The 56,849-nt window shown below is 72.4% G+C and carries 49 protein-coding genes and 1 pseudogene (2 of these 50 only partly in view); 22 read left to right on the top strand and 28 right to left on the bottom strand.

Annotated elements, in window-relative coordinates; all coding sequences use genetic code 11:
- A protein-coding gene (locus QFZ75_RS35560; RefSeq protein ID WP_307543543.1) for an MMPL family transporter crosses the window boundary here: on the bottom strand, window positions 1-1,369 show its 5' portion. It extends 830 nt beyond the left edge of the window; 1,369 of the gene's 2,199 nt are visible here — the first part of the coding sequence; it begins with the start codon at window positions 1,367-1,369; its stop codon lies beyond the left edge, outside the window.
- Window positions 1,370-1,480: 111 nt separating this feature from the next.
- Between QFZ75_RS35560 and QFZ75_RS35555 the strand changes: the two genes are divergently transcribed.
- Window positions 1,481-2,059 carry a TetR/AcrR family transcriptional regulator gene (locus QFZ75_RS35555; RefSeq protein WP_307543542.1) on the top strand — a complete coding sequence of 193 codons (579 nt, stop codon included), beginning with the start codon at window positions 1,481-1,483 and terminating at the stop codon, window positions 2,057-2,059.
- Window positions 2,060-2,080: 21 nt separating this feature from the next.
- On the opposite strand, the gene QFZ75_RS35550 is transcribed toward QFZ75_RS35555, so the two are convergent.
- On the bottom strand, window positions 2,081-2,986 hold the full coding sequence (locus QFZ75_RS35550; RefSeq protein ID WP_307543541.1) for an MEDS domain-containing protein: 906 nt from the start codon (window positions 2,984-2,986) through the stop codon (window positions 2,081-2,083).
- Window positions 2,987-3,158: 172 nt separating this feature from the next.
- On the opposite strand from QFZ75_RS35550, the gene QFZ75_RS35545 reads away from it, so the two are divergent.
- Window positions 3,159-5,231: an AAA family ATPase gene (locus tag QFZ75_RS35545; RefSeq protein ID WP_307543540.1), complete on the top strand. Its 2,073-nt coding sequence runs from the start codon at window positions 3,159-3,161 to the stop codon at window positions 5,229-5,231.
- Between the two features lie 143 nt (window positions 5,232-5,374).
- Here the strand turns inward: QFZ75_RS35545 and QFZ75_RS35540 are convergent, their stop codons facing one another.
- The 7 genes from QFZ75_RS35540 to QFZ75_RS35510 form a co-directional block, all read right to left on the bottom strand.
- Window positions 5,375-6,460 (bottom strand): magnesium and cobalt transport protein CorA, encoded by a 1,086-nt coding sequence (locus QFZ75_RS35540; RefSeq protein ID WP_307545018.1) that lies wholly within the window; start codon window positions 6,458-6,460, stop codon window positions 5,375-5,377.
- A gap of 64 nt (window positions 6,461-6,524) precedes the next feature.
- Window positions 6,525-7,154 (bottom strand): potassium-transporting ATPase subunit C, encoded by a 630-nt coding sequence (locus QFZ75_RS35535; protein WP_307545016.1) that lies wholly within the window; start codon window positions 7,152-7,154, stop codon window positions 6,525-6,527.
- A 25-nt stretch (window positions 7,155-7,179) separates the two neighbouring features.
- On the bottom strand, window positions 7,180-9,312 hold the full coding sequence (gene kdpB, locus QFZ75_RS35530) for a potassium-transporting ATPase subunit KdpB (RefSeq protein ID WP_307543539.1): 2,133 nt from the start codon (window positions 9,310-9,312) through the stop codon (window positions 7,180-7,182).
- A 44-nt stretch (window positions 9,313-9,356) separates the two neighbouring features.
- Window positions 9,357-11,021: a potassium-transporting ATPase subunit KdpA gene (gene kdpA / locus QFZ75_RS35525; RefSeq protein ID WP_307543538.1), complete on the bottom strand. Its 1,665-nt coding sequence runs from the start codon at window positions 11,019-11,021 to the stop codon at window positions 9,357-9,359.
- 8 nt (window positions 11,022-11,029) lie between these two features.
- A complete protein-coding gene (kdpF, locus tag QFZ75_RS35520) occupies window positions 11,030-11,128 on the bottom strand; it encodes a K(+)-transporting ATPase subunit F (RefSeq protein ID WP_307543537.1) in 99 nt (32 codons plus the stop codon).
- On the bottom strand, window positions 11,125-11,259 hold the full coding sequence (locus QFZ75_RS35515) for a hypothetical protein (protein WP_307543536.1): 135 nt from the start codon (window positions 11,257-11,259) through the stop codon (window positions 11,125-11,127). The genes kdpF and QFZ75_RS35515 overlap by 4 nt, the downstream gene beginning before the upstream one ends.
- A gap of 179 nt (window positions 11,260-11,438) precedes the next feature.
- Window positions 11,439-12,182: a class I SAM-dependent methyltransferase gene (locus QFZ75_RS35510; RefSeq protein ID WP_307543535.1), complete on the bottom strand. Its 744-nt coding sequence runs from the start codon at window positions 12,180-12,182 to the stop codon at window positions 11,439-11,441.
- Window positions 12,183-12,364: 182 nt separating this feature from the next.
- Between QFZ75_RS35510 and QFZ75_RS35505 the strand changes: the two genes are divergently transcribed.
- On the top strand, window positions 12,365-13,948 hold the full coding sequence (locus QFZ75_RS35505; RefSeq protein WP_307543534.1) for an alpha-amylase family glycosyl hydrolase: 1,584 nt from the start codon (window positions 12,365-12,367) through the stop codon (window positions 13,946-13,948).
- Window positions 13,949-13,959: 11 nt separating this feature from the next.
- Here QFZ75_RS35505 and QFZ75_RS35500 read toward each other — a convergent pair whose 3' ends face one another.
- Both QFZ75_RS35500 and QFZ75_RS35495 read right to left on the bottom strand, forming a co-directional pair.
- Window positions 13,960-15,261 (bottom strand): cytochrome P450, encoded by a 1,302-nt coding sequence (locus QFZ75_RS35500; protein ID WP_307543533.1) that lies wholly within the window; start codon window positions 15,259-15,261, stop codon window positions 13,960-13,962.
- A gap of 39 nt (window positions 15,262-15,300) precedes the next feature.
- Window positions 15,301-16,488 (bottom strand): flavin-dependent monooxygenase, encoded by a 1,188-nt coding sequence (locus QFZ75_RS35495; RefSeq protein ID WP_307543532.1) that lies wholly within the window; start codon window positions 16,486-16,488, stop codon window positions 15,301-15,303.
- Window positions 16,489-16,691: 203 nt separating this feature from the next.
- On the opposite strand from QFZ75_RS35495, the gene rho reads away from it, so the two are divergent.
- Window positions 16,692-18,002, top strand: a complete 1,311-nt coding sequence (rho, locus tag QFZ75_RS35490) for a transcription termination factor Rho (RefSeq protein WP_373465991.1) — start codon at window positions 16,692-16,694, stop codon at window positions 18,000-18,002.
- Window positions 18,003-18,117: 115 nt separating this feature from the next.
- Window positions 18,118-19,407, top strand: coding sequence for a D-alanyl-D-alanine carboxypeptidase family protein (locus QFZ75_RS35485; RefSeq protein ID WP_307543530.1), 1,290 nt, complete (start codon window positions 18,118-18,120; stop codon window positions 19,405-19,407).
- A gap of 45 nt (window positions 19,408-19,452) precedes the next feature.
- On the opposite strand, the gene QFZ75_RS35480 is transcribed toward QFZ75_RS35485, so the two are convergent.
- The 7 genes from QFZ75_RS35480 to QFZ75_RS35450 all read right to left on the bottom strand — a co-directional run bounded on the left by QFZ75_RS35480 (window position 19,453) and on the right by QFZ75_RS35450 (window position 25,372).
- Window positions 19,453-20,385 carry a glutaminase gene (locus QFZ75_RS35480; RefSeq protein WP_307545014.1) on the bottom strand — a complete coding sequence of 311 codons (933 nt, stop codon included), beginning with the start codon at window positions 20,383-20,385 and terminating at the stop codon, window positions 19,453-19,455.
- A gap of 266 nt (window positions 20,386-20,651) precedes the next feature.
- Window positions 20,652-21,680, bottom strand: a complete 1,029-nt coding sequence (locus QFZ75_RS35475) for an asparaginase (protein ID WP_307543529.1) — start codon at window positions 21,678-21,680, stop codon at window positions 20,652-20,654.
- Complete coding sequence (locus tag QFZ75_RS35470; protein WP_307543528.1) at window positions 21,677-23,137, bottom strand: amino acid permease; 1,461 nt, start codon at window positions 23,135-23,137, stop codon at window positions 21,677-21,679. The genes QFZ75_RS35475 and QFZ75_RS35470 overlap by 4 nt, the downstream gene beginning before the upstream one ends.
- Complete coding sequence (locus tag QFZ75_RS35465) at window positions 23,134-23,832, bottom strand: FadR/GntR family transcriptional regulator (protein ID WP_307545013.1); 699 nt, start codon at window positions 23,830-23,832, stop codon at window positions 23,134-23,136. Before QFZ75_RS35465 ends, QFZ75_RS35470 begins: the two co-directional genes overlap by 4 nt.
- A 208-nt stretch (window positions 23,833-24,040) precedes the next feature.
- On the bottom strand, window positions 24,041-24,415 hold the full coding sequence (gene crcB / locus QFZ75_RS35460) for a fluoride efflux transporter CrcB (protein WP_307543527.1): 375 nt from the start codon (window positions 24,413-24,415) through the stop codon (window positions 24,041-24,043).
- Window positions 24,412-24,921, bottom strand: coding sequence for a fluoride efflux transporter CrcB (gene crcB / locus QFZ75_RS35455; protein WP_307543526.1), 510 nt, complete (start codon window positions 24,919-24,921; stop codon window positions 24,412-24,414). The genes crcB (QFZ75_RS35460) and crcB (QFZ75_RS35455) overlap by 4 nt, the downstream gene beginning before the upstream one ends.
- A 52-nt stretch (window positions 24,922-24,973) precedes the next feature.
- Complete coding sequence (locus QFZ75_RS35450; protein ID WP_307543525.1) at window positions 24,974-25,372, bottom strand: nuclear transport factor 2 family protein; 399 nt, start codon at window positions 25,370-25,372, stop codon at window positions 24,974-24,976.
- Window positions 25,373-25,564: 192 nt separating this feature from the next.
- On the opposite strand from QFZ75_RS35450, the gene QFZ75_RS35445 reads away from it, so the two are divergent.
- Window positions 25,565-27,079: an AMP-binding protein gene (locus QFZ75_RS35445; protein ID WP_307543524.1), complete on the top strand. Its 1,515-nt coding sequence runs from the start codon at window positions 25,565-25,567 to the stop codon at window positions 27,077-27,079.
- A 68-nt stretch (window positions 27,080-27,147) separates the two neighbouring features.
- On the opposite strand, the pseudogene QFZ75_RS35440 reads toward QFZ75_RS35445, so the two are convergent.
- Together QFZ75_RS35440 and QFZ75_RS35435 are read right to left on the bottom strand one after the other, a co-directional pair.
- Window positions 27,148-28,717, bottom strand: a pseudogene (locus QFZ75_RS35440) (arabinogalactan endo-beta-1,4-galactanase).
- 242 nt (window positions 28,718-28,959) lie between these two features.
- Window positions 28,960-30,981, bottom strand: coding sequence for a beta-galactosidase (locus QFZ75_RS35435; RefSeq protein WP_307543523.1), 2,022 nt, complete (start codon window positions 30,979-30,981; stop codon window positions 28,960-28,962).
- Window positions 30,982-31,166: 185 nt separating this feature from the next.
- Here QFZ75_RS35435 and QFZ75_RS35430 point away from each other — a divergent pair, with 185 nt between their 5' ends.
- Genes QFZ75_RS35430 through QFZ75_RS35415 form a run of 4 tightly spaced genes read left to right on the top strand, consistent with a single transcriptional unit; the run spans window position 31,167 to window position 35,339 of the window.
- Complete coding sequence (locus QFZ75_RS35430; RefSeq protein ID WP_307543522.1) at window positions 31,167-32,489, top strand: ABC transporter substrate-binding protein; 1,323 nt, start codon at window positions 31,167-31,169, stop codon at window positions 32,487-32,489.
- The gene (locus QFZ75_RS35425) at window positions 32,486-33,409 is read left to right on the top strand and encodes a carbohydrate ABC transporter permease (protein WP_307543521.1); all 924 of its coding nucleotides are present in this window, start codon (window positions 32,486-32,488) and stop codon (window positions 33,407-33,409) included. Before QFZ75_RS35430 ends, QFZ75_RS35425 begins: the two co-directional genes overlap by 4 nt.
- Window positions 33,406-34,311 (top strand): carbohydrate ABC transporter permease, encoded by a 906-nt coding sequence (locus tag QFZ75_RS35420; protein WP_307543520.1) that lies wholly within the window; start codon window positions 33,406-33,408, stop codon window positions 34,309-34,311. The genes QFZ75_RS35425 and QFZ75_RS35420 overlap by 4 nt, the downstream gene beginning before the upstream one ends.
- Window positions 34,308-35,339 carry a LacI family DNA-binding transcriptional regulator gene (locus tag QFZ75_RS35415; protein ID WP_307543519.1) on the top strand — a complete coding sequence of 344 codons (1,032 nt, stop codon included), beginning with the start codon at window positions 34,308-34,310 and terminating at the stop codon, window positions 35,337-35,339. Before QFZ75_RS35420 ends, QFZ75_RS35415 begins: the two co-directional genes overlap by 4 nt.
- Here QFZ75_RS35415 and QFZ75_RS35410 read toward each other — a convergent pair.
- The gene (locus tag QFZ75_RS35410; RefSeq protein ID WP_307543518.1) at window positions 35,320-35,745 is read right to left on the bottom strand and encodes an SseB family protein; all 426 of its coding nucleotides are present in this window, start codon (window positions 35,743-35,745) and stop codon (window positions 35,320-35,322) included. The two genes, QFZ75_RS35415 and QFZ75_RS35410, sit on opposite strands and share 20 nt — an antisense overlap.
- 368 nt (window positions 35,746-36,113) lie before the next feature.
- Here QFZ75_RS35410 and QFZ75_RS35405 point away from each other — a divergent pair, with 368 nt between their 5' ends.
- The 4 genes from QFZ75_RS35405 (at window position 36,114) to QFZ75_RS35390 (ending at window position 38,818) form a co-directional block, all read left to right on the top strand.
- Entirely contained in the window at window positions 36,114-36,698 is a 585-nt protein-coding gene (locus QFZ75_RS35405) for a TMEM165/GDT1 family protein (protein ID WP_307543517.1), read from the top strand.
- A 150-nt stretch (window positions 36,699-36,848) separates the two neighbouring features.
- A complete protein-coding gene (locus QFZ75_RS35400; protein ID WP_307543516.1) occupies window positions 36,849-37,199 on the top strand; it encodes a VOC family protein in 351 nt (116 codons plus the stop codon).
- Window positions 37,200-37,297: 98 nt separating this feature from the next.
- The gene (locus tag QFZ75_RS35395; protein ID WP_307543515.1) at window positions 37,298-37,741 is read left to right on the top strand and encodes a MarR family winged helix-turn-helix transcriptional regulator; all 444 of its coding nucleotides are present in this window, start codon (window positions 37,298-37,300) and stop codon (window positions 37,739-37,741) included.
- A gap of 90 nt (window positions 37,742-37,831) precedes the next feature.
- On the top strand, window positions 37,832-38,818 hold the full coding sequence (locus tag QFZ75_RS35390) for an AraC family transcriptional regulator (protein ID WP_307543514.1): 987 nt from the start codon (window positions 37,832-37,834) through the stop codon (window positions 38,816-38,818).
- A gap of 270 nt (window positions 38,819-39,088) precedes the next feature.
- Here QFZ75_RS35390 and QFZ75_RS35385 read toward each other — a convergent pair whose 3' ends face one another.
- On the bottom strand, window positions 39,089-39,496 hold the full coding sequence (locus QFZ75_RS35385; RefSeq protein WP_307543513.1) for an SseB family protein: 408 nt from the start codon (window positions 39,494-39,496) through the stop codon (window positions 39,089-39,091).
- 354 nt (window positions 39,497-39,850) lie between these two features.
- On the opposite strand from QFZ75_RS35385, the gene QFZ75_RS35380 reads away from it, so the two are divergent.
- Together QFZ75_RS35380 and QFZ75_RS35375 are read left to right on the top strand one after the other, a co-directional pair.
- A complete protein-coding gene (locus tag QFZ75_RS35380) occupies window positions 39,851-41,665 on the top strand; it encodes a subtype B tannase (protein WP_307543512.1) in 1,815 nt (604 codons plus the stop codon).
- A gap of 9 nt (window positions 41,666-41,674) precedes the next feature.
- On the top strand, window positions 41,675-42,940 hold the full coding sequence (locus QFZ75_RS35375; protein WP_307543511.1) for an alpha-L-fucosidase: 1,266 nt from the start codon (window positions 41,675-41,677) through the stop codon (window positions 42,938-42,940).
- Between the two features lie 108 nt (window positions 42,941-43,048).
- Here QFZ75_RS35375 and QFZ75_RS35370 read toward each other — a convergent pair whose 3' ends face one another.
- Window positions 43,049-45,268: an NADP-dependent isocitrate dehydrogenase gene (locus QFZ75_RS35370; protein ID WP_307543510.1), complete on the bottom strand. Its 2,220-nt coding sequence runs from the start codon at window positions 45,266-45,268 to the stop codon at window positions 43,049-43,051.
- A gap of 163 nt (window positions 45,269-45,431) precedes the next feature.
- Here QFZ75_RS35370 and QFZ75_RS35365 point away from each other — a divergent pair, with 163 nt between their 5' ends.
- The 4 genes from QFZ75_RS35365 to QFZ75_RS35350 all read left to right on the top strand — a co-directional run bounded on the left by QFZ75_RS35365 (window position 45,432) and on the right by QFZ75_RS35350 (window position 49,484).
- Window positions 45,432-46,187 (top strand): response regulator transcription factor, encoded by a 756-nt coding sequence (locus QFZ75_RS35365; RefSeq protein ID WP_307545011.1) that lies wholly within the window; start codon window positions 45,432-45,434, stop codon window positions 46,185-46,187.
- Complete coding sequence (locus QFZ75_RS35360) at window positions 46,174-48,240, top strand: cell wall metabolism sensor histidine kinase WalK (protein WP_307543509.1); 2,067 nt, start codon at window positions 46,174-46,176, stop codon at window positions 48,238-48,240. The genes QFZ75_RS35365 and QFZ75_RS35360 overlap by 14 nt, the downstream gene beginning before the upstream one ends.
- Window positions 48,241-48,362: 122 nt before the next feature.
- Window positions 48,363-48,722 carry a hypothetical protein gene (locus tag QFZ75_RS35355; protein WP_307543507.1) on the top strand — a complete coding sequence of 120 codons (360 nt, stop codon included), beginning with the start codon at window positions 48,363-48,365 and terminating at the stop codon, window positions 48,720-48,722.
- Between the two features lie 120 nt (window positions 48,723-48,842).
- Window positions 48,843-49,484 (top strand): class F sortase, encoded by a 642-nt coding sequence (locus QFZ75_RS35350; protein WP_307543506.1) that lies wholly within the window; start codon window positions 48,843-48,845, stop codon window positions 49,482-49,484.
- Window positions 49,485-49,628: 144 nt separating this feature from the next.
- Here the strand turns inward: QFZ75_RS35350 and QFZ75_RS35345 are convergent, their stop codons facing one another.
- Entirely contained in the window at window positions 49,629-50,102 is a 474-nt protein-coding gene (locus QFZ75_RS35345) for an NUDIX domain-containing protein (protein ID WP_307543505.1), read from the bottom strand.
- 32 nt (window positions 50,103-50,134) lie between these two features.
- The gene (gene lnt, locus QFZ75_RS35340) at window positions 50,135-51,736 is read right to left on the bottom strand and encodes an apolipoprotein N-acyltransferase (protein ID WP_307543503.1); all 1,602 of its coding nucleotides are present in this window, start codon (window positions 51,734-51,736) and stop codon (window positions 50,135-50,137) included.
- A 274-nt stretch (window positions 51,737-52,010) separates the two neighbouring features.
- Between lnt and QFZ75_RS35335 the strand changes: the two genes are divergently transcribed.
- The gene (locus QFZ75_RS35335; RefSeq protein ID WP_307543501.1) at window positions 52,011-53,051 is read left to right on the top strand and encodes an O-antigen ligase; all 1,041 of its coding nucleotides are present in this window, start codon (window positions 52,011-52,013) and stop codon (window positions 53,049-53,051) included.
- A gap of 282 nt (window positions 53,052-53,333) precedes the next feature.
- Here the strand turns inward: QFZ75_RS35335 and QFZ75_RS35330 are convergent, their stop codons facing one another.
- Window positions 53,334-53,891, bottom strand: coding sequence for a hypothetical protein (locus tag QFZ75_RS35330; protein WP_307543499.1), 558 nt, complete (start codon window positions 53,889-53,891; stop codon window positions 53,334-53,336).
- Between the two features lie 117 nt (window positions 53,892-54,008).
- Window positions 54,009-54,803, bottom strand: coding sequence for a glutamate racemase (locus QFZ75_RS35325; RefSeq protein WP_307543497.1), 795 nt, complete (start codon window positions 54,801-54,803; stop codon window positions 54,009-54,011).
- Between the two features lie 58 nt (window positions 54,804-54,861).
- On the opposite strand from QFZ75_RS35325, the gene QFZ75_RS35320 reads away from it, so the two are divergent.
- On the top strand, window positions 54,862-56,037 hold the full coding sequence (locus QFZ75_RS35320; RefSeq protein WP_307543495.1) for a glycosyltransferase: 1,176 nt from the start codon (window positions 54,862-54,864) through the stop codon (window positions 56,035-56,037).
- Between the two features lie 28 nt (window positions 56,038-56,065).
- Here the strand turns inward: QFZ75_RS35320 and QFZ75_RS35315 are convergent, their stop codons facing one another.
- On the bottom strand, window positions 56,066-56,849 hold the 3' portion of the coding sequence (locus QFZ75_RS35315; RefSeq protein ID WP_307543493.1) for a TerD family protein. It continues 512 nt past the right edge of the window; 784 of the gene's 1,296 nt are visible here — the last part of the coding sequence; the start codon falls outside the window, past its right edge; it ends in the stop codon at window positions 56,066-56,068.

Genomic DNA, 56,849 nt, shown 5'->3' with positions numbered 1-56,849 from the left:
CCGGGTTGGGCACGGGCCGGGCGGCGGCCGCCACGCCCCGGTCGCGGGACAGGTCCGTACGCAACCGGGTCAGCGTGTCGGTCCGGTCCGCGGCCGGGATCCCGCTGGTGTCGACGACGGCGGTGACGGTCGCGTTGAAGCCGGGGCCGAAGCCCTCGCTGAGCAGGTCGTAGCTCTTGTGCTGGGTGCTGTCGGCGGGCTGGGACGCGTAGCCGGGCAGTCCGAGGCGCAGGTCGCGGGCGGGCAGGGCGAGCGCGAGCAGGCCGACGACGCCCACCAGGAGGACGATCAGGGGCTTGCCGGTGACGATGCGGGCCCAGCCGAGCGCCCAGGAGCCGGCGGCGCGTTCCGAGCCGCGGGGGCGCGGGCGCAGCCGCTCGCCGAGCATCCCGAGCACGGCGGGCACCAGGTTGACGGCGATGAGGACGGCGAGCAGGACGGTCGCGGCGGCGGCCAGCCCCATGACGGTGAGGAACGGGATGCCGGTGACCGCCAGGGCCGACAGCGCGATGATCACGGTGGCGCCGGCGAAGACGACGGCGCCGCCCGCGGTGGCGACGGCCCGCGCGATGGAGTCCTCGACGTCCGTGTCCGGATCGGCGAGCTGTTCGCGGTGGCGGGAGAGGATGAACAGGGCGTAGTCGATGCCCACCGCCAGGCCGATCATGAGGGCGAGGACGGTGGCGGTGCTGGTCATCTCGATGAAGCGGGAGACGAACTGGACGCCCAGCACCCCGATCGCCACGCCGACGACGGCGGTGAGCAGCGGGAGTCCGGCCGCGATCAGGGAGCCCAGGGCGAAGGCCAGGACGGCGAAGGCGATCACGACGCCCACGATCTCGGCCGGACCGCCGACCTCGGTCTTCGGCTGCATCGCCGAGCCGCCGAACTCGACCTCGAGACCGGCGTCCCGGGCCCGCTCCATCGCTTGCGTCAGGGCGTCCTTGGACGTCTCGGGCACGTTGTCGGCGGACTGGCGGAACAGGACGTCCGCGTAGCCTATGCGGCCCGATTCCGCGACGGTCCCCGCTTCGGCCGGGTCGGAGACGTTTACGACGCCGGGCACCCCGGCCGCCTTCCTCAGGCTGGCGGTGAGGGCCGCTTCGGCGCCGGGCTCGCCGAGCCCGCCGTCCTCGGGGGCGGCGAACACGACCCGGGCGACTCCGCCGGCGGCGGTCGGGAACTTCTCCTCCAGCAGGTCCTGGGCCTTCTGGGACTCGATCCCCGGCACCGAGAACTCCGTGCTCACCTTGCCGTGCAGGGTGACGCCGAGTCCCCCGACCACGGCGAGCAGCAGGAGCCATACGGCCAGGACCCTGCCGCGGCGGCGCACCGCCCATTGTCCCCAGGTGTACAGGCGTGACGCCATGCCCGACTTCCTCCCTCTCCCCGCGGGTCCTCGGCCGGACCGCGACATCTCTACACCCTAGGGCATTTTTACAGTCGAGTGTAAATTAGCCATGGATGGTAAAGTGCGCTCATGACGAGTGAGGGCCTTCGGGAACGCAGCAAGGCGCGGCGCCGGGAAGCGATCCTCCGGGCGGCCTACGAGCTCTTCGCGGACCACGGGTTCGAGGCGACGACCATCGCCGACATCGCCACGGCGGCGGAGGTCTCGCCGCGTACGGTTACCCTGTATTTCCCGTCCAAACTGGAGCTGGCGCTGGCGGAGTTCGACTCCTTCACCGTCCGGCTGGACACCGCGCTGCGCGAGCGGGGACCGGACGTCACGATCCTGGACGCGACGGAGCGCTGGCTGCGCCAGGAGATCGCCCACCGCAGCGACCTGGACGATCTGGCCGACCGCATGCTCGATCTCAATCCGCAGCTGCGCGCCGTCGCCGGGGCGCGGATGGCGGAGATCATCCAGGACGGCGCGCGGATCCTCGCCGAGGAGCAGGGCAGCGCCCCGGACGACTTCGGGCCCCGGATGGCGGCGGCCGCCGCGGCCGCGGTGATCAGCGAGGTGTGCCACCGGTCCGGCGACGCCGACATCGACACCGCGATGGCCTTCCTGCGCGCCGGACTCGCCACCCTGCCGACCGGTCCGGCCGCCTGAGCCGGCCGCGTCGGGGACGGCTCATCGCACCGCCCCCTCCCGCACACCCCCCTCGTCGATCCGCAGGCCCGGGATGCGGTCCCAGCCGGTGACGCGCATGAGCCGCCGGATGTGGGGCGAGACGCCCTGCAGGACGAGCGCGCCGCCGGAGCCGTGCAGCGAGAGGGCGATGAACACCAGCAGGCGCATCGCGCCCACGTCGATGAACGCCAGGTCCCGCAGATCGAGCCGGGTGCACGGGCCGGCGGCCGAACGGGCCCGGACGCGGGCCGTCTCGGCCTGCAGGGCGCGGGCCAGGGCGGTGACGTTCGTGTCGTCGACCTCGCCCGCGAGCGCCAGGCCGGGCGGGGCGAACATGCGGGTGACCGAGAGGAGTTCGTCGCGCCACACGAGGTCGGCGGTGACCCGTCCGCGGTGCAGCCTGTCCAGCGGGGCCAGTTCGAGGTCGTCGAAGACACGGCGGTCGTACTGGCAGATGCCGAGGACCGGCAGGGACGCGAAGACGGGTTCCAGGAGAAGTTCGCTGTCGTGCAGCATCTTGAGCCCCTTGCCCGCCCCCTCGCGCCTGACCTCCATGCTGACGCGCAGGCCCAGGTAACCGTCACCGACCGCGCGGCGCGCCTCACGGCGGATCACCTCGTCGAGGTCCCACAGTCCCTCGGCCGTCGCGAGGTGCGGGTCCACCGCCAGGCGCCCGGCCGACAGTTCGTCGTCGACGGCGCAGCCGCGGGCCTCGAGGAAGGTGAGCGCGAGTCCGGCGGGCAGGTCGGCCGGGCCCAGCACCAGAGCGCGGTGCCCACTGGCCAGCCCGTCGAGAAGGAACGCGGCCATCACGGCCTCGCGCTCCTCGTCCGCGTCGTAGCCGAGGAGCAGATGGTCCCCGGAGCGCATCTCACCGACCGTTTTGAGCGCGGGCACCGTTCCCATACCCCGCACCTCCCAAGGTCGCCGCTCGGCGTGCTGGGACCCCGTCAACGCTACACCTGACCGGGTTTTCGCGGGTCGGCCGGAATTCGGACACCGGCCCCGCGGCCGGTATCCGGACATGGGCCTCCCCGGGCGTTAGGGTGGCCGCCACCGGCCGGGTGAGGGGGAGCGAATGGGCGCCTCGGTACGCAACAGCGGCAACGGCAATCTTCCCGCCGAGTCCAACACGTTCGTCGGCCGCGAGCCCGAACTCGCCCGTATCTCGGCCCTGTTGAGCTCCTCACGGCTCCTGACCCTCACCGGCCCCGGAGGAGTCGGCAAGTCCCGGCTCGCCCTGCGGGCCGCCCACGCCGCACAGTCGGACTTCCCCGGCGGGGTGTGGCTGGTGGAACTCTCCGACCTGCAGAACCCGGACCTCCTGACGAACGCCGTCGCCGAGGCGACCCGGCTGACCGAGCAGACGCTGCGCCCCCTGCTGACGGCGGTCTGCGAGCACCTCGACAACGGACCGGTGCTGCTCGTGCTGGACACCTGTGAGCACGTACTGGACGAGTGCGCCCGGGTCGTCCACGAACTCCTCGCACGGGTGCCGCGGTTGTGCGTGCTGACCACGAGCCGGCAGTCGCTGGGCGTGCTGGGTGAGCACCTCCTGCCGGTGACACCGCTGCCGGTCGGCGAAGACTCGGACGCGGTGGCGCTCTTCACGGCCCGCGCCGCGGCCGCCGTACCGTCGTTCGCGCTGACGGACGCCACCCGGGCCGACGTCACGGCGATCTGCACGCGGCTCGACGGGATCCCGCTCGCCCTGGAACTGGCGGCCGTGCGCCTGCGCGGCTTCCCCCTCGACCGCCTCCTGCAGGGCCTCGACTCCCGTTTCGACCTGCTCGTCTCACCCGCCCGGCCACGGCTGGCCCGCCACCAGACGCTGCGTACGGCGATCGGATGGAGCCACGAGCTGTGCACCCCGCTGGAGCGGCTGCTGTGGGCCCGCCTGTCCGTGTTCGCGGGCGGCTGGGACGTGGAGGCGGCCGAATTCGTGTGCCACGGCGGCCCGTTGGCCCCCGAGGAGATACTCGCGCTGCTCGCGTCACTCACCGAGAAGTCGATCGTGACCCGCGAGAGCAACGGCGCGGCCGGGCGCTACCGCATGCTCGACACGATCCGCACCTTCGGCGCCGACTGGCTGGAGGGCCTGGGCGAACAGGACGCCGTACGCGTCCGGCACCTCGACTACTTCCGGTGGATCGCCCGCCAGGGGGAGGCCGAGTGGCTGGGACCCGGCCAGCGGATGTGGGCGGAGCGGCTGAGTGTGGAACACGCCAATCTGCGGGTCGCCCTGGAGGAGTCCCTGGCGGCGCCGGACCCCGGGACCGCACTCGAACTCACCGGCACCCTCTGGTACTTCTGGTTCGCGTGCGGCTTCGCCGACGAGGGGCGGGGCTATCTGGAGCAGGCCCTGCGCCAGGTGCCCGACGACGCCTCCGGGCGCACCCTGGCGACCTGGGCGCACCGTCTGGTCACGGTCGTGCCGGAGGACATGGAGGCCGCCGAGTCCGTGAGCGCGGCCTACGTGTGGCTGGCGCAGGAGCGCCGGCTTCCCGTGCCCGCGCTGCCGTTGACGGGGGCGAGCCTCGCGGTGCGCGGCGAGTCGGCGCGGTCCGCGCTGCTGTACGGCAGCAGCGCGCAGGCACCCGGGGTCGGCGGCGGGGCGGAGTTCTTCCAGCTGCTGACGCTGGCCGTGCAGGCGTACCTCCTGGCCGGGCAGGGCGCGTTCGAGCGGTGCGCGGTGGTCGCGGAGCGGCTGCGCGTCGACTGCGCGACCCGCGGTGAGCTGTGGATGCGGGCCTGGGGCGACTTCTTCCTCGGCCTCGCCGGGATCGGGCTCGGGCGGCACCAGGACGCGCTGCGTTCCGCGCGCCGGGCGCTGGCCGCCAAGTGGCGCGTCCACGACCGTTTCGGGGCGGCGGCCGTCGCGGACCTCCTGATCGCCGTCGAGGCCGTCGGCGGCGAGCCCGAGCGTGCCGCCCGGCTGCTCGGCGTGGGCACCCGCCTGTGGCACTCCGCCGGCCTCCCCCAGCTGGGTGACACCGAGACGGCCGTCTTCCGCCAGGAGTACGCACGCCGTCTGCGGGCGGACCTCGGGGACAGCGCGTTCACCGAAGCGGTCCGCGAGGGCCGCGGGCTCGGCCCGGAGGCGGCGATACGGCTCGCGCTGGACGGTCCGCCCGACGAGGCGGACCCCTGACGGCCGTTCGGACCGGTGAGCGCCCTGCGGCGACGGAGTACGGGAACACCGCACGGGCCTGGCAGGGACCGGTACGACGGGCAGCCGGCCGGGCGACCACACGGACCGGGTCACGGCCGTCGCGGCAGGCGTCGAGGGGTTCCTCAGAGCCAGCCGTTGCGGCGGAAGCCGCGGTGGATGACGAGGCAGAGGGTGGCGATGACGCTCAGGACCACCGGGTAGCCGTACGTCCAGTGCAGTTCCGGCATGTGGTCGAAGTTCATGCCGTAGAGGCCGCAGAACATGGTGGGGACGGCCACGACGGCGGCCCAGGCCGTGATCTTGCGCATGTCCTCGTTCTGGGCGACCGTCACCTGGGCCACGTGCGCCTGCAGGATCGAGTCGAGCAGTCCGTCGAAGGCGTTGATCTGCTCGGTGGCACGGGCCAGGTGGTCGGCCACGTCGCGGAAGTACGGCTGGATCTGGGGCGAGACGGCGGCCGGCGGCTCCTCGACGAGGATCCGCAGGGGCCGGTGCAGGGGGATCACGGCCCGCTTCAGTTCGAGCAGCTCGCGCTTGAGCTGGTAGATCTGGCCGGCGTCGCCACGGGCGGTCCGCTCCGCGAAGACCGCCGTCTCGACGGCCTCTATGTCGCTCTGCACGGCGTCCGTGACCTCGACGTAGTCGTCGACCACCTGGTCGGCGATGGCGTGCAGGACCGCCGACGGCCCCTTTCGGAGCTGCTCGGGCAGCTTCTCCAGGGCCTCGCGGAGCGGGCCGAGGGACCCGTGGCGGCCGTGCCGGACGGTGATCACGAAGTCGGGGCCGACGAAGACCATCACCTCGCCGGTGTCCACGACCTCGCTGGTCGCGGTGAGCTGCTCGTGCTCGACGTACCGGACGGTCTTGAAGACGGCGAACAGCGTGTCGCCGTACCGCTCCACCTTCGGCCGCTGGTGCGCGTGGATCGCGTCCTCGACGGCCAGCGGATGCAGTCCGAACAGCTCGGCCAGGTCCGCGAACTCGTCCTCGGTGGGCTCGTGCAGGCCGATCCACACGAAGCCGTCCCGGCCGGCTCCGCGGGTGCGCCGGATCGCCTCCTGCGGCGCCCAGTCGCCGGGCTGCCGCCCGCCCCGGTGGTAGACCACGCAGTTCTCCACCGCGCTGCCGAGCGGAGAACGGGCGGGATGGCTGAGGTCCACCGTGTGGCGGCGGGTACGGCGGACCACTCGGCCGAGACTGCGGATCATGGACACGTGCCGGGACTCCTTCGGTGACCGGATCAGTGTGCCACCGGTCCCCCGCCGGCCGGCATCAGCCCCTGGTCAGCTGCCTGAGCGCCGTGTTGAGTTCGAGGACGTTCACCCGGGGCTCCCCCATGAAGCCGAGGGTACGGCCCTCGGTGTGCTCGGCCACGAGCCTGCGGACCCGTGCCACCGGCAGACCGTTGCGCTCGGCGACCCGGTGGACCTGGAGGGCGGCGTACGCCGGGGAGATGTCCGGGTCCAGGCCGGACCCGGAGGACGTCACCGCGTCGGCGGGGACCTGCGACGGGCGGACCGTGCGGTCGGCCGTCGAGTTGTCCCTGGCCACCTCGGCCTTCGCCTCCCGCACCCACGTGATCAGCTCGGCGTTGTCGCCGGAGCGGTTGGTGGCGCCCGAGAGGATCAGCTCGTACCGGGTGTTCACGGAGTTCTCGCCGAGGCCGTTGGCGGGCCGGGGCTGGAAGTAGTCGAGTCCGTAGCCCTGCTGGCCGATGAGGGACGAGCCGACGACCGCGCCGTCCGAGCTGATCTCGGATCCGTCGGCCTTGCCGGGGAAGAGGGCCTGGGCGACGCCCGTCACGGCGAGGGGGTAGAGCACCCCGCAGACGGCGGTGAGGACGAGCAGGGCCCGCAGACCCGCGCCCAGCAGCCGGGCGGTGTTCGTGACCGGGTTGTTCATGACGATCAGCACGCTTTCAGGGGGGTTACAGGCCGGGGAGGAGGGAGACGAGCAGGTCGATGACCTTGATGCCGACGAAGGGCGCGACCAGTCCGCCCAGGCCGTAGACGGCGAGGTTGCGCCGCAGCAGCCGGTCCGCGCTCAGCGGCCGGTACCGCACCCCCCGCAGGGCGAGCGGCACCAGCGCGACGATGACCAGCGCGTTGAAGACCACCGCGGAGAGGATCGCCGAGTCGGGCGAGGACAGCCGCATGACGTTGAGCCTGTCCAGGCCCGGGTAGACCGCCGCGAACAGCGCCGGGATGATCGCGAAGTACTTGGCGACGTCGTTGGCGACGGAGAACGTCGTCAGCGCGCCCCGGGTGATCAGGAGCTGCTTGCCGATCCCGACGATCTCGATGAGCTTGGTCGGGTCGGAGTCGAGGTCGACCATGTTCCCGGCCTCCTTGGCGGCGGAGGTGCCCGTGTTCATGGCCACTCCCACGTCGGCCTGGGCCAGCGCCGGGGCGTCGTTCGTGCCGTCGCCCGTCATCGCGACGAGCTTGCCGTCCGCCTGCTCCCGCTTGATGAGCGCCATCTTGTCCTCGGGGGTGGCCTCCGCGAGGAAGTCGTCGACGCCGGCCTCCGCCGCGATGGCCGCGGCCGTCAGCGGGTTGTCGCCGGTGATCATGACGGTCCTGATGCCCATGCGCCGCAGTTCGTCGAACCGCTCGCGCATACCGTCCTTGACGACGTCCTTGAGGTGGACGACGCCCAGCACCCGGGCGCCCCGGGTGTCCTCGACCGCCACGAGCAGCGGGGTGCCGCCCGCCGCGGAGATCCGGTCGGCGAGCGCGGTGGCGTCGGCGGCGACCGTGCCGCCGCGCTCGCGGACCCAGGCGACGACCGAACCGGCCGCTCCCTTGCGGATGCTGCGTCCCCCGACGTCCACTCCCGACATCCGGGTCCGGGCGGTGAAGGTGATCCACTCGGCGTGCGCGAGCTCGCCCCGGTGCCGTTCGCGCAGTCCGTACCGCTCCTCGGCCAGGACGACGACGGAACGGCCCTCGGGCGTCTCGTCGGCCAGTGAGGAGAGCTGGGCCGCGTCGGCCAGCTCGCCCTCGTCGATGCCGGCGACCGGCACGAACTCGGCCGCCCGGCGGTTGCCGAGCGTGATGGTGCCGGTCTTGTCGAGCAGCAGGGTGGAGACGTCACCGGCCGCCTCGACCGCCCGGCCGGACAGGGCGAGGACGTTGCGCTGCACCAGCCGGTCCATGCCCGCGATGCCGATCGCGGAGAGCAGCGCGCCGATCGTGGTCGGTATCAGGCAGACGAGCAGCGCCACCAGCACGATCATGGTGAGGTGCGTGCCGGCGTAGTCCGCGAACGCGGGCAGCGTGGCCACCGCGAGGAGGAAGACGACCGTCAGCGAGGCCAGCAGGATGTTCAGCGCGATCTCGTTGGGCGTCTTCTGCCGGGCGGCCCCCTCGACCAGGCCGATCATCCGGTCGACGAAGGTCTCGCCGGGTTTCGTGGTGATCTTGACGACGACACGGTCGGACAGCACCTTCGTGCCGCCCGTGACGCCCGAGCGGTCGCCGCCGGACTCCCGGATGACCGGGGCCGACTCACCCGTGATCGCCGACTCGTCCACGGACGCCACGCCCTCGACGACGTCACCGTCGCCGGGGATGGTGTCACCGGCCTCGCAGACGACCAGGTCGCCGACGCGCAGCTCGGTGCCGCGGACCGCCTCCTCCCCCGAGTCCGGGCCGGAACCGGAGCCGGAGCCGGAGCCGGGCCGGACGACGCGCCGGGCCACGGTGTCCGTCCTGGCCCTGCGCAGGGTGTCCGCCTGTGCCTTGCCGCGGCCCTCCGCCACCGCCTCCGCGAGGTTGGCGAAGACGACCGTCAGCCAGAGCCAGGCACTGATCGCCCAGCCGAACGGGTCGCCCGGGTCCTTGGCGGCGAAGGCCGTCGTCAGCACCGAGCCGACCAGCACCACGAACATCACGGGCGATTTGACCATCACTCGCGGGTCGAGCTTGCGCAAGGCGTCCGGCAGCGACCTGAGCAGCTGCCCCGGGTCGAAGAGACCCGCGCCGACGCGGTTCTCGTCGGCCTTCTTCCCGGCCGGTGCGCGGCCGTGCGGCGCCCGGGCCGGAGTGATCGTGGACATGGAGCCCTCTTCTGCCTTGTCTCGGAGCGGATCCGTACGGGTCGTCATGACGCCAGCCCCTCGGCCAGCGGGCCCAGCGCGAGCGCCGGAAAGTAGGTCAGGCCGGTGATGATGAGGATCACGCCCACCAGCAGCCCGCTGAACAGCGGTTTCTCCGTCCGCAGGGTGCCCGCGGTCGCCGGCACGGGCCGCTGCCCGGCGAGCGAGCCGGCCAGCGCGAGGACGAACACCATGGGCAGGAACCGGCCCAGCAGCATGGCCAGTCCGAGGGTGGTGTTGAACCACTGGGTGTCCGCGTTCAGACCGGCGAAGGCCGAGCCGTTGTTGTTGGCCGCGGACGTGTAGGCGTACAGGATCTCGGAGAAGCCGTGCGCCCCGCTGTTGGTCATCGAGTCGCCCGGCGTCGGCAGTGCCAGGGCCGCGGCGGTCAGGACGAGGACCAGCGCCGGCGTGACGAGGATGTAGAGGGCCGCGAACTTGATCTCGCGGGTGCCGATCTTCTTGCCCAGGTACTCGGGTGTGCGGCCGACCATCAGTCCCGCGAGGAACACCGCGACGACCGCCATGATCAGCATGCCGTAGAGGCCGGATCCGGTGCCGCCGGGCGCGATCTCCCCGAGCTGCATGCCGAGCAGGGTGATGCCGCCGCCGAGTCCGGTGAACGAGGAGTGGAAGGAGTTCACCGCGCCGGTGGAGGTCAGCGTCGTGGACACCGCGAAGATCGACGACGCGCCGACGCCGAAGCGGGTCTCCTTGCCCTCCAGCGCGCCCCCCGCGAGGTCGAAGGCCGGGCCGTGGTGGGCGAACTCGGTCCACATCATCAGGGCGACGAAACCGGCCCAGACGGTGGCCATGGCGGCGAGGATCGCGTACCCCTGCCGCAGGCTGCCGACCATGCGGCCGAAGGTGCGGGGCAGCGAGAACGGCACGACCAGGAGCAGGAAGATCTCGAAGAGGTTCGAGAAGGGGGTGGGGTTCTCGAAGGGGTGGGCGCTGTTGGCGTTGAAGTAGCCGCCGCCGTTGGTGCCGAGCAGCTTGACGGCCTCCTGGGAGGCGACCGCGCCGCCGTTCCACTGCTGCGTGCCGCCGGTGAACTGGCCGACCTCGTGGATGCCGGAGAAGTTCTGGATCACCCCGCAGGCGGCCAGGACGATCGCGGCGGCCACGGACAGCGGCAGCAGGATGCGGACGACACCGCGCACGAGGTCCGCCCAGAAGTTGCCGAGTTCGCCGTCGCGGGACCTGGCGAAGCCTCGTACGAGGGCGACGGCGACCGCGATGCCGACGGCCGCGGAGACGAAGTTCTGCACGGCGAGACCGGCGGTCTGCACGACGTGGCCCATGGCCTGTTCGCCGTAGTACGACTGCCAGTTGGTGTTGGTGACGAAGGAGACGGCCGTGTTGAACGCCTGGTCCGGGTCGATCGACGCGAAGCCGAGCGAACCGGGCAGCACACCCTGCACGCGCTGCAGCAGGTACAGGAGGAACACCCCGGCGGCGGAGAAGGCGAGGACGCCGCGCAGGTACGCGGGCCAGCGCATCCCCGCGTCCGGGTCGGCGCCGATGCCCCGGTAGATCCACTTCTCGACGCGCAGGTGCTTGTCCGAGGAGTAGACGTGGGCCATGTGGTCGCCGAGGGGGCGGTGGACGAGTGCCAGCGCCGCGGTGAGTGCCAGCAGCTGGAGGACGCCGGCGAGTACGGGACTCATGACTGTGCTCAGAACCTCTCGGGGAACACGAGGGCGACGACGAGGTAGCCCAGCAGGGCGACGGCCACGATCAGGCCGATGCCCGTCTCGACATCGGATGCGGTCACAGCTTCGTCACTCCCTTGGCGACGAGGGCCACCAGCGCGAAGACCGCGACCGTGGTGAAGACGAAGGCCAGATCGGCCATCGTGAGCTCCTGGATGAGGTGCGGGGTGCGGTCACCGGTGCCCCGACGCACTGCGTCAGGCCCGGCCGACCGCGTTGACCTCTTGAGGAAACATCCGCCACAGCCGCCCGCGGCGTTCGTTGACGGCTCCCATACGCCGCCGCGCACGCTCTTGACGGTTCCCATACGGCGGGACGCCGGCGGGGCCGGTCCTGGGGCCGGGCTGTCGCCGGAGCCCGCGGCCCCAGAGGCTAAACCGCCGGCCCGGACCCCGCGGGCCTCGTGGCCACCACCATCCGGCAGCGCGGGCTGCCGTCGTCCCGGCGGCCGAACTCGGGCAGGGCGTACAGCTCGACCGTGAAGCCGGCGCGGGCCAGCTCCCGCCGGACCTCACCGAGCCGGAACTCCCGGTAGTACATGACGAACGGGGGACGCCACACCGCGTTCCGTACCTTCATCACCGCGTCGAAGCCCAGCATGGCCAGGTGGCCGCGCGAGCCGGGGCGGGCCGGCGCCACGACCGGGAAGGCGAACCGCCCGCCGGGCCGCAGCACCGAGTGGACCTGTGCGAACAGCCCCGGCAGCTCGCGGGGCAGGAAGTGCCCGAACGCCCCGAAGCTCACCACCAGGTCGAAGGCGGGGCCGAACGGCAGGGCGCGCGCGTCACCGCGCACCCAGGAGGCGGGCGGTCCGTCCGGGCCCTGCTGCCGCCTCGCCACGTCGAGCATGCCCGTGCTGATGTCGACACCGGTGACGCGCTCCCGGCACACCGCCCGCAGCACGTCCATGCCCGCGCCGGTGCCGCAGCACAGGTCGAGCCCGCTGCCGAACGGCCCGAGGTCCGTCAGGGCCCGCGCGACGGACCGCAGGAACGAGTCCGGCGTACGGAACGGGGTGTGGTCGAACTTGGGCGCGAGCAGGTCGTAGCCGTGTTCGACGGACGACAGCGCCTGCACGGCGAGTTCGCGGAACGTGGGACCTTGCGGCGTGAACATCGCGGCTCAGCATAGGGGCTTCCCGCCCGGGCTCTGGCCATGGCGCGGCCTTTCGGACGCTCCCGGGCGCTGTCACCCTCGACAGTGGGTCCCGACAGTGAGCAGTGAGCAGTGAGTGAGGAGTGCCGGGTGCCGGAGCACCCGTGTACGACGTCCGCCCAGGGAAAGGCTGTATCCGCCCCATGACCTCCTTCCGTCCCGCACCCGCCTGGCTCTCCGACGCGGTCTTCTACCAGATCTACCCGCAGTCGTTCGCGGACTCGAACGGCGACGGGATCGGTGACTTCGCCGGCATCGCCGAGCGCCTCGACCACCTGGCCTGGCTCGGGGTGAACACGGTCTGGCTGAACCCGTGCTTCGTCTCACCGTTCCGGGACGCCGGGTACGACGTCGCCGACTACCTGAACGTGGCACCGCGCTACGGCTCGAACGACGATCTGGCGAAGCTCGTCGAGCAGGCGGGCCGCCGCGGTATCCGGGTCCTCCTGGACCTGGTCGCGGGGCACACCTCCGACCGGCACCCGTGGTTCACCGCCTCGGCCGACGATCCCGCGGACCACCGCTACATCTGGACGCCGCAAGGGCGGCCGGAGGGGTTCGTGGCCTCGCCCGGCAGCAGGCCGGGCGCGTACCTGCCCAACTTCTTCGCCTTCCAACCCGCCCTCAACTTCGGTTACGCGCGTGAGAATCCGGCCGAGCCGTGGCGTCAGCCGGTGGACGCACAGGGGCCGCGCGCCAACCGGGAGGCGCTGCGCACCATCATGGACCACTGGCTGGGCCTCGGTCTGTCGGGCTTCCGCGTCGACATGGCCGCCTCGCTCGTCAAGGACGACCCGGACAAAGCGGAGACCAGCAGGATCTGGACCGAGCTGCGGCACTGGCTGGACCGTACGCACCCGGACGCGGTGCTGCTCTCGGAGTGGGGCGAGCCGGAGGTGTCCGTCCCCGCGGGGTTCCACACGGACTTCTTCCTGCAGTTCGGCGGCCCCTCGGACGGTCTCGCGCTGCGCTCGCTGTGGAGCAACGGCTCCGGGACCGTCAACCTCGACTGGGACCCGCTCGACTGCTTCTTCGACCCGAGCGGCAAGGGCTCGCCGCGCCCCTTCGTGGAGGCGTGGAGGCAGGCGTCGACGGCCCTCGGCAGCAGCGGCTTCATCTCGCTGCCCACCGCCAACCACGACTTCTCCCGCCTCAACTGCGGTCCCCGCTCGGCCGAACAGCTCCCGGTGGCCTTCGTCTTCCAGCTCACCTGGCCCACCCTGCCGGCCATCTACTACGGTGACGAGATCGGCATGCGGTACGTCCCGGACCTGCCCGACACCGAGGGCAGCGTGCTCGGACCCCGCTACAACCGGGCCGGCTCCCGTACGCCGATGCAGTGGGACGAGGGCCCGAACGCCGGCTTCTCCACGTCCGGGCACCCCTACCTGCCGGTCGACCCGGATCCCGGCCGCCCCACCGTTGCGGCCCAGCGCGCCGACGACACGTCCCTCCTGCATCTCGTCCGCCGTCTCATCGCCCTGCGCACCGCGACCCCCGAACTCGGCCCGGACGGCTCGGTGGAGGTCGTGCACGCGGGCTACCCGTTCGTGCACGTACGCGGCGGGCGGTACCTCGTCGTCGTCAACCCCTGTCAGCGGCCGACGAGTTGTCCTCTCGGGGAGCTCCGCCCCGGCCGGCCCCTCGAAGTCCGCGGAGTGGACACCTGCGACGGCACGCTCACCGCGGAGGCGTTCGGCTACGGCGTCTTCGAGCTGGCGCCGTGACGGAGCGGCGGTCACCCCCTCGATGACATCCGGACGTCCGGCGACACCCGTACGGGGAGCGCCCGGACGCTGTTGCCCACGAAGCCGCAGTGGTGCGTGAGGCCGGACTCCGGCACCGCGAGATCGAGGTCGGGGAAGCGGGTGAACAGCCGTTCCAGGGCGATGGCGGACTCCATGCGGGCCAGCGGGGCGCCGAGGCAGTAGTGGGCGCCGTGGCCCAGGGACAGGTGCCGGGTGGCGCCGGGCCTGCCGGGCCTGGTGACGTCGAAGCGGTCGGCGTCGGGGCCGTGCGCGGCCCGGTCACGGCCGGCGGCCGAGTAGCCGGCGAGGACGGGCGTGCCCCGGGGGACGACGGTGCCGCCGACCGTCAGGTCGCTCACCGGGTAGCGGAAGGGGAAGTAGCTGACCGGCGCGTCCCAGCGCAGGGTCTCCTCGACCACGTCCGCCCAGCTCGCCCCGCCCTGCCGGACCAGTTCCAGCTGGTCGCGGTGGCCGCACAGGGCGCGTACGGCGTTGGTGACGAGGTTCAGGGTGGTCTCGTGCCCGGCGATGATCATCAGCACCAGGGTGCCGAGGAGTTCGCCGTCGTCGAGCCGGTCGCCGCCCTGGTCGCGGACGGCGATCAGCGCGCTGGTGAGGTCGTCGCCCGGCCGCTCGGTCCTGGCCGCGACGACCGCGCCGAGCACGGCGACCAGTTCCCGGTTGGCGGCGAGCGCCCGTTCGGGGCCGAGGTCCGTGGCGACGACCTGGTTCGACAGGTGGTGCAGCCGGTCGCGGAACACGGCGTCCACGCCCAGCAGTTCGCCGATGACACCCATCGGCAGCGGCAGCGCGAAGTGGGTGCGCAGATCGGCGACTCCCCCGCCCCGCGAGGCCGCGCGGTCCAGGTCGTCGAGCAGTCCGGCCGTCAGCTCCTCGACGCGCGGCCGCAGCTCCTCGACGCGCCGGGCGGTGAACGCCTTGCCGACCAGTGAGCGCAACCGCCGGTGGTCGTCACCGTCGGCGGTCGACATGCCCCGTACGGTCGCGAAGGTCGCGAGCGGCCATCCGGCGGGGATGCGGCCCTCCCGCAGCGCCGTGAAGTGCACCGCGTCCTTGGCGACCTGAGGGTGTGCCAGGAACTCCTTCAGTGCCTCGTGGCCCAGCACCGCCATGCCGTCCACCCCGCCGGGCAGCACGACCGGCGCGACGGCGCCGCGCGCGAGCAGGCGTGCGTTGCCGGCGTGCGGGCAGCCGCCGGCCGGGGCGAGGGGGTGCGGCGCGCCGGACGTACCGGACGCTCCGCCCGACGGTGCGGCGGCCGTGCTGTCCAACGCGATCTCCTGACTGCCGTGGACGGTCCGCGCGGGCCGTCACAGGAAGGGGGTGCCCGGGTCGAGGCCCGAGAGTACGCGACCGTAGATCTCCAGGTTGGTGGCGGGATTGACGAAGGAGTGCAGGCACAGGGCCTGCATGTCACGCGCGATGCGCTGCATGGGCACGTCCCGCTGGAGGGAGGAGGCGCCGGCCGCCGAGGCGAGCAGGTCGACGGCCTCCCTGCAGAGCCGGGTGACATAGCCGCTCTCGGCGCGGATCCTGGCCCGCTCCAGCGGGGTGTACGGGTCGCCGTCGCGGGCCTTCGTCCCGATCTCGTCGACCAGCCGCGCGACCACCAGTTCGGCGGCGGAGACCCTCATCCGCGCCTCGGCGAACTGGAGGTGCGTGACGGTGGCCTCGTGCTGCCGCTCGTGGAAGGTGTACGTGATACCGCGCCGGTGGATGCGTCCGCCGAACTCCGCGAGCGCCGCCCGCCCCATGCCCAGCGCCGCCGACGCCGCCCACGCGCAGAACAGCAGCAGTACCGGCATGCGGTAGAAGGGATCGTCGGCGTTGGTCTTCGACGGGGTCCGTCCGGCGAGCATCTGCCCGACCGGCAGCACCCGGTGCGCGGGGACGGGAATGTCCCGGGCCACGACGGTGTTGCTGCCGGTACCGGCGAGACCCGTGGCGTCCCAGTCGTCCAGGATCTCCAGCTCGGACATCGGGACCGCGACGTACACCGTCTCGGGCGGCCCCGGCAGAGGCCGCCCGTCGGACGGCACGACCGCGGCCGTCAGCAGGTGCCACTGCGCGTGGTGACAGCCGGTCGCGAAGGCCGAGGGCCCGTCCACGCGGTACCCCCCGTCGCAGGGCACCGCCGTGGCACCGGGGACGAGCGTGCCGCCGATCCTGACGTCCGGACCGTACGGCCCGGTGAAGAAGTCGTCCTGCGCCTCGTCGGGGAAGAGGGCCGCGATGTACGAGACGCCGGCCTGACCCAGTGTCACCCAGGCCGTGGAGGCGCACTCGGCGGCGATCTCGGCGAAGGCGTCGACCTGGGTGCGCAGCGGACTCTGGTGACCGCCGTACCGGCGGGGGACGTTCATCCGGTGCACGCCGGTGCCGGAGAGGGCGGCGACCACCTCGTCCGGTATCCGCCGTTCGCGCTCGGCGCGCAGTGCGTTCCGCCGGATCAGCGGCCGCAGTTCCCGTACCCGCTCGACGATCCCGGCATCGGCCATGCCGACCACCGTGGCGCGGGGCGGCACCCCTGTCAACGCCCCGGATCCGGCTTCCCGGCCCTCGCCGAACGAGATGGTGCTACAGTTTCCTCAGCACTTGTGTACGCCTGCTTCCAGGCGCCGGTGCCGATCCACTCTCCGCAGCTGGTCCGCCCGTCGTCTCCCGACCGGCGCGCAGCCGCTTCTCCGCAACACCTCTCTCCATGCCGCCGGCATCACAGGCCTCGTCCCGTCGTTCCCGGCGGTGCGCGGCGCGAGAGGTGACGCTTCCCGCCCCGCAGGACGTGCGGACACCGCCCCTGCTCCGGCTCCTCCCCACCCTCCCCATGCAAGAAGAACGCGTATCCGTCCCCGAAAGGACACCCCTCATGACCACCACACTCGAACGCCCGCCCACTCCCGTCACACAGGAGACGGCCACCGGCGTACTCGACATCACCTCCGGCGGGCAGGGCCACCTGCGCGCCGGGAACCTGCTCCCCGGCGGAGCCGACCCCCAGGTCTCCGCCGCCCTGATCCGCCGGTACGGCCTGCGCAGGGGCGACCTCGTCGAAGGCCTGCGCGGCGGCCGGCAGCGCGCCCTGACCGAGGTGCGGCGGATCAACGACCGCCCCGCCGAAGAGGCGCGCCGGCGCCCGCACTTCCGGGACCTGACCCCGCTGCACCCGCACGAGCGGCTGCGGCTCGAACACCCCGCGGGCGGGGTGACCACCCGCCTCGTCGACCTGGTCGCACCGGTCGGCAAGGGCCAGCGCGGCCTGATCGTCGCCCCGCCCAAGACCGGCAAGACCGTGCTGCTCCAGCAGCTGGCCGCAGCCGTCGCCGGCAACCACCCCGAGGCCCGTCTGATGGTGGTGCTCCTCGACGAACGTCCCGAGGAGGTCACCGACATGCGCCGCTCCGTACGCGGCGAGGTGCTCGCCTCCACCTTCGACCAGAGTCCCGGGCAGCACATCGCGCTCGCCGAGCTGGCGATCGAACGCGCCAAGCGGCTCGTCGAGGCGGGCCAGGACGTCGTGATCCTCCTCGACTCGCTCACCCGGCTGTGCCGGGCCCACAACAACGCTGCCGCCGCGGGCGGCCGCACCCTCAGCGGCGGGGTCGACGCCTCGTCGCTCCAGGGGCCCAAGCGGTTCTTCGGCGCCGCGCGCCTCACCGAGGAGGGCGGTTCGCTCACCATCCTCGCCACGGCCCTCGTGGAGACCGGCTCCCGTGCCGACGACTACTACTTCGAGGAGCTCAAGAGCACCGGCAACATGGAGCTGCGTCTTGACCGCACCCTCGCGTCCCGCCGCGTCTTCCCCGCCGTCGACATCACCCCGTCGGGCACCCGCCGCGAGGAACTGCTCGTTCCGGCCGCCGAGTTGGCGGCTCTGCGCGGCCTGCGCCGCGCCCTGCACTCCCGCGGTGACGGCCAGGCGGGCCTCGAGACCCTGCTGGAGCGCCTGCGGCGGACCCCGGACAACGCGACGTTCCTGCGCCAGGTGCAGCAGACGGTGCCGGGAGCGCAGTAGGCCTGTCCGCCTGAGCGACCGGTCCGCGCACGGGTGCTGCGGCATCCGGGTGCTCGACGGGCCCGTTCGGCCGGGGCAGCGGACGTGGCGACGCGCGCGTTCCTACGTTTGCGGTATGACCATCGGATTCTCTGCCCGCACCGTCGTCTCCTGCTCCGCTCTCTGCGTCGCCGGGGCCCTCGTTCTCATGCCGGGACCGGCCGCGGCCCACGGCGGGGCGCACCCGGGCATCCATGGCGCACACACCGGGACGGACAGCGCCCCCACCGCGCCCGCGCCGGGCACCGCCGAACCGCCCCCTTCGCCGCTGGACCGCCCCGGGACACAGGTCACACCCCGGGCCGGGGCGCCCGGAGTGCCGCGGGACCTCTCCGCACGGTCCTGGCTGGTGGCCGACGCCGACACCGGCGAGGTGCTCGCGGCACACGACGCACATGCCGCGCTGCCGCCCGCCAGCACGTTGAAGACCCTCTTCGCGGTGACCGTGCTCCCGATGCTGCCCCCGGCGGTCCGGCACACCGTCACCGAGGCGGACCTGGCCGGCATCGGCTCCGGCAGCAGCCTGGTCGGCGTCCGCGCGGGGCGTACCTACCGGGCGTCCGACCTGTGGCGGGGCGTCTTCCTGAACTCCGGCAACGACGCCGTGCGCGTACTCGCCCGGATGAACGGCGGCTGGGAGAGCACGGCCGCCCAGATGCAGGCCAGGGCACGGGCCCTGGGCGCCCGTGACACCCGGGTCGTCTCACCCGACGGCTACGACATGCCCGGCCAGGTGTCGTCCGCGTACGACCTCGCGGTCTTCGGACGCGCGGGACTGCGGAACACGGACTTCGTCCGCTACTGCGCCACCGCCCGGGCGACGTTCCCCGGCGACGGCCGGGCGTACGAGATCCGGAACACCAACCGGCTGCTGACCGGTGCCGACGGGGTCGCCCCCTACCCGGGGCTCATCGGCATCAAGAACGGCTCCACCTCCCGGGCCGGCAGCACCCTCGTCGCCGCCGCGCGCCGGGACGGGCACACCCTCGTCGTGACGGTGATGGACCCCCGGGCGGGCGGCCGGTTCGCCGTGTACGAGGAGGCGCGCTCGCTGCTCGACTGGGGGTTCGCAGCCCTGGGGCGGGTCGAACCGGTCGGCTCGCTCCTGCCGCGCCCCGTCGCCCGGGCCGCCCCGGGTCCGGCGGCCCCGACGCCCACGCGCCCCGGTTCCTCGCCCGCCACGGCATCCGCTCCGCAGGCCGGACCGGCGGCGGGGCCGGCCGGTGGGACCGGTGTCTCCGGCGACGACCGGAACTGGCTCGTGACGGCGGGGACACTGGCGGGCGCCGCGGGTCTCGGCGGGGGCGCCGTGGCACTGGCCCTGCGACTCCACGGCAGGCGCGGCGGACGGTCCGCGCGGGACTGACCCCGGACGGACGGACCGGCGCCCCGGCCGTCCCGTCCCCCGCCGTCAGAACACCGACAGACCCGTGAGGGTCGTGAAACGGTCCAGGGCCGCGACGCCCGCCACCGAGTTGCCGTGTTCGTCCAGGCCCGGGCTCCACGCGCAGAGCGTGCAGCGGCCGGGGACGACGGCGATGACCCCGCCGCCGACGCCGCTCTTGCCGGGCAGGCCGACGCGGTAGGCGAACTCGCCGGCCGCGTCGTACGTGCCGCACGTCAGCATGACCGCGTTGACCTGCTTGGCCTGGCTCTGCGTCAGGAGGCGGGAGCCGTCGGAGCGGATGCCGTGGCGGGCGAGGAAGCCGGTGGCCAGGGCCAGGTCGGCGCAGGAGGCCTCGACGGAGCACTGGCGGAAGTACTCGTCCAGGAGCACCGGGACCGGGTTGTCGATGTTCCCGTACGAGGCCATGAAGTGGCCGAGCGCCGCGTTGCGGTCGCCGTGGGCGGCCTCGGAGGCGGCGACGTCCTCGTCGATGGAGAGGCCGTCGTTGCCGCTCTCCGCGCGCAGGAAGTCGAGGAGGGTGCCTGCCGCGTCGCCGGTCCGGGTGTGCAGGCGGTCGGTGACGACGAGGGCACCGGCGTTGATGAAGGGGTTGCGGGGGATGCCGTTCTCGTACTCCAGCTGGACGAGGGAGTTGAAGGGGTTGCCGGAGGGCTCGCGGCCGACGTGCTCCCAGAGCTCGTCCGCCTCGCGGGCCAGGTCCAGGGCGAGGGTGAAGACCTTGGTGATGGACTGCGTCGAGAACGGCTGCCGCCAGTCGCCGACGCCGTACACCGTGCCGTCCAGCTCCGCGACGGCCATCCCGAACCGGGCCGGGTCGCAGGCGGCGAGGGCCGGGATGTAGTCGGCGGGGCGGCCACGGGCGGGGGACCGTGCGATCTCGGCGGCGATGCGGTCGAGAACGGGCTGGAAGGTGAGGGTCGAGCGCATGATCACCATCATGCCGCTCCCCTGGCCGGAGGGGGGCGGTCCGGTACGGGTGGGTGGGGTTGGCCGCGCGGTTCCCCGCGCCCCTGAGGATGTGGGGGCGGGGCTGTGGAGACAGTGGCGGGCCGTGGGGGTTGCGCGCGCAGTTCCCCGCGCCCCTGCGGGCGGGGGCCGGGTCGAGCTCGCCGTCATGCTGCGGCACCGCAGGGGTTGCGCGCGCAGTTCCCCGCGCCCCTGGGGGCGGGGCCGGGGCGGAGGAACCGTGCGGTCGGTGGTGGTCAGAGGCGGGTGAGTGGGTCCAGTGCCCGGGTCGGGCGGATGTGGCCGACCACCGCGCCGCCGCCCAGCAGCGGCGCCCCGGCGAACTCCGTCAGCGCCTCCGCGGGCACCCCCGCCCGGGCCAGCGCCGCCGCGGCCACGGGGATCCGCGCCCGGTCCGCCCCGTCCGCTATCTTCACCGCGACCGCCCGCCCGTCCGGCAGCGCGGCGACCTGCACGCCCTCGAAGCCGTCCTTGGCCAGCAGCCCCGGCACCGCGCGCATCAGCGCGGCCACGTCCCGCCCCGACCCGGACGCCATCTCGGCGTGCAGGCGCATCGCGTCGGCGACCCGCGCCTCGGGCGTACCGGACGGGGCCGTCGTGATCCGGGCGGCCGCCCGCGCCAGGCCGTGCAGGGAGACGGCGAACAGCGGAGCCCCGCACCCGTCGACCGTGACCTGCGCGATGCCCTGCCCGGTCAGGTCCTCGACGATCTCCGCGATCGCCTGCTGGAGCGGATGCGCGGGATCGAGGTAGTCGTCCAGCGACCACCCGTTCAGCCGCGCCGTGTACAGCATCGCCGCGTGCTTGCCCGAGCAGTTCTGCGCGAGCCTCGACGGCAGTCGCCCCGCGCGCACCCAGTCCTCCCGTACGACCGGGTCGAAGGGCAGGTCCGGGACGTTGCGCAGATCGTCCTCGGTCAGACCGGCGAGTTCCAGGATCCGCCGCGTACCGGCGAGATGGCGCTCCTCGCCGGAGTGGCTGGCCGCGGCCAGGGACAGCAGGTCCCCCTCGAGCGGCAGCCCCGCCCGGACCATCGCCACCGCCTGCACCGGCTTGAGCGCCGAACGCGGGTAGAAGGCCGCTTCCACGTCGCCGGTCTGCAGCTCCACGCTCCCGTCGGCGGCCAGCACGACCACCGAACCGTAGTGGACGCCCTCGATGACACCCCCGCGGACGAGATGGGCGACGGGCGCGTGCAGCGGTTCCCGGACGGGGGGCGCGGCGGCGAGTGAACTCCCGCACCCGGCGAGGGCGTCGATGCTCATGCGTCCACCCCGTTCTTGCGCACGGCCGCGACCCGGCCGCGTACCCCGTACCAGCCCGCCACCAGCGCCGCCGCGATCAGCGGCAGGCACAGCACCGTCGTACGGCCCGCTCCCCCGTCCGCGTACATGAGGACGAGCACGGCGGCGAGGAAGACGAGGGTCACGAGTTCGGTCCAGGGCGAGCCCGGCAGCCGGTAGGCCGGGCGGTCCAGCTCGCCCTCCTCGGTCTTCCGCCAGAACTGCAGATGACAGATCATGATCATGCCCCAGGTGGCGAGGATGCCGAGTGCCGCGAAGTTGAGCACGATCTCGAAGGCGTCGGCGGGGACGACGAAGTTGAGCCCGACCCCGAGTACGCAGATGCCGCTGGTGAGCAGGATTCCGCCGTACGGGACCTGGCTGCGGCTCATCACGGAGGTGAACCGGGGCGCCGAGCCGGACACCGACATGGAGCGCAGGATGCGGCCGGTCGAGTAGAGCCCGGAGTTGAGGCTGGACATGGCGGCGGTCATCACGACGAGGTTCATCACGCCGCCCGCGGCCGGGATGCCGATGCGGGAGAGCACGGTCACGAAGGGGCTCTCCCCGGCGGTGTACGTGTTCCAGGGCAGCAGCATGGACAGCAGCAGCACCGAGCCGACGTAGAAGAGCCCGACACGCCACATGATCGAGTTGATGGCCTTCGGCAGGATCTTCTCGGGGTTCTCCGTCTCGCCCGCCGCGACGCCGACCAGTTCGACGGAGGCGTACGCGAAGACGACGCCCTGGACGATCAGCAGCATCGGCAGCAGGCCGTTGGGGAAGAGGCCGCCGTTGTCGCCGACGAGGGACGGGCCGGGGACGGCTCCGTCGACGGGCTGCCGGGTGACCAGCACGAAGATCCCGATCAGCATGAAGGCGACGAGCGCGCCCACCTTGACGATCGCGAACCAGAACTCCAGCTCTCCGAAGATCTTCACGGAGATGAGGTTCACGGTGAGCACGACCGTCAGCGCGACCAGGGCGATCACCCACTGCGGGATGTCGGAGAACATGCCCCAGTAGTGGGTGTAGGTGGCGACCGCGGTGATGTCCGCGACGCCGGTGGTCGCCCAGTTCAGGAAGTACATCCAGCCCGCGGTGTAGGCGCCCTTCTCGCCGAGGAACTCCCGCGCGTACGACACGAAGGCGCCCGAGGACGGCCGGTACAGGACGAGTTCGCCGAGGGCCCGCACGACCAGGAAGGCGAAGATCCCGCAGACGGCGTACGCGATGAAGAGCGACGGGCCCGCGTCGGCGAGCCGGCCGCCGGCGCCGAGGAAGAGGCCGGTGCCGATGGCCCCGCCGATGGCGATCATGTTGACGTGCCGGGACTTCAGGGACTTGCTGTACCCCGCGTCACCGGCGTCGACGTGACCGCCCGCCCTCCCCTCCTTCCCTGCCCGTCCTGTCTGTTCTTCGAGGTACTGCTCGCTCACGCCTGTGTTTCGCCTTCTGTGGGGGTGTCCGCCTGATCGGTGCGCCCGGTGCGTCCGGGGCGCACGATCGCGGTGAGGGTCGTCCCGACCCGGTCGAGGTGGTGTGCCATCGCCTCGGTCGCGTCGGGTGCGCTGCCGTCGACGAGGGCGTCGACGATGGCACGGTGTTCGCGGTCGGACTGCTCGCGACGGCCGCCGAGCTCGTTGAGGAACGCCGACTGCCGGGCCAGCGCGTCCCGGATCTCCTCGATGACGCGGCGGAAGACCGGATTCTGTGCGGCCTGCGCCACGGCGAGGTGGAACAGCGTGTCCATGGCGGCCCACGCGGTGGTGTCCCGTTCGCGCTCCATCCGGTCGAGCAGGCGGGCCAGGTGGTCGAGGTCCTCGGGTGTCCGGCGCACGGCGGCGTACCCGGCCACCGGGATCTCGACGTGCCGCCGTACCTCCATCAGGTCACTGGCCGTGTAGTCGCCGAAGGTGGGGTTCTCGACGGGGCCGCTCGACACGACGAACGTGCCCTTGCCGGTCCGGGACACGGTCAGCCCCATGGTCTGCAGGGCGCGCAGCGCCTCGCGCAGCACGGGCCGGCTGACCTCCAGCCGCCGGCACAGCTCCGCCTCGGAGGGCAGCTTGTCCCCCACGGCGTACTCACCGCGCTCGATGGCGCCACGCAGGTGCCCGAGCACGGCCTCCATGGCGCTGATGCGCCTCGGCGGCGGTACGGAGCCGGCTGTCTGGCTGTCTGACAGGTTCACGGGGGTGATCCTCCGGGGCGCGGGAGGCGACTGTCAAGGTTGCCCCTGCGAGGAACGGCGCACAGGTGCCGGCCGGACAGGTGCTCACCGTGGGACGCGGACGAGCCACCGGCCGGGCCGCCCCGCTCTTCGGGAGCGGCCGCCGCGCTCATCCCCAGATCGCCTCGGCCGCCGTGACACCCGCGAACGCGGCTCCCAGGCCCGCCGCCACGCTCGCGACCGCGTTGAGGCCGGCGTGGAGGCGGGCCCCGCTCTCGGCCAGGCGCAGGGTCTCGTACGAGAACGTCGAGTACGTGGTGAGGGCGCCGCACAGGCCCGTGCCGAGCAGCAGCTGGAGGTGGGAGGAGGCCGCTCCCGCCGCGGCCGCGCCGGTCAGGGTGCCGAGGATCAGGCAGCCGGTGACGTTCACCGTGAAGGTGCCCCAGGGGAAGGCGGAACCGTACCGGGACCGCACCGCGCGGTCGGTGAGATGGCGCAGGGGTGCGCCGATCATGGCGCCGGCGATCACCAGCAACCAGTTCACGAGGAGCCCTCGCCCTCGGCGGCCGCGGCGGCTCCCCACCCCGACCGTCGCGCGCGGACGCGCGTCACCGCGACGGCCAGCCGGACCGCCGCGAGCGTCGCCACGAGGGTGACCGCGAGGTAGACCAGGGCGGTACGGGGCCGGCCGGCGTCCAGCAGCCGCTGGATGTCGACGGCGTACGTCGAGAAGGTGGTGAAGCCGCCGAGCACCCCGGTGCCGAAGAAGGGGCGGACCAGCCGGTGGGGCGCCCACACCTCGGTGACCAGGACCATGAGGACGCCGATCACGAAACAGCCCACGACGTTGACCCAGAACGTGGTCCAGGGGAAGCCGCCCCTGCTTCCCGGCCAGAGCAGGGCGGCCCCGTAGCGCGCCGACGCGCCGGCCGCGCCGCCCACCGAGACCGCCGCCACCACGGACCACTGCCCCCGCAGCACCGGTTCCCGCCGGGCGGGCACGGAAGGTCCTCCGAGGCCGTCCGCCGTCTCGGGGCGAGGGGTGGTCATACGTGCGTGTCTCCCGGTCGTGGCAGGAGATCAGGCTAACTCCCGGTGGCGGTCAGGACGCACCCGCCGCGTTCGCGGCGACGGCGTCGAAGCGGGCCGCCATCGCCTCCTGCAGCGCCTGGGCCGCCGACAGGGGACGGACCATGACCGTGAAGTCGTCGACCCGGCCGCTCTCGTCGAAGTGCAGGAAGTCGCAGCCCTGGAGGGTACGGTCCCCCACCCGGGCCTCGAAGACGAGGGCGAGGTCACGGCCGCCGGAGTCCGCGATCTCCCGGACGTAGCGGAATTCCTCGAACACCTCCATGACGGCGCCCAGGATCGCGGAGGTGACCGGCTTTCCGGCGTACGGCTTGAAGACCACCGGGCTGGTGAACACGACGTCCTCGGCGAGCAGGTCGACCAGGGCCGCGTGGTCGCCGTCCTCGACCGCCTTGCGGAAGGGGTGCGTCATCGTCCACCTCTGAACTCTCTCATCGCTCGTACGGGCAGCCCGTGCGGGCACTCGCGCCCCTGCTCATACTCAACATATTGAATAGGTGTGTCGGACGGTACTCCGAGGCCGTGCCGATGCGCAACGGGTCCACGGAGGGTACGGCGGTGGTCCGGCGAGGTAGGAAGGAAACACCGACCCGGAGGTGCTGTCGTGTACTACCCGTTGACCGTCCGTGACTTCCTCGACCGTGCGGCCCATGTCTATCCGGACCGCGTCGCCGTCGTCGACGAACCGGACCAGCCCGGACCGGGTCTCGGCGACGTCACCTACCGGGAGCTGGCGGCACTCGCCCGCGCGCAGGCGGCGAAGCTCGACCGGCTGGACGTCCCGGTGGGCGGCCGGGTCGCGGTGGTCTCGCAGAACTCGGCGCGCCTGCTGACGTCGTTCTTCGGTGTCTCCGGCTGGGGGCGCGTCCTCGTACCGGTGAACTTCCGGCTCACGCGGTCGGAGATCGACTACATCGTGCGGCACTCCGGCGCCTCGGTCGTCTACGCGGACGCCTCCTGCGCGGCGGTGCTCGACTCGCTCGACGTCAAGCACAGGTTCGTCCTCGGTGACGACGAGGACCTGTTCCTGCACGGGGCCGAGCCGCGGGAGTGGGCGGAGCCGGACGAGGGGGCGACGGCCAGCGTCAACTACACGTCCGGAACGACCGCCCGCCCCAAGGGGGTTCGGCTCACGCACCGCAACCTGTGGCTGAACGCCGCCGTGTTCGGGCTGCACACCACGATCAGCGACCGTGACGTCTATCTGCACACCCTCCCGATGTTCCACGCCAACGGCTGGGGCATGCCGTACGGCGTCACGGGCGTCGGCGGCCGGCACATCGTGCTCCGCCAGGTCGACGGGGCCGAGATCCTGCGCCGCGTCGAGCGGCACGGCGTCACCCTGATGTGCGCGGCGCCGGCCGTCCTGAACACCGTGCTCGACGCCGCCGCGGACTGGGAGGGTCGGATCCCCGGCCGCGACCGGGTCCGTATCGTCTGCGCGGGCGCGCCGCCCCCGACCCGCACGATCGAGCGGGTGACGGTCGAGCTGGGCTGGGAGTTCATCCAGATCTACGGGCTGACCGAGACCTCGCCGCTCGTCACGGTCAACCGCGGCCGCGCGGAGTGGGACGGCCTGGAACCCGGAGAGCGTGCCCGCAGGCTCGGGCGGGCCGGCGTGCCCGCGCTCGGCGTACGCGTGGACGTCGACGGGGACGGGGAGGTGCTGACCGCGTCCAACCACAACCTGGAGGGCTACTGGGAGCAGCCCGAGGAGACGGCGAAGGCCCAGGCCGGCGGCTGGTTCCACACCGGGGACGGCGGTTACCTCGACGACGAGGGGTACCTGGTGATCTCCGACCGCAAGAAGGACGTCATCATCTCGGGCGGCGAGAACGTCTCCTCGATCGAGGTGGAGGACGTGATCACCTCGCATCCGGCGGTCCGCGAGGTGGCGGTCATCGGCATCCCGGACGCCAAGTGGGGCGAGGCGGTGACCGCGCTCGTGGTGGCGGACGGATCCGGTGTCACCGCCGACGAGCTGATCGCCCACTGCCGTACGCGACTCGCCGGTTTCAAGACGCCCAAGCGGATCGACTTCGTGGAGTCCCTGCCGCGTACGGCGACCGGGAAGCTGCAGAAGTTCAAGCTGCGCGAGCCGTTCCGGCGCGACGGGTGAGGGAGGGCGGACGCGGGTGCGACGGAGGCCGGCTCCCCTTCGTCACACCCGCGTCCGCCCTCGGAGCGTCACCGGTGGCCGAACCACGCCATCGCCGGCAGCGCCCTGTCGTCGTACCCGAACAGGGCCTGGTTCTCCCAGCCGTTGCCGGACGAGGGGTCCGCCGGGTCCCAGCCGTTGCCGGTCACCGCGGTCCAGGTGGACTCCCAGTAGAAGATGCCGAGGCCGCGGCCGTTCGGGACGGCCTCCACGATGCTCGCCACGTCCTTCATCCACTGCGTCTGGCCGGCCGTCGAGGCGGCGTAGCCGGGGACGAGTTCGCTCGCGAGGTCGATGATGTTCTCGGTGGGGTCCTCGCTGTCCAGCCGGAAGGGATAGGCCGTCTCGGCGAGGTACACCGGCTTGCCGTAACGGGACGCCGTGTCGTCCAGGGTCGTCTGGAAGTCGGCGAGCGTGCCGTGCCAGTAGCCGTAGTAGGACAGCCCGACGACATCGAACTTCACGCCGTTGGACACCGCGTTGTCGAACCACCAGCGGGTGCCGGCCAGGTCGCCGCCCTTGGCGAGGTGGATCGCCACGGTCGTGCCCGGGCTGACCGCCTTGACCGCGTCGTAGCCCGAGTTGAGCAGTCCGGCGAGCTGCGGCCAGTTCGAGGTGGAGCCCTCGTTCCAGAGCATGCCGCCGTTGATCTCGTTGCCCACCTGCACCATGTCGGCCGTGGTGCCCTGGGCCTTCAGGGCGTTCAGGACGTCGTACGTGTGGTTGTGGACGTCGGTCCTGAGCCGGCTGTAGGAATGGCCGGACCAGGCGGCGGGCTTGGACTGGGCGCCCGGATCGGCCCAGGTGTCCGAGTAGTGGAAGTCGACGAGAAGCTTCATGCCCTGCGCCTTGACGCGCTTGGCGGTCGCGAGGACGCGCGCCTTGTCGTTGTAGCCGTCGGCGGGATTCACCCACACCTTGAGGCGGGCGTAGTTCTGCCCGGCGGACTTGAGGATGGCGAGGGCGTCACCGGCCGTGCCGGAGCTGTTCCTGTACACCCCGCCCTTGGCCTCGCTCTTGGCGAGCGAGGACACGTCCGAGCCCTTGACGGCCAGTCCGGTCGACCCGGCCGTGAAGGTCTAGGTCGTCCACGTTGAGCCAGTTGCCCGCCTTCGCGTCGGAGTTGACGGCGATCGTGCACCGGTTGTTCGTCACCGCGACCGAGGCGACGATACGGAGCCAGCCGCTGGACGAGACCGGGAGGTCGGTGCGCTGTTCCGCGCCCCCGCAGTTCTTGAGCGCGAGGTACGCGGAGTTCTGGCCGCCGCCCGAGCGGACCCAGGCGGTCAGCTTGTAGGTGCCGTTGGTGAGGCCGGAGAGGTACTGGTAGGTCTCCACCTTGTAGGCGGCGGCCGAGTGGTGGGTGAGGCGGTAGCTGCCGGTGCGGCCGCCGGACTCGGTGAACGAGGCGGCGTTCTGGCCCGCGGCGGAGTAGGTGGACCAGCCGGCCGGGGTGGCCGTGCCGGTGCCGTCGGACTCGAAGCCGGGGTTGGTGAGGGTGGTGGCCGCGTCGGCGCTCTGCGCGGGGAGCAGGGTGAGGGCGAGGCCTGCTGCCAGTGGCAGCAGCAGGGCCTTGAGTGTGCGTCCGGGATGGAACATCGTCGTCCGTCGTCCCTTCGACGTGCGGTGGATGGGGTTGGTTCTCCGCCCCCGCCGCCCCTTCCCGTTCCCGTCCCTGGGGGCTGCGCCCCCAGACCCCCGCTGTCGCGCTTCGCGCTCGTCCTCGAACGCCGGACGGGCTGAGAATCAGCCCCTCCGGCGTTCGAGGAGCGGGGGTTCGGGGGCCGAGCCCCCGAGGTCGGGACGGGAAAGGGCGGCGGGGGCGAAATCCGTGGGCCGGGTCAGTCGTCGAGGCGTACGACCCGGACGGCCCCCGCGGGCACCGCGAGACGCCCCGCGGCCCGCTCACCGGTGAGCAGCTCCGTACCGTGCGCCTCGATCGGCACCTTGACCTCGGCACCGGAGTGGTTGATCGCGAAGAGGAACGTGCCCGACTCCCCCGCCCGCCGCACCACTTCGACGTCCCGCGGCAGATCGGCCCGCGGGGCGATCCGCGCGTCGTCGGCGGTCCAGCCGATCAGCGCGTCCAGCCCCGCGGCCCCGAGCCGCGTCGACACGTACCACGCGGATCCCGCACCGAACCGGTGCCGGGTGACCGCGGGGCGTCCGGCGGCGAGCCCGTCGGCGTACGTCCACACGGTCTCCGCGCCGCGCGGCACCACGAACTCGCTCCACACGTCGCCGGCGAGCTCGGACCCGTCGGGTCCGGCGAGGCGCACCTGCCCGCCCGCCGGCAGCGGGGAGAACTCCTCGACCGTCAGGCCGAGGACATCGCGCAGCGGACCGGGGTACGCGCCCTCGTGCACGGCGTCGTGCTCGTCGACGATGCCGGAGAAGTAGGAGACGACGAGGGTGCCGCCGCCCTCGACGTACCGCGTCAGGTTCCGTCCGGCGGTCTCGGTCATCAGGTAGAGCGCCGGTACGACGACAAGGGGATAGGCCGACAGGTCGGCTTCCGGGTGGGCGAAGTCGACGGTGAGGTGCCGGTCGTAGAGGGCCTCGTAGAAGGCGTCGGCGCGCTCGCGCGGGTCGTGGTCCTCGCTCGGGTGCCAGGCCAGGTTCTGCGCCCACCAGGAGTGCCAGTCCCACAGGACGGCGGCGTCGGCCACGGTACGGGTGCCGCGGATCTGGCTCAACGAGTCCACGGACGCGCCGAGTTCGACCACCTCGCGCCACACCCGGGAGTCGGTGCCGGCGTGCGGGAGCATCGCCGAGTGGAACTTCTCCGCGCCGCGCCGGGACTGCCGCCACTGGAAGAACATCGCGCCGTCGGAGCCCCTCGCCACATGGGCGAGCGAGTTGCGGGCCATCTGGCCCGGTGCCTTCGCGGGGTTGCGGGCCTGCCAGTTGACGCCCGACGTGGAGTGTTCGAGCAGCAGCCAGGGGGCGCCGCCCGCCACGGAGCGGGTGAGGTCGGCGGCCATCGCGAGGTTGACGTGCGTACGGCGGCCGTCGGTGATCAGGTAGTGGTCGTTGCTGACGAGGTCGACCTCGCGGCCCCAGGCCCAGTAGTCGACGGAGTCGCACTGGCTGAGGGCGGTCATGAAGTTCGTGGTGACCGGGACGCCGGGCGCCAGGCGGTGCAGGATGTCCCGCTCGGCCACGAAGTTCTCGCGCATGGTGGCGTCGGCGAACCGCTTGTAGTCGAGGGCCTGGCCCGGGTTGCCGACCGTCGGGGTCAGCCGGGGCGGGTTGATCTGGTCGAGGTCCGCGTACCGCTGGCCCCAGAAGGCCGTGCCCCAGGCCTCGTTGACCGCGTCGACCGTGCCGTACGTCCGGGCGAGCCAGCGGCGGAAGTGGGCGGCGCAGCCGTCGCAGTAGCAGGCCGAGACCGGGACGCCGTACTCGTTGTGGACGTGCCACAGGGCCAGTGCGGGGTGCCCGGCGTACCGGGTGGCGAGCCGGGTGGTGATGTCCGCGGCGGCCGACCGGTAGTGCGGGTTGCTGTGGCAGATGGCGCCGCGTGAGCCGAACGCGTAGCGGGTGCCGTCGGCGGCCACGGGCAGCGCCTCGGGGTGCTCGCGGTAGAACCAGGCGGGCGGCGCGACGGTCGGCGTACCGAGGTCGGCGCGTATGCCGTTCTCGTGCAGCAGGTCCAGTACCCGGTCGAGCCAGCCGAAGTCGTAGCCGCCCGGCGAGGGCTCCAGGAGCGCCCAGGAGAAGATGCCGACGCTGACCATCGTGACGCCGGCCTCGCGCATCAGCCGGACGTCCTCGTGCCAGACCGCCTCCGGCCACTGCTCGGGGTTGTAGTCCCCACCGAAGGCGAGCCCGGTGAGGCCCTTGGGGGTGGTCTCCGGCATGGAAATGTCTCCCGGTCATTCGATCTTCTGGGAACGTGCACACACAGCGCCAGCGGCGCGAGGCCAACATAACCGCACAGCTACAACCATTGACAAGTGTCCGGGATGTTTCTCTACTGTGAACGCTCACAGAAGCATGGCAGGCCTCCGCAGCAGGCGGAGACCACGGTCAGGGAGATACATCCATGCCACACACGAAGCTGCGTCGCCTCGTGACCATCTCGGTCGCCGTCACGCTCGGCGCCTCCGCGCTCGCCGCCTGCGGGTCCTCGGACGACGAGGACGACGGGGCCGGATCGGGGCCGGTCTCGCTGACGTACTGGGCCTGGGCGCCGGGCATGGACAAGGTCGTCGACCTGTGGAACCAGGGCCAGGGCAAGAAGGACCGGATCGACGTCACGGTCAAGAAGCAGGCGTCCGGCGACACCCTGGTCACCAAGATCCTGACCGCGCACAAGGCCAGGAAGGCCCCGGACCTGGTGCAGGCCGAGTACCAGGCCCTGCCGACGCTGGTCAGCAACGACGCGCTCGCCGACATAGCCGGCGACGTGGACGGGGTGAAGGACAAGTTCGCCGAGGGCGTCTGGCAGCAGACCACCCTGGGCTCGGACGCGGTGTACGCGATCCCGCAGGACTCCGGGCCGATGATGTTCTACTACCGCGAGGACCTGTTCAAGAAGTACGGCCTCGAAGTCCCCGAGACCTGGGAGCAGTTCGCCGAGACCGCCCGCGCGCTGAAGAAGAAGGCGCCGCAGACGGACCTGACCACCTTCTCCGCCAACGACTCCGGGCTGTTCGCCGGTCTCGCCCAGCAGGCCGGTGCCAAGTGGTGGACCACCGAGGGCGACACCTGGAAGGTCGGCATCGACGACGCGGCGACGCGGAAGGTCGCCGACTTCTGGGGCGGCCTGGTGAAGGAGGGCGCCGTCGACAACCAGCCGATGTACACGCCCGCCTGGAACAAGGCGATGAACACCGGCAAGCAGATCGCCTGGGTGAGCGCGGTCTGGGCACCGGGCACCCTCACCACCGCCGCGCCCGACACCAAGGGCAAGTGGGCGATGGCCCCGCTGCCGCAGTGGTCCGACACCGAGAACGTCACCGGCAGTTGGGGCGGTTCGTCCACCGCCGTCACCACCGACTCGAAGCACAGGTCGGCCGCCGCGAAGTTCGCCGCCTGGCTGAACACGGACCCGCAGGCGCTGACCGCGCTCGCCAAGGAGGGCGGCATCTACCCGGCCGCCACGACCGCGCAGACCGGTGACGCCTTCGCCGAGCCGCCGGCGTACTTCGCCGATCAGCCCGACTTCTACACGCAGGCCGCCGCCATCGCGAAGACCGCCGCGCCCTCCGCGTGGGGCCCGAACGTGAACGTCGCGTACAGCACGTTCAACGACGCCTTCGGCTCGGCCGCCAAGAACAAGTCGGACTTCGGTACGGCCCTGACGAAGATGCAGGACGAGACCGTCGCCGACCTCGAGAAGCAGGGCTTCGAGGTCGCGGAGTGACGAGCGCACGCCGGAAGGCGTACGGGGCCAAGGGAGCCCCGTACGCCTTCCTCCTCCCCGCGACGATCCTGTTCGCCCTCTTCTTCGCGCTGCCCATCGGCTACGCGGTGTGGCTCAGCCTGCACAAGGTCCAGGTCAAGGGCCTGGGCCTGGGCACGGGCGCCCGCAGCGAGGTCTGGGCGGGCCTGGAGAACTACACCGACTCCCTCACCGACTCCGAACTGCTGGCCGGAGCGCTACGCGTGCTCGGGTACGGCGCCATCGTGGTCCCGGTGATGCTGGGGCTCGCGCTGCTGTTCGCGCTGATGCTCGACACCGACCGGGTCCGCCTCGCGCCGGTCACCCGGCTCGCGATCTTCCTGCCGTACGCCATTCCCGGTGTCGTCGCGGCGATGCTCTGGGGTTTCCTCTACCTCCCGGACGTCAGCCCCTTCTACTTCGTCCTCGACCGGCTGGGCCTGCCGCAGCCGGACCTGCTGGACGGCGGGCCGCTGTACGTCGCGCTGTCCAACATCGCGGTGTGGGGCGGCACGGGCTTCAACATGATCGTCATCTACACCGCGCTGCAGGCCATCCCCGCCGAGGTGTACGAGGCGGCGAAACTGGACGGCGCGACCCCGCTGCAGACCGCGCTGCGGATCAAGATCCCGATGGTGGTGCCGTCGCTGGTGCTCACCTTCTTCTTCTCGATCATCGCGACGCTCCAGGTGTTCAGCGAGCCGACCACGCTCAAGCCCCTCACCAACTCCGTCTCCACCACCTGGAGTCCGCTGATGAAGGTGTACCAGGACGCCTTCGGCAAGGGCGACATCCACTCCGCCGCGGCGACCGCGGTGATCATCGCGCTCGTCACGCTGGTCCTGTCCTTCGGCTTCCTGCGGGCCGCGAACTCCCGTACCAAGCAGGAGGCAGCACGATGAGTTCCCTCGCCGTCCGCAAGGCGGCCCCGGCCGCCGGGACGACGCCCGGCACCGCCCAGGGACCGCCGCGGCCCCGCCGGATCGCCTTCGTCCCCACGGTGACCCTGCTGATCGGCGCGCTCTACTGCCTGCTGCCGGTGGCCTGGGTGGTGATCGCGGCGACCAAGTCGGGCAGCGAGCTGTTCTCGACGTTCACGTTCCTGCCGGGCACGGGCTTCGCCGAGAACGTCGCGGACCTCAACGCCTACCGCGACGGCGTGTACTGGAAGTGGATGGGCAACTCCGCCCTCTACGCGGGCCTCGGCGCCCTCCTGTCGACGGCCGTCTCGGCGTTCAGCGGGTACGCACTGGCGATCTACCGCTTCCGCGGCCGCGAGACCGTCTTCAACATCCTGCTGGCGGGCGTGCTGATGCCGCCGGTGATCCTGGCCATTCCGCAGTACCTGCTGATGGCCGAGGCCGACCTCACGGACTCGTACGCGTCCGTGCTGCTGCCGCTGATCCTGTCCCCCTACGGGGTGTATCTCGCGCGGATCTACTCGGCCGCGGCCGTGCCCGCCGATGTCGTCGAGGCCGGGCGGATGGACGGCGCGAGCGAGCTGCGGATCTTCACCCGGATCGCGCTGCCGATGATGGTGCCCGGACTGGTGACGGTCTTCCTGTTCCAGTTCGTGGCGGTGTGGAACAACTTCCTGCTGCCGTACATCATGCTCAGCGACGACGAGAAGTTCCCGATCACCCTCGGTCTGTTCACGCTTCTCGAACAGGGCTCCAACACTCCGGCCCTCTACACCCTGGTGATCACCGGCGCGCTGCTCGCGGTGGTCCCGCTCGTCGCGCTCTTCCTGGTCATCCAGCGGTTCTGGAGTCTCGATCTCCTGTCGGGAGCCGTAAAGTCGTGACCATGAGCCAATCGGGGGGCCGGCGCCGACCGCCGACGATCCACGACGTCGCGCGCGAGGCGGGAGTCTCACGGGGGACCGTGTCACGCGTCCTCAACGGCGGTCACTATGTGAGCCCCGCCGCCCAGGAGGCGGTCAACGCCGCCATCCGCAGGACGGGTTACGTCGTGAACCGGCATGCCCGCTCGCTGATCACCGGACGCTCGGACTCGATCGGCTTCCTGCTCACGGAGCCGCAGGAGAGGTTCTTCGAGGACCCCAACTTCAATGTCCTGCTGCGCGGTTGCACGCAGGCACTGGCGGCGCACGACATCCCGTTGCTGCTGATGCTGGCGGGCACCGAGGACGAGCGCCGCCGTATCACCCGGTACATCACCGCGGGCCATGTCGACGGGGTGCTGCTGGTCTCCAGCCACTCCGGCGACCCGGTGGCCGAGCAACTGCGCGACGCCGGAGTGCCGCTCGTCATGTGCGGCAAGCCCATCGGCGTCGGATCCAAGATCAGCTACGTGGCGGCGGACGACCGGGACGGCGCCCGCGACATGGTGCGCCACCTGGTCTCGCTCGGCCGGCGCCGGGTGGGGATGGTGACGGGGCCGCTGGACACCCCCGGCGGTGTCGAGCGGCTGGCCGGCTACCGGGAGGTGCTCACCGAGGCGGGCATCGGCCTGGACGAACGTCTCGTCGTGTCCGGCGACTACAGCCGGGCCAGCGGTGAGGCGGGCGCCGGGCTCCTCCTGGAGCGGGCACCGGACATGGACGCGGTGTTCGTGGCGTCCGACCTGATGGCGCAGGGTGTGCTGAGCACGCTGCAGCGCGCGGGCCGGACCGTTCCCGGTGACGTCGCGGTGGGCGGCTTCGACGACTCCTCGGCGGCGGTCGCCTCCAGCCCCGAGCTCACCACGATCCGCCAGCCCTACGACCGCATCAGCTCCGAGATGGTCCGGGTGCTGCTGGCCCAGATCGGCGGCGAGGACCCGGCGGCGGTGATCCTGCCGACGGAGCTGGTCACACGTCAGTCCACCTGAGCCGGGGGTGGGCCGCCCCGGCGGACGCGGTCCCGGCGGACAGGAGGAGCCGTACCCCCTCGGCGGTCAGCAGCACGCTGTCCGGTGAGCCGATGTCGATGGCGAGGGAGGGATCGCGCTCCGGCCAGTGCGCCGGGAGCGCGCCCAGCGGGACGAGGCAGTAGTGGACGACGTCCGGCAGGCGGCGGACCATACGCGCCTCCGAGGTGAAGACCAGCACGGTCCGCCCCGTCACCGGCAGGGTCAGTCCGAGCGGGTCCGCGCCGTCGTCGTCCCCGTACGACGGGACCAGCACGTGGCTGCCCGTCAGGGCCGCCCGCGCGTGCTCGTTCCCCCCGTCGTGGGCCAGGACCCCCAGGGCCCGCAGGATCACAACGGCGGTGTCTTCGTCGGGCGGGCCGCTCATGGTGCCGTGTTCCGTCCTCGCTGCGCGACCTCCCGGAAGGCGATTCACCCGGGATAGTCCTTCCGTGCGGAATGCACCACTTATACCCGACCGCCTCGTGCCCATGCGGGGCCGTACCGATGCCCTGTACACTGAGTGACCGCGAAGGGGAGTAGCCCTGCGAACCGGTCGTCGACACGCTGGAACCCCCGGGTTCCCGGTGGCCGGGCCCTGTGGTCACACGGGTGGGCGAGACCTTCGGCCAGGCATTGCCGTGCCCGCGTATCCCGCGGCGCACCCGTCGTGCCGGGCCGATCGGTTCTCCCGTCGCCCCCGTCGAGGGCGCTTCGCGAAGATCCGGGGGCCCGGTCCTAGAGAAAGCCACCGGAATGCATCTCGACCCCCTGGCGATCCTCACCGCTTTCGGGCTGATCTTCCTCGCCGAACTGCCCGACAAGACGATGTTCGCGTCGCTGGCCATGGGCACCCGTATGCGGCCGCTGTACGTGTGGTTCGGTACGTCCACCGCGTTCATCGTGCATGTCGCGATCGCCGTCGGCGCCGGCAGCCTCATCGGCCTGCTGCCCGACTGGACCGTCAAGTCGGTCTCGGCCGCGCTCTTCGCGTTCGGCGCGTTCATGCTGCTGCGCGGCGGCGCGGACGACGACGAGGAGGACGCCGGCGGCCGGACCGTCGCCGGTTTCTGGCCCGTCTACACGACCGCCTTCATGGCCGTCTTCATCAGCGAGTGGGGCGATCTGACGCAGATCACGACCGCCAACCTCGCGGCCACGAACGGTGTCGCGTCGGTGGCCGTCGGTGCCGCGGCCGCGCTGATGTCGGTCTCCGCGCTCGCGCTGCTGGCGGGACGCTTCATCGCGAAGCGCGTGCCGCTGAAGACCGTGCAGCGGATCGGCGGGATCTGCATGCTCGGGCTCGCCGTCTGGTCGGTGGTGGAGATCTTCGCGGGCTGACGGTCCGCCCCGCAGGCACCTGGAACGAACCGGTCAGGATCGGAGAAGCGGGTTCGCGGCACGCGGCCGTAGCGTGAGGGCACCGGCGAGGAACCGGTGGGAGACCGGCGGACGAGCGCCGGTGGAATCACATCAGCGGAGGGACCCGTCATGCCCGAAGGCCTCAGGACCGTCACCTATCCCGTCAAGGATCTCGCCCGGGCCAAGGCCCTGTTCGGCGCACTCCTCGGAGTGGAGCCGTACACGGACGAGGCGTACTACGTGGGCTTCCGGGCGCCGGGGCGGCCGGAGGTCGGCCTCGACCCGAACGGCCACGCCAAGGGCCTGACCGGGCCCGTCCCCTACTGGCACGTCTCCGACGTCCGGGCGGACCTGGCCGCGCTCGTGGGCGCGGGCGCCGAGGTGGTCCAGGACGTCCAGGACGTCGGCGGCGGCATGCTCGTCGCCTCCGTGAAGGACGCGGACGGCAACGACATCGGGCTCGTCCAGGAGGCCTCCTGAGCAGGGCGGCCGCCCGCCCGGCCCGGGGGTGACGAACTCCATGCAACTGCACTAGTTGCACGCTCAACGAGCGGCTTCTTCTCTGTTACCGTGCGGTCATGGCAGCAGAGAAGGCCGCTCCCCGGCTCGAGGACCAGTGGCGGGACATCCTGTCGGTGCACGCCCGCACGATGTGCGAGATCGACCGCGCACTGCATCCGCACGGCCTGGGCGCCAGTGACTTCGAGGTGCTCGACATGCTCGCGTCGAACACCTCGGCCGCGGCCCCGGACGCGGACTCCGGCACCGGCACCGGTACGGACACCGGCTCGCCGGAGCTGTGCCGGGTGCAGAACATCGCGGATCGCATCCACCTGAGCCAGAGCGCCCTCTCCCGGCTGATCGGCCGGCTGGAGAAGGAGGGCCTCGTGGAGCGGAGCGTCTGCCAGGAGGACCGCCGCGGGGTCTGGGTGGCCCTCACCGAGAAGGGCCGTGACCTGCACACCCGGGTACGCCCGCTCCAGCGCGCCGCCCTCGCGCGCATGCTGACCGACGCCGGCTGAGGTCTCCCGCCGGGAGCGCCGGATCCCGTACGGTCACAGGTGCCGTCGTGGTCGTGAGGGCGGGGGGAAGCTGTGCCAGGGAGCACCACAGTGATCGTGGACGATGTGCGGCAGGCCACTACCGGCAGGTACGAGACGCGGTGCGTGGAGGAGTCGCACGACGTCATCGCGGAGCACTACTACGACCTGCGGCTGGACGTACCGGGCCGGACCGAGGACTTCCTCACCGAGCTCAGCGTGGCCGGACTCGGCGCGCTGACCGTCGGCGGGATCAGTTTCGGCACCGAGGTGACGATCGACTTCGCGCAGCCTCACGTCTACCACGTGACCGTGCCGCTCACCGGCCGCTTCCGCTGCCGGGAGGGGCACGGGACGACGACGTACGCCGCGCCCGGACGCGCCGTGTTCCTGCGGCCGGAACACGGGGTGCGGGTGGACGACTGGTCGGCCGACTGCCGTGCCCTGAGCGTCAAGGTCGACATGCCGGCCGTGCACGAGCGGCTGGAGGTCCTGCTCGGCAGGTCCGTGCGGCGGCCGCCGCATTTCGAGCCGTACTTCGACCTCTCCGGCGGGGCCGGGCGCAGCTGGTTCAACCTCGCCCTGTGGTGCCTGCCGGAGAAGGACGGCCCGGACGGACTGCTGCACCGCTCCCTCATCCGGGCGAGCATCGAGCAGACGCTGCTGGAGGGACTGCTGCTCGCGTCCGGCCACTCCTACCGCGACGCCCTGGAGGCACCCGTTCCGGCGGTGCGGCCCGCGACGGTCAGGCGGGTCATGGAGGCCGTGGAGGAGCGGCCGGCCGAGCACTACGACGCGGCGCGGCTGGCGGCCCTGTCCCAGGTCGGGGTGCGGGCCCTCCAGGAGGCGTTCCGCAAACACGTGGGCATGTCCCCCACGGCGTACGTCACCGAGGTCCGGCTGCGGCGGGTGTACGAGGAGCTGCGCGCCTCCGGGCCCACGGCGGTCACGGTCACGGAGGTGGCGTACAGGTGGGGGTTCGCGCACCTCGGGCGCTTCGCGCAGCGCTACCGGACGCGGTTCGGCGAGTCGCCCGGACAGACGCTGCGGTCGGGGTGACGCGGGCACCGCGCATCCCGGACCGCGGGCACCGCGCATCCCGGACAAGTACCGCGCGCAGCGGAGCGATTACGCCGCGGTGACGTCCTACCGTTGATCGCGACGCCCGTGCGTCAGGGATGAGCGGTGTCGGCGCCGTTCATCCCTTCACCCCGCGGACCAGGGCGCGGGAGCGAGCGGAAGCACGCCCGCGCCCCGGGGCCCGGCCGTCCTCACCGTCCCCGCGGCCGGGCCCGACCCCGCCCGTGTCCGCGTCCGTACCCGGCCGGCCTAGGCCAGGGGTCGCGCCAGCAGGGTGCGTACGCCCTGGGAGTCGAGCGTCAGGCCGTGCGGCGTGCTGGCGTCGATGGTCAGGGAGAGGTCGCTGGCGGGCCACTGCGCGGCGAGCGCCCCGAGCGGTACGAGACGGTAGCGCGACACGGACGGCAGCAGCTCGGCCATGGTCATCTCCGAGGTGAACACCGGGACCAGGGGCTCCTCCCCCGGCTGTTCGAGGACGGGCAGCGCCACGACCGTGGGGTCCGCGACGGACTCGTCGGCGGCGTCGTCGGGCACCGGGACCAGCACGTCGCTGCCGGCCAGCGTGTCCAGCGCGGCGCCGTCCTCGGCATTCGCGGCCAGGGCGCTCAGTGCGCGCTGGGCCTCCACCGCGGCGATGTCGTTCGAGGGGTTCTCCATGGCACATCCAGACGTAGTGGCGGGAACAGGCCGCCCGGGCCGGTCTCCGGCCCGGGCGCGGCTGGTCGCCTACCCGTCGCAAGGAGCGCCATGCGGCTTCCGCACACCCGGCACCGAACGGTCACGGAACGAGCGGAATGCCGTACGGGACGGGCCCGGCCGCACCGGACTTAAATGTCTGCAATATTGCTGTGCATATTGTTAACAATCTTGTAGCGTGCGTCACGCCCCGCCTCCGGGGTCCTTGCGCGAAGTAACTCGACGCCCTTCGAGGGGAGACCCATGCCCAGATTCTCTGCGTCTGCCGGACGCGGCGCACTCATCCGTCCGACCGGTCCACGGTCGGTACGCACCGTGACCCGCACACACCTCCTGCGGGGGATGGCCTTCGCGAGTTCCCTCGTCCTCACGGCCGTCGCGGTGCCGGCCTCCGTCGCGGCCACCGCGTCCGGCGCGGCCCCCTCGCTGAGCCGTGGCCGGGCCGCGGACCCCCAGGACGCCGCGCTGGACTTCGACTCCGCCGCCTACACGACGATCACCGTCACCGTGGACGGGCGGCCGATGGACGTCCGCTGGTACAAGGAGATCTGCTACGCAGCCGAGCCCGTCGCCGCGGCGGCGCAGCAGCCCGGCGGTCCCGGCGGCGGCAGCACCACGATCCCCAATACCGCCTGCGGCTACCAGAGCATGAATGTGTTCGTGCCCGAGAGCGCCTTCGACGACCAGCGGGCACCGGTCTACTTCGCGGTGAACAACAGCGGCTGGAAGGCCAGTTACATACGGGCGAGCGTCACCGCCGGCACCTCCTACAACAGCTCGACCAGCAACGTCGGCGCCGCGCTGAAGGCGGGGTACGTCTTCGCCGACGTGGCCAACCGCAGCCGCGGACTGGTCGGCGCCAACGGGACGGCCGCCGGCAAGGCCCCCGCCGCGGTGGTCGACGCCAAGGCCGCCGTGCGCTACCTGCGCCTCAACGACGCGGCCATGCCCGGCAGTGCGGAGCGGATCGTCATCAACGGCACCAGCGGCGGCGGCGCGCTGGTGTCGATTCTGGGCGCCTCCGGCAACAGCGCCGAATACGCCCCCTACCTCGCCGCGATCGGCGCCGCCGGCATCGACGCCAAGGGACGCAGCACCCTGCGCGACGACGTCTTCGCCGTCAACGCGTACTGCCCGATCACCAACCTCGGCAACGCGGATGCGGCCTACGAGTGGCTGTACAACGTCCTCGACACCCGTAACCGCACCGGCTCGAATCCCTCGCCCCAGGACGCCACCGCGATCGCGGCACGGTTCGCGGCCTACGAGAAGAGCCTCGGACTGCGCAACCCCGACGGCACGCCGCTCACCGCCGCCACCATGCTCGACACCGTCAAGAAGGAGGTCGTCCGCTCCGCCGAGACCTACCTGAAGGCCGACCCCGCCCACACGATCCCGCCGCTGGGCGGCACCTTCGAGATCACCTCCGGCGGCCCCGGCGCACCGCCCACCACCAGGACGTACGTCAACGACTGGATCGACGTCGACGACGCCACCGGCACGGTGCGCTCCGTCGACATGGCGAAGTACCTCGTCTTCGTCGCCACCCAGGCCACGCTCAAGACGACCCCCGCCTTCGACGCCGTGGGCGTCGACGGGAACACCACCAGCGGCACCGAGACCGACCTCTTCGGCCCGCCCACCCAGAAGTACATGAACTACACCGAGTACAGCTGGAACCACAACGACGTCGCCGGTGACGGCAGCGGCCTCGACGACACCGGACTGACCTGGAAGCAGTACACCGCCAAAAAGACCACCACCGTCGACGACCAGGTCCACCTGATCGACCCGATGGACTTCGTCGGCACCGGCGCCGACACCGCACCGAACTGGTACGTCCGCCACGGCACCCGGGACCGGGACACCGCGTTCAGCGTCTCGGTCAACCTCGACCGGGCGCTCGCCGCCGACAAGCAGGTCAAGGACCTCGACTACCGACTCGCCTGGAACCAGCCGCACGCCGGCAACTACGACGTGCCCGAGGCGATGACCTGGATCGCCCGCGTCGTCCGCAGGGCCGGCGACCCGCTCGCTCCCGGCTCCCGGCTCCCGGCTCCCGGCTCCCGGGGTGAAAACGGACCAGTAGTGGTGACCGGCGCCCACCCGGCGACGGGGACCCGGGCCTAGCGTGGACGCATGCCGATGCAACCCTGGTTTCCCGGTGCCAAGCTGGGCATCTTCATCCACTACGGCGTCTACGCGGTGGGCGGTGCCGCCGAGTCCTGGTCCTTCTACACGGGCGAGATGACGCACGGGCAGTACATGGAACAGCTCGGCGGCTTCACCGCGTCACGGTACGACCCGGACGCCTGGGCCGAGCTGTTCGCCCGCGTCGGCGCGCGGTACGCGGTCCTCACCACCCGGCACCACGACGGCGTCGCCCTGTGGGATACCGGCCACCGCAATCTGGACGTGGTCCGGGACACCCCCGCCGGCCGTGACCTCGTCACCGGATTCGTCGAGGCGCTGCGCGCCCGTGATCTCAAGGTCGGCCTCTACTACTCGCACTCCGACTGGAACCACCCGGACTACGCGAGCGAGCGGCACCCCGGCCCGTACGCCGTGCCGCTCAACGGGTACACGCAGGCCGAGCCCGGCAAAGAGGACCCGGCGGCCTGGGCGCGCTATCTCGCCTACCGCGACGGCCAGGTCGGTGAACTCGTCGAGCGCTTCCGTCCCGACGTCCTGTGGTTCGACGGCGAGTGGGAGCGCACGCAGGAGCAGTGGCGGACGGACCAGCTCGCCGGTCTGGTCCTCGCGGGCAACCCGGCCACGATCCTCAACGGCCGCATGCCGGGCCACGGCGACTACGCCACACCCGAACAGGGCACTCCGCTGCGGGCTCCGGACGGCCCGTGGGAACTGTGCCTCACGATCAACGACTCCTGGAGCCACCGGCCGCAGGACCGCGCCTTCAAGTCGGTGCGGCAGCTGGTGCGGTACTTCACCGAGACGATCGGTATGGGTGGCAACCTGCTGCTGGCCGCCGCCCCGCGCGAGGACGGGACGATCCCCGAGGAGCAGACCGCCCGCATGGAGGGCCTGGGCGCCTGGATCGGCCGGCACAGCGAGGCGGTGTACGACACGGTCGCCGGGCTGCCCGCCGGGCACCACTACGGGCCCAGCACCCTGTCCGCCGACCGGCGCACGCTCTACCTGGTGTGCTTCGACGCCCCGCGCGACAGCGTCTCGGTACGGGGTCTGCGCAACCGGGTCCGGCGCGTCACCGTCCTCGGCACGGGGACCGCACTCGGGCACCACGTGACCGGCGGCCTCGACACGGTGCCCGGGGTGACCTGGATCGATGCTCCCCCGGCGGACGACCTGGACGAACAGGCGACCGTCCTGGCCGTCGAGCTGGAAGGGGAGCTGGACCTCTACACGGGCTCCGGCCGCCTCTGACGGATGCCTGACCCGCGCCCCCGAAGGGGCGCGGGAACTGCGCGGCCGGCCACGACGCGCCCGCGGATGACCATCGGGCCACCAGAGGCGCGCCGGAGCTCAGGCGGCTCAGGCGATGGTGGCGAGCGCCGCGTTGAGCGTCGCGGACGGCCGCATGACGGCAGCGGCCTTCGCCGGATCGGGCTGGTAGTAGCCGCCGATCTCCGCCGGAGAACCCTGTACCGCGTTCAGCTCGGCGATGATCGTCTCCTCCTGCGCGGTGAGCGTCCCGGCGAGCGGCGCGATCACCTTGGCGAGCTCGGCGTCGTCGGTCTGCGCCGCCAGCTCCTGCGCCCAGTACAGGGCGAGGTAGAAGTGGCTGCCGCGGTTGTCGATGCCGCCGAGGCGGCGGCTCGGCGACTTGTCGTTCTCCAGGAACGTGGCCGTCGCGCGGTCGAGCGTGTCGGCGAGGACCTGGGCGCGCGCGTTGTCCGTGGTCTGCGCGAGGTGCTCGAAGCTGGAGGCCAGCGCGAGGAACTCGCCCAGGCTGTCCCAGCGCAGGTAGTTCTCCTTGACCAGCTGCTGCACGTGCTTCGGGGCGGAGCCGCCGGCGCCCGTCTCGAAGAGGCCGCCGCCGTTCATCAGCGGGACGATCGAGAGCATCTTGGCGCTGGTGCCCAGCTCCAGGATCGGGAACAGGTCGGTCAGGTAGTCGCGCAGGACGTTGCCGGTGACCGAGATCGCGTTCTCGCCGCGGCGCACGCGCTCCACGGAGAACTTGGTCGCCTCCACCGGGGACAGGATCTTGATGTCCAGGCCCTCGGTGTCGTGCTCCGGCAGGTACGCCTTGACCTTCTCGATGAGCTGCGCGTCGTGGGCGCGGGTCTCGTCCAGCCAGAACACGGCCGGGTCGCCGGTGGCGCGGGCGCGGGTGACGGCCAGCTTGACCCAGTCCCTGATCGGGGCGTCCTTGGTCTGGCAGGCGCGGAAGATGTCACCGGCGGAGACCGCCTGCTGGAGCACGACGTTCCCGGCCTGGTCGACGAGGCGGACCGTGCCGGTGGTGGGGACCTCGAAGGTCTTGTCGTGGCTGCCGTACTCCTCGGCCTTCTGCGCCATCAGACCGACGTTCGGGACCGTGCCCATGGTCGCCGGGTCGAAGGCGCCGTTGGCGCGGCAGTCGTCGAGGACGACCTGGTAGACGCCGGAGTAGCTGCTGTCCGGGAGGACCGCGAGGGTGTCGGCCTCCTGGCCGTCCGGGCCCCACATGTGACCGGAGGTGCGGATCATCGCGGGCATGGACGCGTCGACGATGACGTCGGACGGGACGTGCAGGTTGGTGATGCCCTTGTCGGAGTCGACCATCGCCAGCTGCGGGCCCTCGGCGAGCTCGGCGTCGAAGGACGCCTTGATCGCGGCGCCCTCCGGCAGGGACTCGAGGCCCTTGTAGATGCCGCCGAGGCCGTCGTTGGGGGTCAGACCGGCGCTCGCGAGGGTCTCGCCGTACTGCGCGAACGTCTTCGGGAAGAAGGCGCGCACCACGTGGCCGAAGATGATCGGGTCGGAGACCTTCATCATCGTGGCCTTGAGGTGCACGGAGAACAGCACACCGTCGGCCTTGGCCTTGGCGATCTGCGCCGTGAGGAACTCGCGCAGCGCGGCGACGTGCATGACGGAGGCGTCGACGACCTCGCCCGCGAGGACGGGTACGGACTCACGCAGCACGGTGGTCGAGCCGTCGTCGCCGGTCAGCTCGATGCGCAGGGAGCCGGCCTCGGAGATCACCGTGGACTTCTCGGTGGACCGGAAGTCGTCGACGCCCATGGTCGCGACGTTCGTCCTCGACTCCGCGGTCCAGGCGCCCATGCGGTGCGGGTGGGCCTTGGCGTAGTTCTTGACCGAGGCGGGGGCGCGGCGGTCGGAGTTGCCCTCGCGCAGCACCGGGTTCACGGCGCTGCCCTTGACCTTGTCGTAGCGGGCGCGGATGTCGCGCTCCTCGTCGGTCTTCGGGTCGTCCGGGTAGGCCGGCAGTGCGTAGCCCTGCGACTGCAGCTCGGCGACCGCGGCCTTCAGCTGCGGGATCGAGGCCGAGATGTTCGGCAGCTTGATGATGTTGGCGCCGGGCGTCTTGGCCAGCTCGCCCAGCTCGGCGAGCGCGTCGGGGATGCGCTGCCCCTCCTCCAGGTACTCGGGGAAGAGGGCGATGATGCGTCCGGCCAGCGAGATGTCACGGGTTTCCACAGTGACACCGGCCTGCGACGCGTACGCCTGGACCACCGGCAAGAACGAATAGGTCGCCAGGGCCGGGGCCTCGTCAGTGTGCGTATAGATGATGGTCGAGTCAGTCACCGGGTGCTCCGCTCCACGTCTGCAACATTGCTCGACATCAAGATATCTCGTACCGGGGCTCCGCCGGACAGGAGGCCGCGCGTCCGCGCCACGGCCCTGCCGGGGATCGGCCCCCGCCCCGGGCGCCGCACTCGCTACCATCTGCGGCGTGTGCGCAAACATCATGGTTGCCGAGGACGACGCGAAACAGGCGGAGTTGGTGCGCCGATACCTGGAGCACGAGGGGCACTCGGTCACGGTCGTCGGGGACGGCCGTACGGCACTCGACAGGGTGCGCCACCGGGAGCCCGATCTGCTCGTTCTCGATGTGATGATGCCCCGGGCCGACGGCCTGGACGTGGTCAGGATCCTGCGTGCCGAGTGCCGGGAGGTGCCGGTGCTGATGCTCACGGCCCGCAGCACTGAGGACGATCTGCTGCTCGGCCTGGATCTCGGCGCCGACGACTACATGACCAAGCCGTTCAGCCCGCGTGAGCTGATGGCCCGGGTCCGTACGCTGCTGCGCCGCAACCGGGGCTCCGCCGGTGCCGGGCCCCTGCCCTCGCCCGGCCCCGCACCCGCCGCCACCGCCGATGCCGCCGTCGAGGACGGGACGCTGTCGGTGGGCACCCTCCGGATCGACACGGCCCGGCACGAGGTGCTGGTCGGGGGGATGCCGGTCGAGTGCACGCCCGGCGAGTTCCGCATCCTCACCGCGATGGCGGCCGAACCCGACCGGGTCTTCACCAGACAGCGGCTCCTGGAGGAGCTGCACGGCTTCGACAAGTACATCAGCGGCCGCACCGTCGACGTGCACGTCATGAATCTGCGCAAGAAGATCGAGCACGCCCCGCGACGCCCGACCCGGCTGCTCACCGTCTTCGGTGTCGGCTACAAACTCACCGACCCCGCGAAGAAGGCACATCGTGCGACGCCGTGACGAGCGGACCAGGCTGCCTCTGCGCAAGAGCCTGCTCGGCCGGCTGCTGACCGTGTCGGCGCTGGTGGCGTCGTGTTCGGTCGCCGCCACCGCCTGGCTCGCCGTGCAGACGACCTCCGGCGCGATCCGCCAGGAGCAGGGACAGAACCTCATCGCCGACGCGGAGATCTACAACACCCTCCGGGGGTACGCGGCCACCCACCCCGACTGGGTGGACGTCGACGACACCGTGCGCCGGCTGGCCCGCACGTCCGAGCGCCGGATCGTACTGACCACCCAGGACCGCCGGCCGCTCTCCGACTCCACCGACGGCGCGAGGAGCGCCTCCGGCAGCGCGCCCTCCGCCCCGCTGCCACGGCAGGCTTCGGCGGTCGTCGACCCGCTGTCCGTCGACACCGTGCTGGCGCCCGGTGCCGCCTCCGCAGGTACGGATCGCGTCGATCCACGCGCGGTCGGACCGTTCCTGCTGCCGGCCGGGGAACGCGAGATCCTGCGCAAGGCCACCACCGCGAGCGTGAAGTGCCTCGCTGCGGCGGGCGTCGCCGCGGACGTCGTCCAGAGCCCGAGCGGACGGCCCCGTGTCCAGTACGTGAGCAGCGAGACCGACCGCTCCCTGGAACTGAGGTGTCTGACGACCTCCTCGGCCGGTCCCACCGCGACCGAGAGGAAGGCCCTGCGCGCACTCGATCAACTGGCCGACGCCTGTCTGAAACGGCAGGGCCTCACCGGCGTGAAACTGAACCTGGACCTGTCCTGGGACCGAGGCTACGGGGCGGACGGCTCGGGCACCGACGACCTGTCCGCGCTTCCCGTGACCGAGGGCGGCACCACCGACGAGAAGCGGGCGGCCGAGCAGCGGGCCGTCCAGGAGAAGGTGGCACAGGACCGGGCGACCAGGGAGAAGATCGGCGCCGGCGCCGGCCGCCTGCCCACGGAGCGCAGCAGCAAGCATGACCGGGCGACAGCCTCCTGCGTCGACAGCGCCCGCCGCGAACAGCTCACGTCCTATGTCGCGGCCCCCGCGCTGCTGTTCATCGACAGCCCCGATGCCGTCAGCGTGCCCGGTTTCGATCTCTCACCGGCCAACACCACGCGTATCGCCGGCGCCGCGGCCCTGGTCCTCGCCCTCACCGTCGGCGCCTCCGTGATCGCCGGAGCCAGGCTCGTACGCCCGCTGCACGCGCTCACCGGCGCCGCCCAGCGGATGCGGGACGGCCTGGGCCCGGCGCCCGTACCGGTCGGCTCGGACAACGAGATCGGACGGCTGGCGGCGGCCTTCAACGACATGGCCGCGCACCGGGCCAGGCTCGAGGAGCAGCGCAAGGCGATGGTCAGCGATGTCGCCCATGAGCTGCGTACCCCGCTGAGCAACATCCGCGGCTGGCTGGAGGCGGCGCAGGACGGTCTGGCGGAGCCGGACCCGGCGTTCGTGTCCTCGCTCCACGAGGAGGCGGTGCAGCTCCAGCACATCATCGACGATCTCCAGGACCTGGGGGCCGCCGACGCGGGCGCGCTGCGCCTGCACCTGGAGCCGGTCCGCGTCGACGACCTGCTCGGCCAGGTCGCCGCGGCCCACCAGGGGCTGGCCGAGACCGCGGGCGTCACGCTGACGGTCTGCGCGGCGGCGCCCGGCGCACCTGTTCCGCCGCCGCTCGACGCCGATCCCGTACGGCTGCGCCAGGCCGTCAGCAATCTGCTCTCCAACGCGGTACGCCACACACCGCCCGGCGGCCGGGTCACGCTGCGCTCGTACGCCAACGGGTCCGGGGACGAGGTGGCCGTGGAAGTCTCCGACACCGGCAGCGGCATACCGCAGGACGACGTCCCGCACGTCTTCGACCGCTTCTGGCGGGCGGAGAAGTCCCGTAACCGGAGCACCGGCGGCAGCGGCCTCGGCCTGGCGATCGTCCTCAAACTCGCCGAGGCCCACGGTGGTACGGCGAGCGTGGTGAGCACGGAGGGACGGGGCTCGGTCTTCACCCTGCGCCTGCCGGCCGCGCCGGACCGGGGTGCCGAGCGGGCGGAGCCCGGGGAGACCGCCGCCCGACCATGATGCGATGACCATGGCGCTCTGACAGGTTCTTCACACGTGGCCGCCAGTCTTGGGCCGTGCCCGGAACCTGGTGCGGTTCGGCCCCCAGGTACCACCAAGTCCGGGCCGGAACTGGAGTGTTCATGTCCCGCCATCACACCCTGCGTCTCGCCGTACTGACCGCCGTCGCGGCCGGCGCGATGCTCGTCCCGGCGTCCGCGGCCGTCGCCGACGACCGGACCCCCACGCAGACCGCGTCCGCGTCGGACGACGGGCCCACGGCCAAGGAGAAGGCCGCGGCCGACAAGAGGACGAAGGAGCTGGAAGCCAGGAAGGCCGCGGCCGGCAAGGATCTGCCGAGGGGCGGTGTCGCGGCGGGCGAGGCCCCGGCCGATGACACCGGTGTCACCACCCTCGCCGGTTCGGCCGCCGGCGCCCTGCTGCTCGCGGGCGCCGGCACCTACGTACTGCGTCGCCGCTCCGCCGCACGGCACGACGGCTGATCCAGTACGGCGTCCGACCCGGCACGACGGTGGCGCCGCCCCTCACCGGGCGGTGCCACCTCGTGCGTCCACCCGCCTCCGCGTATCCGTCCGGTACGCGGTTCTGCTCCGGAGTCCGCTGTGTCCTCTGCACCTCGTCCGCATCCGGTACGGCGTCCGGCCGGCCTGCCGGTCCTCGCCCGCCTCGCCCTTGCCGTCACCGCGGTCCTCACCGTGCTCACCGGCTGCTCGTCCACCCCCGGCACGGCCGCTCCGGCCGCCGCGGACTCCCCCGCCGCCGCCGGTTCCCTGGCGCCAGGCGCTGCCGGCGCCGAGCGGCCGGCTGTTCCCACCGAGGTCGCCATCCCCTCCGTCGGGATCACCGGCCCACTGATGGAACTCGGCCTCAACGCGGACCGGACCGTCGAGGTCCCCCCGGCCGAGAAGGGGATGACCGCCGGCTGGTACGTCGGGGGTTCCGTGCCCGGAGAGGTCGGTCCCGCCGTCATCATCGGCCACAACGACACCCGCTTCGGCAAGGCCGTCTTCCACGACCTCGGGAAGATCACCAAAGGTGCGGACATCACCGTCACCGACAGCCGGGGAGCTTCGGCGCGCTTCACCGTCACGGGCACCGAGAGCGTCAGCAAGAGCTCCTTCCCGACCGAGAAGGTCTACGGCCCCACCGGCGAACGCGCACTGCGCCTGGTCACCTGCGACGGCGATTTCGACGCCCAGGGGCACCCGGTGAACAACCTCATCGTCTACGCGACGCTGGCCTGACGGCGTGCGCGGACGGGCCAGGGCCGCGATCCGGCCGGGGGCCGGACCGTCCGCGCGGGCCGGCCGCACCGGCTGCCCGTACGCGCCGGCGGACGCGCGCCCGGCCGGCCCGGCCCGGCATGTGGTCATCACCGCAGTTCGCCCTCAGGTCGCGGGGTCGAACCACGTGGGCTCGTCGGACAGCGCCTGCTTGATCCGGAAGAGCCCGTGTTCGTTCAGCTCCGGCAACGCGTCCACGTCGAACCAGGCGACCTCGAGCGACTCGTCGTCGTTGACGCGGGCCTCGCCGCCGACGGCCCGGCACCGGATGGTGATGTCCATGAACTGGCAGACGTCGCCGTTCGGATACGTGATCGGCTTCAGGGCCTGTACGAGCACGACGCGTTCGGCGACGCACCGGACGCCCGTCTCCTCGTACACCTCCCGGACGGCGCAGGCGGCGGGCTGTTCGCCCGGCTCCGACATTCCGGCGACGACCGCCCACTTGCCGGTGTCGACGCGGCGTCCCAGCAGGACTCTGCCCTCGTCGTCGAAGACGACGGCGGTGACTCCGGGCAGCCAGAGGAGCTGGCGGCCTGCGGTGGCCCGGATCGTACGGATGAAGTCAGGAGTAGCCATGGACCGACCCTAAGGGGCCGAATTCCTTCGTCTCACCGCGTTCGGCGCACGCCCGACGACACCGCCCACGCGAGCCCGCCCGCCGCGACCAGGACCAGCAGCATCTCGGGCGCGATCCCGAGGCGCGTGGCCGGGGTCTCGGAGGAGCGCAGCGGCACCTTCTGGACGAGCGAGTCCGCCACGAACATGCCGGTCCGCTGGGTGATCCTCCCGTCCGGCATGATCACGGCACTGACACCGCTGGTCACCGGGACGGTCACGGTACGGCTGTGCTCGACGGCGCGGACACGGGACATGGCGAGCTGCTGGTAGGTCATCTCGCTGCGGTCGAACGTGGCGTTGTTGCTCGGTACGGAGATGATCTGCGCGCCGTTCGTGACGGTGTCGCGCACGGCCCAGTCGAAGGCGGCCTCGTAGCAGGTCGCGAGGCCGACCTCGGTGCCCGCCATGGTGAACACGCCCGGCTTGTCGCCTCGGCTGAAGTCCTGGCTGACCATGGACGTCCAGTTCCCGTTGACGGCGCCGATGAGCGAGCGCATCGGAAGGTACTCGCCGAACGGCTGGACCTGCCGCTTGTCGTAGGTGGCGCCGGGGCCCTTCACCGGGTCCCAGAGGATCTGCTCGTTGTAGAGCTTGCCGTCCCTCTGCACGACGGCGCCGACCGAGACGGGCGCGCCGATCGCCTTGGCCGCCTTGTCGATGACTGCGTAGGCGTCGGAGTTGCGGAACGGGTCGATGTCGGAGGAGTTCTCCGGCCACAGCACGAAGTCCGGCCGGGCGGCCTTGCCCGCCTCGACCCGCGCGGCGAGACGCTCGGTCTCCCGCGCGTGGTGGTCGAGGACGGCGCGGCGCTGGGAGTTGAAGTCGAGGCCCGCGCGCGGCACGTTGCCCTGGATGACGGCGACGGTCGCGGTGCCGTCCTCGGCACGGTCGCTGACCAGCAGGCGTGCGGCGAAGGCGCCGGCCACGGGGAGGACGAGGCTGAGCAGTGCCACGGCGGCGGCCCCGCGGCGCACGGCACTCGTGCGCCGCGCCTCGACGACCTGCCGGACGGTTTCGTACAGGCCGAAGCCGCACAGGACGACGGCGAACCCGAGGACGGGGGTGCCGCCGACCGCCGCGAGCGGCAGGAAGACGCCGTCCGCCTGGCCGAAGGCGATCTTGCCCCAGGGGAAGCCGCCGAAGGGCACGCGCGCGCGTGCCGCCTCTCCGGCGGTCCACAGGGCGGCCGCCCAGAGGGGCCGGCCGGGCAGCTTCGACACGGCCGCGATGCCCGCGCCGACGAGGGCGACGTACACCGCTTCGATGATCACGAGCGCCAGCCAGGGCCCGGGGCCGACCTCCACGCCGGTCCACACGAGCAGCGGCAGCAGGAAGCCGAGGCCGAAGAGGTAGCCCAGACCGAGGGCCGCCTTCCAGGTGCGGCCGCGCAGGCACCAGCCGAGGACCGCGAAGGCCGGCAGCGCCAGCCACCACAGGGTGCGTGGCGGAAAACTGACGTACAGCAGCACTCCGGAGAGTGCCGCGGCGGCGGCCGGCAGGAGTCGTCGCGCCAGGCCGACCACGCGCGGGACGGGCCGGGTCTGCGGTTCGAGCTGTTCCGGCTCGTCTACGGAGGTCGCTGTGACGGTCACTCCGGGAGTCTACGGCGCGTGACCGGGGCGCCGACAGCGCGGCCTCCGGCGTCCGAACGGGCGCCGACCGACCGTGGACGGGCCCTGTACGAGCGCCGTACAGGCGCTGTACGGGGGCTCGCCCCTCACTTGCCGCATCGTTTCTGCGCAACTCGTCCACAAAGCGGCGCATCACCCGTTACGGTGTGCCGGAGCCTTCGACGTACAGGCCGTTTCCGGCCGGGTGGTCGGGGCCCGTCACAGGTCGGGGGGCGTCGGGGTGGGGTCCACGGGGATGACTTCGCCGGCCGGTCCGGCGTCGGCACACGACAGACGCAGTGCGTCGGACGCGGCGGGGGTCGTGGCGCTCGGCGCCTGCGCCGCCTGGTCCCTGATCACCGCCGCGGCGCACGGCGGCCGGCCCGAAGGGGTGCTGCTCGCCGTGCTCGCCGTCGCGGCCGGGTACGCCTCGGGACGGATCTGCGGCGAACTCCTGCCGGTGGCCGCGCCCGGCGCGGGCGCGCTGGCGGGGCTCGGGCTGGTCGTGGCGGCCCCGCACATCGATCCGGGCAGCCAGGCGACCTCGCCGCTCGGGCAGACCGGGGCGACCGCCGCGCTGCTCACCCTCTGCGCGGGGGCCGCGTGCTGCGCGGCCTGGGCGGCCGGGCCGCCGGGACTGCGGCTCGCGCTGCGCCTGCTGGCCGCCGGCACGGCGGCGACCGCGGCCGTCCTGGGATCGACGTCGGGCTTCGTGGCCTGTCTGGGGGTGCTGCTCTGCTCACTCGCCGCGGACCGTATACGCCGCAGGGCCGTGGGGCTCGGCGGTCTCGCACTCGCGGTGGTCCTGGTCACCGGGGCGACCTGGGCGATCGCCGAGGACGTGCTGCCGGACGGTCTGGCCACGTCCCTGGAAGGGCAGCTCACCCGGCACCGGGTGCTGCTGTGGCACGACGCGCTGGACATGGCCGCCCGGGAGCCGGGGCTCGGCGTCGGGCCCGGCCGCTTCGCCGAACTGAGCCCGACCGCCACCCAGGCGCTGCCACCGGACGGCAAACCCCATTCGGCGCCGCTCCAGCAGGCCGCCGAACAGGGTGTCCTGGGCGTCGCGCTGCTGGCCGCGGTGTTCTGCTGGGTCCTGTACGCGCTGTGGAGGTCACCGCGCCCCACCCCGGTCGTCCTGACGGCCGGCGCCGCGCTGGCGGCCCTGGCCGCGATCGCCGCGGTCGGCAACGCGCTGAGCTTCACCACGGTCACGGCGGGCGCGGGCCTGCTGGCGGGCCTGGCCACGGCCCGCCCGGCCGCACCGGAACCACCGGGGAGACCGGGCGGCCCCTGACAGGTGCCCCGGGGCGGGGGTCGGCCAGGTGGGGTTCGGGGCCGGCCGTCGGCAGAACGGTGCCCCGTGGCGCGGCCGGGCAGGGTCTGTCGGGTGGTGGGGCCGACGGCGTCTCCGCGTCCTGCCGGGACGGCACCGGGGCGCACATCTCGTCGAGCCGCCCCCGGTCCCGGTCCCGGGAGAAGAGCGCCTCGCGATGCCGCCGGCCGGACCCGCGACAGCGCCGTCCGCGGCGCGGGCCCGGCGGCGCGCCCCGTCCAGGCCGGGCCGCGGGGCCGGATGTCAGCGGACGTGGCCCGTGGCAGCGGCACGCAGGCGGTCGCGGATCACCCGTACGGCCGCCTCCGCGTTGTCCACCGTGATCGTGAACGTGTGGCCGTCGCCCAGGAGGAGGACCAGGCCCTCGCCGCGCCGGACGACCACCGCCGTGCCCTGCTCGGGACGCCAGCGGTAACCCCAGCCGCCCCACTGGCGGGGGGTGACCCGGGGGGCGAAGTCGGCGCCCGTGATGTGCGACAGCGGGATGCGGCGGCGCGGGAGGCCCATGTGGCCGCAGCGCACCTCCAGGCACTCCTTGTCGACCTTCACCGCGACGTGGACGAACGCGAGCGTGCCGAAGAGCACCAGGAGCCCTGCGGCGATGCAGCCGACCACGGACATGGCGAGCGGGGCGACGCCCGACGTCCATGCCGAGTCGACGGCCAGCTCGATGCCCAGCGCCAGGCAGGCGGCTCCGATGCTCGCGAGCAGCCACTGCATGCGGTTGGACGCGCGGCCGTGCCAGACCTCGGTGTGCGGGGCGTCGGCAGCGCCCTGTTCGCCGTGGGGGTGGTCCGTCATGCCCACGAGCGTACTCACGTTCCGCAGAGCGGGCACCCGGTCGCGGAGGGTCACTGTCCTGCGGCGGGCCCGCGCCGGGTCCTCCCGGACGCGGGGCTCGTGCCGAGGGGCCGGTGTTCAGCGCGCGGGACTGACCGCCTGGAGGAGTCTGCCCTCGTCGTACGTCAGCGCGGTCGCGGGCAGTACGCCCTCGCGTCCGCCGAGCAGCACCGTGACGGCGCCCGGGCCCGAGACACCGGAAGCGTCGCAGGCGGGTGCCCCACCGGCGCGGCGCAGTGCCTGGGCGGCCACGGCGCCCGCGGAGCCGTGCAGGACGAGCGGCGCGGCGCCGGGCCGCTGCACGGCCGCGCGGATGCGCTCGGCGACCAGTTCGTAATGGGTGCAGCCCAGGACGACGGCCCGCACGTCCTCGGGGGTGCGGGCCGCGGCCGCGGCGATCGCCGCGTCGACGGCCGCTTCGTCGGCGTGCTCGACGGCGTCCGCGAGGCCCGGGCAGGGCACCTCGGTGACGGCGACCCCACCGGCGAACTCACGGATGAGCCCGCGCTGGTAGGGACTGCCGGTGGTCGCGGGCGTGGCCCAGATCGCGACGGGCCCGCCGCCCGCCGCGGCCGGCTTGATCGCCGGGACCGTGCCGACGACGGGCACCCCGGGCTCCAGCCGGGCGCGCAGCGCGGGCAGCGCGTGCACGGAAGCGGTGTTGCAGGCCACGATCAGCGCGTCGGGCCGGTGCGCGGCGGCCGCCTCGGCGACGGCGAGGGCGCGTGCGGTCACGTCCTGCGGGGTGCGGGGCCCCCACGGCATGCTGCCGGGGTCCGAGGAGAGAACGAGCTCCGCGTCGGGTCGCAGCCGACGAACCGCGGTGGCCGCGGCGAGCAGTCCGATTCCGGAGTCCATGAGCGCGATCTTCACCCGGTCACCATAGTCGATGGGCCCCGGCGGGCCGCCGCGGTGGGGAAGACTGCGGAGGATGAGCGCCCTCGCATGGACCGCTGTCGGATCACTGACCGCCTGGCTGTGGCTGCTTCTGGGCCAGGGCTTCTTCTGGCGCACGGACGTCCGGCTGCCGCCGCGCCGGGATCCGGACACCTGGCCGTCGGTGTGTGTCGTCGTGCCGGCCCGCGACGAGGCCGCCGTCCTGCCCGACAGCCTGCCGTCGCTCCTCGCGCAGGACTATCCGGGGCGGGCCGAGGTCTTCCTCGTCGACGACGGCAGTTCGGACGGTACCGGGGAGCTGGCCCGCGAGCTGGGCCGGCGGTACGGCGGGCTGCCGCTGACCGTCGGTTCGCCCGGAGAGCCGCCTCCGGGCTGGACCGGCAAGCTGTGGGCCGTGCGTCACGGCATCGGTCTGGCACGCGCGCGTGAACCCGGGTACCTGCTGCTCACCGACGCGGACATCGCCCACGAACCGGACAGCCTGAGGGAGTTGGTGGCCGCGGCCGTCACCGGGGAGTACGACCTCGTCTCGCAGATGGCCCGCCTGCGGGTGGAGAGCGTCTGGGAGCGGCTGGTGGTGCCGGCGTTCGTCTACTTCTTCGCGCAGTTGTATCCGTTCCGGTGGATCGCCGCGAAGGGGTCGCGGACGGCCGCCGCGGCGGGCGGCTGCGTCCTGCTGCGGACGGCCGCCGCCGAGCGGGCCCGCATCCCGGACGCCGTCCGGCAGGCCGTCATCGACGACGTGGCGGTGGCGCGGGCCGTGAAGGGGTCCGGGGGGCGCATCTGGCTCGGACTCGCCGACCGTGTCGACAGTGTGCGTCCCTATCCGCGGCTGCACGACCTGTGGCGGATGGTCTCGCGCAGCGCGTACACCCAGTTGCGGCACAACCCGCTGGTGCTGGCCGGCACCGTGGCCGGTCTCGCCGTGGTGTACCTGGTGCCCCCGGTGGCCCTCGTCGCGGGGCTCGCGACGGGCGGCCGCACGGCGGCGGCGGCCGGCGGGCTGGCGTGGCTGACGATGACGGCGACGTACCTGCCGATGCTGCGCTACTACCGGCAGCCGCTCCGGCTCGCCCCGCTGCTGCCGGTCACCGCCCTGCTGTACCTCTTCATGACGGTGGACTCCGCGGTGCAGCACCACCGGGGGCGCGGCGCGGCCTGGAAGGGCCGCACCTATGCCCGCCCCGACGCGGCTCCGGAGCAGCCGTGAGCCCTTCCGGGACACGTGCCGGGACGGCTCACTTCCTGCCGGGGGTCCAGTTCATGCCCCACCCGTAGGCGTAGTCCACGGTGCGCTGCGGGCTCACCCCGCGGTCCGGGACGAGGAAGCGCGCCTCGCGCTGGACGACGAGGTCGTTGCCGGTGTTGGTGATGAGGGCGAGTGCGCACACGGTCGAGGGCACGGTGCACTCGCCGAGCGAGAAGTCCACGGCCGCGCCGTGCAGCGGCTGGAGGGTGACCGTGGCGTCGAGGTCGGCGAAGGAACGCGCCCCTTCGTAGATGGTGACGAAGACGAGGATGCGCCGGAAGTACTGGAGGTGGTCGAGGTTGACGCTGAGGTTCTCGCCGCTCGTCGTCGCGCCGGTGCGGTCGTCGCCGTCGAGGTGGATGAACGGCGGCTGGTGCAGCGCTCCGAAGGCGTTGCCGAGGGCCTGGACGACGCCCTTGCTGCCGTCGGAGAGCTCGTAGAGGGCGCACAGGTCGAGGTCGAGGTCCGCGTGCATGGCGATGGCCCGGCCCAGCTTGGCCTGCCAGCCCGAGAACTGTTTGCGCACCGTCCAGTTGAGGTTCACACGCATCACGCCGGAGGTGCCGCCCTGCTTGGTCAGCGAGACGGACGGCGCGTCCTTGGTGAGCGTGACCTTGGTCAGCCGTACGGGAGCGGCGGGCGGGGCGGGCGGGGCCGGGGGCGTCGTCGGCCGGGAGGCCGTGACCGGCGGGGCCGTGGGGGCCGGGGCGGGGGCCGCGGGCGGGGCGGGGGCCGCGGGGACGGGCGGCGCCGCCTGCCGGGGCTCGTCGACC

The organism is Streptomyces sp. V3I8 (assembly GCF_030817535.1).
Classification (GTDB): Bacteria; Actinomycetota; Actinomycetes; order Streptomycetales; family Streptomycetaceae; genus Streptomyces.
This window is presented reverse-complemented; position numbering and strand designations above follow the sequence as displayed.

Coding starts and splice junctions, on each gene's coding strand:
- QFZ75_RS35475 (WP_307543529.1), bottom strand. CDS start 21,680: ATGAGCATCGACGCCCTCGCCGGGTGCGGGAGTTCACTCGCCGCCGCG.
- QFZ75_RS35335 (WP_307543501.1), top strand. CDS start 52,011: ATGACTTCGCCGGCCGGTCCGGCGTCGGCACACGACAGACGCAGTGCG.
- QFZ75_RS35545 (WP_307543540.1), top strand. CDS start 3,159: ATGGGCGCCTCGGTACGCAACAGCGGCAACGGCAATCTTCCCGCCGAG.
- QFZ75_RS35550 (WP_307543541.1), bottom strand. CDS start 2,986: ATGGGAACGGTGCCCGCGCTCAAAACGGTCGGTGAGATGCGCTCCGGG.
- QFZ75_RS35385 (WP_307543513.1), bottom strand. CDS start 39,496: ATGGAGAACCCCTCGAACGACATCGCCGCGGTGGAGGCCCAGCGCGCA.
- QFZ75_RS35540 (WP_307545018.1), bottom strand. CDS start 6,460: ATGATCCGCAGTCTCGGCCGAGTGGTCCGCCGTACCCGCCGCCACACG.
- QFZ75_RS35355 (WP_307543507.1), top strand. CDS start 48,363: ATGTCCCGCCATCACACCCTGCGTCTCGCCGTACTGACCGCCGTCGCG.
- rho (WP_373465991.1), top strand. CDS start 16,692: ATGCCGCCGGCATCACAGGCCTCGTCCCGTCGTTCCCGGCGGTGCGCG.
- QFZ75_RS35430 (WP_307543522.1), top strand. CDS start 31,167: ATGCCACACACGAAGCTGCGTCGCCTCGTGACCATCTCGGTCGCCGTC.
- QFZ75_RS35420 (WP_307543520.1), top strand. CDS start 33,406: ATGAGTTCCCTCGCCGTCCGCAAGGCGGCCCCGGCCGCCGGGACGACG.
- QFZ75_RS35480 (WP_307545014.1), bottom strand. CDS start 20,385: ATGGTGATCATGCGCTCGACCCTCACCTTCCAGCCCGTTCTCGACCGC.
- QFZ75_RS35435 (WP_307543523.1), bottom strand. CDS start 30,981: ATGCCGGAGACCACCCCCAAGGGCCTCACCGGGCTCGCCTTCGGTGGG.
- kdpB (WP_307543539.1), bottom strand. CDS start 9,312: ATGTCCACGATCACTCCGGCCCGGGCGCCGCACGGCCGCGCACCGGCC.
- QFZ75_RS35505 (WP_307543534.1), top strand. CDS start 12,365: ATGACCTCCTTCCGTCCCGCACCCGCCTGGCTCTCCGACGCGGTCTTC.
- QFZ75_RS35330 (WP_307543499.1), bottom strand. CDS start 53,891: ATGACGGACCACCCCCACGGCGAACAGGGCGCTGCCGACGCCCCGCAC.
- QFZ75_RS35535 (WP_307545016.1), bottom strand. CDS start 7,154: ATGAACAACCCGGTCACGAACACCGCCCGGCTGCTGGGCGCGGGTCTG.
- QFZ75_RS35400 (WP_307543516.1), top strand. CDS start 36,849: ATGCCCGAAGGCCTCAGGACCGTCACCTATCCCGTCAAGGATCTCGCC.
- crcB (WP_307543526.1), bottom strand. CDS start 24,921: ATGACCACCCCTCGCCCCGAGACGGCGGACGGCCTCGGAGGACCTTCC.
- QFZ75_RS35365 (WP_307545011.1), top strand. CDS start 45,432: ATGGTTGCCGAGGACGACGCGAAACAGGCGGAGTTGGTGCGCCGATAC.
- QFZ75_RS35495 (WP_307543532.1), bottom strand. CDS start 16,488: ATGGCCGATGCCGGGATCGTCGAGCGGGTACGGGAACTGCGGCCGCTG.
- QFZ75_RS35395 (WP_307543515.1), top strand. CDS start 37,298: ATGGCAGCAGAGAAGGCCGCTCCCCGGCTCGAGGACCAGTGGCGGGAC.
- kdpA (WP_307543538.1), bottom strand. CDS start 11,021: ATGAGTCCCGTACTCGCCGGCGTCCTCCAGCTGCTGGCACTCACCGCG.
- QFZ75_RS35510 (WP_307543535.1), bottom strand. CDS start 12,182: ATGTTCACGCCGCAAGGTCCCACGTTCCGCGAACTCGCCGTGCAGGCG.
- QFZ75_RS35320 (WP_307543495.1), top strand. CDS start 54,862: ATGAGCGCCCTCGCATGGACCGCTGTCGGATCACTGACCGCCTGGCTG.
- QFZ75_RS35405 (WP_307543517.1), top strand. CDS start 36,114: ATGCATCTCGACCCCCTGGCGATCCTCACCGCTTTCGGGCTGATCTTC.
- QFZ75_RS35375 (WP_307543511.1), top strand. CDS start 41,675: ATGCCGATGCAACCCTGGTTTCCCGGTGCCAAGCTGGGCATCTTCATC.
- QFZ75_RS35485 (WP_307543530.1), top strand. CDS start 18,118: ATGACCATCGGATTCTCTGCCCGCACCGTCGTCTCCTGCTCCGCTCTC.
- QFZ75_RS35465 (WP_307545013.1), bottom strand. CDS start 23,832: ATGGAGGCCGTGCTCGGGCACCTGCGTGGCGCCATCGAGCGCGGTGAG.
- QFZ75_RS35410 (WP_307543518.1), bottom strand. CDS start 35,745: ATGAGCGGCCCGCCCGACGAAGACACCGCCGTTGTGATCCTGCGGGCC.
- QFZ75_RS35345 (WP_307543505.1), bottom strand. CDS start 50,102: ATGGCTACTCCTGACTTCATCCGTACGATCCGGGCCACCGCAGGCCGC.
- QFZ75_RS35555 (WP_307543542.1), top strand. CDS start 1,481: ATGACGAGTGAGGGCCTTCGGGAACGCAGCAAGGCGCGGCGCCGGGAA.
- QFZ75_RS35450 (WP_307543525.1), bottom strand. CDS start 25,372: ATGACGCACCCCTTCCGCAAGGCGGTCGAGGACGGCGACCACGCGGCC.